Annotated in this window: 46 protein-coding genes and 2 tRNA genes (2 of these 48 running past the window's edge); 23 read left to right on the top strand and 25 right to left on the bottom strand. The window is 70.1% G+C overall.

Annotated features, from left to right (window positions below; all coding sequences use genetic code 11):
• A protein-coding gene (locus KDB89_RS04855) for a LacI family DNA-binding transcriptional regulator (RefSeq protein WP_219083730.1) crosses the window boundary here: on the bottom strand, positions 1–606 show its 5' portion. 423 nt of this gene lie to the left of the window's left edge; only the first 606 of its 1,029 coding nucleotides appear in the window; it begins with the start codon at positions 604–606; the stop codon falls past the left edge of the window.
• Positions 607–803: 197 nt separating this feature from the next.
• Between KDB89_RS04855 and KDB89_RS04850 the strand changes: the two genes are divergently transcribed.
• Positions 804–874 (top strand) — tRNA-Gly (locus KDB89_RS04850).
• A gap of 62 nt (positions 875–936) precedes the next feature.
• Here the strand turns inward: KDB89_RS04850 and KDB89_RS04845 are convergent.
• Positions 937–1,539: a TetR/AcrR family transcriptional regulator gene (locus KDB89_RS04845; RefSeq protein WP_219083729.1), complete on the bottom strand. Its 603-nt coding sequence runs from the start codon at positions 1,537–1,539 to the stop codon at positions 937–939.
• Between the two features lie 68 nt (positions 1,540–1,607).
• On the opposite strand from KDB89_RS04845, the gene KDB89_RS04840 reads away from it, so the two are divergent.
• The 4 genes from KDB89_RS04840 (at position 1,608) to KDB89_RS04825 (ending at position 3,578) form a co-directional block, all read left to right on the top strand.
• Positions 1,608–2,297 carry an MFS transporter gene (locus KDB89_RS04840; protein ID WP_219083728.1) on the top strand — a complete coding sequence of 230 codons (690 nt, stop codon included), beginning with the start codon at positions 1,608–1,610 and terminating at the stop codon, positions 2,295–2,297.
• A complete protein-coding gene (locus tag KDB89_RS04835) occupies positions 2,183–2,875 on the top strand; it encodes an MFS transporter (RefSeq protein WP_369408094.1) in 693 nt (230 codons plus the stop codon). Before KDB89_RS04840 ends, KDB89_RS04835 begins: the two co-directional genes overlap by 115 nt.
• A 58-nt stretch (positions 2,876–2,933) precedes the next feature.
• Positions 2,934–3,009 (top strand) — tRNA-Pro (locus KDB89_RS04830).
• Between the two features lie 89 nt (positions 3,010–3,098).
• Positions 3,099–3,578: a GNAT family N-acetyltransferase gene (locus KDB89_RS04825; RefSeq protein WP_219083726.1), complete on the top strand. Its 480-nt coding sequence runs from the start codon at positions 3,099–3,101 to the stop codon at positions 3,576–3,578.
• Between the two features lie 83 nt (positions 3,579–3,661).
• Here KDB89_RS04825 and KDB89_RS04820 read toward each other — a convergent pair whose 3' ends face one another.
• Positions 3,662–4,558 (bottom strand): helix-turn-helix transcriptional regulator, encoded by an 897-nt coding sequence (locus KDB89_RS04820; RefSeq protein ID WP_255556216.1) that lies wholly within the window; start codon positions 4,556–4,558, stop codon positions 3,662–3,664.
• Positions 4,559–4,660: 102 nt separating this feature from the next.
• On the opposite strand from KDB89_RS04820, the gene KDB89_RS04815 reads away from it, so the two are divergent.
• Positions 4,661–5,137: a cyclophilin-like fold protein gene (locus KDB89_RS04815; RefSeq protein WP_219083724.1), complete on the top strand. Its 477-nt coding sequence runs from the start codon at positions 4,661–4,663 to the stop codon at positions 5,135–5,137.
• Between the two features lie 48 nt (positions 5,138–5,185).
• Positions 5,186–6,208 (top strand): zinc-dependent alcohol dehydrogenase family protein, encoded by a 1,023-nt coding sequence (locus KDB89_RS04810; RefSeq protein ID WP_219083723.1) that lies wholly within the window; start codon positions 5,186–5,188, stop codon positions 6,206–6,208.
• Positions 6,209–6,213: 5 nt separating this feature from the next.
• Here the strand turns inward: KDB89_RS04810 and KDB89_RS04805 are convergent, their stop codons facing one another.
• The 3 genes from KDB89_RS04805 to KDB89_RS04795 form a co-directional block, all read right to left on the bottom strand.
• A complete protein-coding gene (locus KDB89_RS04805; RefSeq protein WP_255556406.1) occupies positions 6,214–7,053 on the bottom strand; it encodes a low temperature requirement protein A in 840 nt (279 codons plus the stop codon).
• Between the two features lie 63 nt (positions 7,054–7,116).
• Positions 7,117–8,076 (bottom strand): DUF4349 domain-containing protein, encoded by a 960-nt coding sequence (locus tag KDB89_RS04800; RefSeq protein WP_219083721.1) that lies wholly within the window; start codon positions 8,074–8,076, stop codon positions 7,117–7,119.
• Positions 8,077–8,169: 93 nt separating this feature from the next.
• Positions 8,170–9,399, bottom strand: a complete 1,230-nt coding sequence (locus KDB89_RS04795; RefSeq protein WP_219083720.1) for a low temperature requirement protein A — start codon at positions 9,397–9,399, stop codon at positions 8,170–8,172.
• A gap of 84 nt (positions 9,400–9,483) precedes the next feature.
• On the opposite strand from KDB89_RS04795, the gene KDB89_RS04790 reads away from it, so the two are divergent.
• The gene (locus KDB89_RS04790; protein WP_219083719.1) at positions 9,484–10,923 is read left to right on the top strand and encodes a DUF222 domain-containing protein; all 1,440 of its coding nucleotides are present in this window, start codon (positions 9,484–9,486) and stop codon (positions 10,921–10,923) included.
• A 37-nt stretch (positions 10,924–10,960) separates the two neighbouring features.
• On the opposite strand, the gene KDB89_RS04785 is transcribed toward KDB89_RS04790, so the two are convergent.
• The 6 genes from KDB89_RS04785 to KDB89_RS04760 all read right to left on the bottom strand — a co-directional run bounded on the left by KDB89_RS04785 (position 10,961) and on the right by KDB89_RS04760 (position 17,867).
• Positions 10,961–12,259: a hypothetical protein gene (locus tag KDB89_RS04785; RefSeq protein WP_219083718.1), complete on the bottom strand. Its 1,299-nt coding sequence runs from the start codon at positions 12,257–12,259 to the stop codon at positions 10,961–10,963.
• Positions 12,259–14,763: a glycoside hydrolase family 65 protein gene (locus KDB89_RS04780; protein ID WP_439654880.1), complete on the bottom strand. Its 2,505-nt coding sequence runs from the start codon at positions 14,761–14,763 to the stop codon at positions 12,259–12,261. Before KDB89_RS04780 ends, KDB89_RS04785 begins: the two co-directional genes overlap by 1 nt.
• Positions 14,763–15,476, bottom strand: coding sequence for an HAD family hydrolase (locus KDB89_RS04775; RefSeq protein WP_219083716.1), 714 nt, complete (start codon positions 15,474–15,476; stop codon positions 14,763–14,765). The genes KDB89_RS04780 and KDB89_RS04775 overlap by 1 nt, the downstream gene beginning before the upstream one ends.
• A gap of 5 nt (positions 15,477–15,481) precedes the next feature.
• Positions 15,482–16,306, bottom strand: coding sequence for an Fpg/Nei family DNA glycosylase (locus tag KDB89_RS04770; RefSeq protein WP_219083715.1), 825 nt, complete (start codon positions 16,304–16,306; stop codon positions 15,482–15,484).
• A 27-nt stretch (positions 16,307–16,333) separates the two neighbouring features.
• A complete protein-coding gene (locus tag KDB89_RS04765) occupies positions 16,334–17,275 on the bottom strand; it encodes an Ltp family lipoprotein (protein ID WP_219083714.1) in 942 nt (313 codons plus the stop codon).
• Between the two features lie 133 nt (positions 17,276–17,408).
• Entirely contained in the window at positions 17,409–17,867 is a 459-nt protein-coding gene (locus KDB89_RS04760; RefSeq protein ID WP_219083713.1) for a ribose-5-phosphate isomerase, read from the bottom strand.
• 207 nt (positions 17,868–18,074) lie between these two features.
• Here KDB89_RS04760 and KDB89_RS04755 point away from each other — a divergent pair, with 207 nt between their 5' ends.
• Genes KDB89_RS04755 through KDB89_RS04730 form a run of 6 tightly spaced genes read left to right on the top strand, consistent with a single transcriptional unit; the run spans position 18,075 to position 23,291 of the window.
• Complete coding sequence (locus KDB89_RS04755; RefSeq protein ID WP_219083712.1) at positions 18,075–18,398, top strand: hypothetical protein; 324 nt, start codon at positions 18,075–18,077, stop codon at positions 18,396–18,398.
• Between the two features lie 8 nt (positions 18,399–18,406).
• Positions 18,407–20,152 (top strand): hypothetical protein, encoded by a 1,746-nt coding sequence (locus tag KDB89_RS04750; protein ID WP_219083711.1) that lies wholly within the window; start codon positions 18,407–18,409, stop codon positions 20,150–20,152.
• Entirely contained in the window at positions 20,149–20,406 is a 258-nt protein-coding gene (locus tag KDB89_RS04745) for a hypothetical protein (protein ID WP_219083710.1), read from the top strand. Before KDB89_RS04750 ends, KDB89_RS04745 begins: the two co-directional genes overlap by 4 nt.
• Before the next feature lie 29 nt (positions 20,407–20,435).
• Entirely contained in the window at positions 20,436–20,990 is a 555-nt protein-coding gene (locus KDB89_RS04740) for a hypothetical protein (RefSeq protein ID WP_219083709.1), read from the top strand.
• Between the two features lie 11 nt (positions 20,991–21,001).
• Positions 21,002–22,549, top strand: a complete 1,548-nt coding sequence (locus tag KDB89_RS04735; protein WP_219083708.1) for an AAA family ATPase — start codon at positions 21,002–21,004, stop codon at positions 22,547–22,549.
• A 10-nt stretch (positions 22,550–22,559) separates the two neighbouring features.
• A complete protein-coding gene (locus KDB89_RS04730) occupies positions 22,560–23,291 on the top strand; it encodes a hypothetical protein (RefSeq protein ID WP_219083707.1) in 732 nt (243 codons plus the stop codon).
• A gap of 30 nt (positions 23,292–23,321) precedes the next feature.
• Here the strand turns inward: KDB89_RS04730 and ligA are convergent, their stop codons facing one another.
• Entirely contained in the window at positions 23,322–25,421 is a 2,100-nt protein-coding gene (ligA, locus tag KDB89_RS04725; RefSeq protein WP_219083706.1) for an NAD-dependent DNA ligase LigA, read from the bottom strand.
• A 128-nt stretch (positions 25,422–25,549) separates the two neighbouring features.
• Between ligA and pepN the strand changes: the two genes are divergently transcribed.
• Entirely contained in the window at positions 25,550–28,141 is a 2,592-nt protein-coding gene (gene pepN, locus KDB89_RS04720; RefSeq protein WP_219083705.1) for an aminopeptidase N, read from the top strand.
• Here pepN and KDB89_RS04715 read toward each other — a convergent pair.
• Entirely contained in the window at positions 28,132–29,124 is a 993-nt protein-coding gene (locus KDB89_RS04715) for an SDR family oxidoreductase (protein WP_219083704.1), read from the bottom strand. The two genes, pepN and KDB89_RS04715, sit on opposite strands and share 10 nt — an antisense overlap.
• Positions 29,125–29,142: 18 nt before the next feature.
• Positions 29,143–29,346 (bottom strand): hypothetical protein, encoded by a 204-nt coding sequence (locus tag KDB89_RS04710; protein ID WP_219083703.1) that lies wholly within the window; start codon positions 29,344–29,346, stop codon positions 29,143–29,145.
• An 82-nt stretch (positions 29,347–29,428) separates the two neighbouring features.
• Between KDB89_RS04710 and pyrR the strand changes: the two genes are divergently transcribed.
• From pyrR to KDB89_RS04695, 3 genes are read left to right on the top strand one after another with little or no spacing between them, the layout of a single operon-like run.
• A complete protein-coding gene (pyrR, locus tag KDB89_RS04705; RefSeq protein WP_219083702.1) occupies positions 29,429–29,959 on the top strand; it encodes a bifunctional pyr operon transcriptional regulator/uracil phosphoribosyltransferase PyrR in 531 nt (176 codons plus the stop codon).
• Positions 29,956–30,891 carry an aspartate carbamoyltransferase catalytic subunit gene (locus KDB89_RS04700; protein WP_219083701.1) on the top strand — a complete coding sequence of 312 codons (936 nt, stop codon included), beginning with the start codon at positions 29,956–29,958 and terminating at the stop codon, positions 30,889–30,891. Before pyrR ends, KDB89_RS04700 begins: the two co-directional genes overlap by 4 nt.
• 11 nt (positions 30,892–30,902) lie before the next feature.
• Positions 30,903–32,165, top strand: a complete 1,263-nt coding sequence (locus KDB89_RS04695) for a dihydroorotase (RefSeq protein ID WP_219083700.1) — start codon at positions 30,903–30,905, stop codon at positions 32,163–32,165.
• 558 nt (positions 32,166–32,723) lie between these two features.
• Here KDB89_RS04695 and gnd read toward each other — a convergent pair.
• Complete coding sequence (gene gnd / locus KDB89_RS04690) at positions 32,724–34,163, bottom strand: NADP-dependent phosphogluconate dehydrogenase (RefSeq protein WP_219083699.1); 1,440 nt, start codon at positions 34,161–34,163, stop codon at positions 32,724–32,726.
• A gap of 70 nt (positions 34,164–34,233) precedes the next feature.
• Here gnd and KDB89_RS04685 point away from each other — a divergent pair, with 70 nt between their 5' ends.
• Positions 34,234–38,799, top strand: coding sequence for a DEAD/DEAH box helicase (locus tag KDB89_RS04685; protein WP_219083698.1), 4,566 nt, complete (start codon positions 34,234–34,236; stop codon positions 38,797–38,799).
• A complete protein-coding gene (locus KDB89_RS04680) occupies positions 38,792–39,598 on the top strand; it encodes a DNA-formamidopyrimidine glycosylase family protein (RefSeq protein ID WP_219083697.1) in 807 nt (268 codons plus the stop codon). The genes KDB89_RS04685 and KDB89_RS04680 overlap by 8 nt, the downstream gene beginning before the upstream one ends.
• A gap of 4 nt (positions 39,599–39,602) precedes the next feature.
• On the opposite strand, the gene KDB89_RS04675 is transcribed toward KDB89_RS04680, so the two are convergent.
• From KDB89_RS04675 to KDB89_RS04660, 4 genes are read right to left on the bottom strand one after another with little or no spacing between them, the layout of a single operon-like run.
• Positions 39,603–41,384, bottom strand: coding sequence for a PTS transporter subunit EIIB (locus KDB89_RS04675; RefSeq protein ID WP_219083696.1), 1,782 nt, complete (start codon positions 41,382–41,384; stop codon positions 39,603–39,605).
• A gap of 8 nt (positions 41,385–41,392) precedes the next feature.
• On the bottom strand, positions 41,393–43,984 hold the full coding sequence (gene ptsP / locus KDB89_RS04670) for a phosphoenolpyruvate--protein phosphotransferase (protein ID WP_219083695.1): 2,592 nt from the start codon (positions 43,982–43,984) through the stop codon (positions 41,393–41,395).
• 55 nt (positions 43,985–44,039) lie between these two features.
• Positions 44,040–44,936 (bottom strand): acyl-CoA thioesterase, encoded by an 897-nt coding sequence (locus KDB89_RS04665; RefSeq protein ID WP_219083694.1) that lies wholly within the window; start codon positions 44,934–44,936, stop codon positions 44,040–44,042.
• Between the two features lie 36 nt (positions 44,937–44,972).
• Complete coding sequence (locus KDB89_RS04660; protein ID WP_255556208.1) at positions 44,973–46,802, bottom strand: AMP-dependent synthetase/ligase; 1,830 nt, start codon at positions 46,800–46,802, stop codon at positions 44,973–44,975.
• A 132-nt stretch (positions 46,803–46,934) separates the two neighbouring features.
• Between KDB89_RS04660 and KDB89_RS04655 the strand changes: the two genes are divergently transcribed.
• Positions 46,935–47,420 carry a MarR family winged helix-turn-helix transcriptional regulator gene (locus tag KDB89_RS04655; protein ID WP_219083693.1) on the top strand — a complete coding sequence of 162 codons (486 nt, stop codon included), beginning with the start codon at positions 46,935–46,937 and terminating at the stop codon, positions 47,418–47,420.
• The gene (locus KDB89_RS04650) at positions 47,417–50,200 is read left to right on the top strand and encodes an FAD-binding and (Fe-S)-binding domain-containing protein (protein WP_219083692.1); all 2,784 of its coding nucleotides are present in this window, start codon (positions 47,417–47,419) and stop codon (positions 50,198–50,200) included. Before KDB89_RS04655 ends, KDB89_RS04650 begins: the two co-directional genes overlap by 4 nt.
• Here KDB89_RS04650 and KDB89_RS04645 read toward each other — a convergent pair.
• Complete coding sequence (locus KDB89_RS04645) at positions 50,171–50,686, bottom strand: hypothetical protein (RefSeq protein WP_219083691.1); 516 nt, start codon at positions 50,684–50,686, stop codon at positions 50,171–50,173. The genes KDB89_RS04650 and KDB89_RS04645 overlap by 30 nt on opposite strands.
• A 76-nt stretch (positions 50,687–50,762) precedes the next feature.
• Between KDB89_RS04645 and KDB89_RS04640 the strand changes: the two genes are divergently transcribed.
• Positions 50,763–52,295 (top strand): glycosyltransferase family protein, encoded by a 1,533-nt coding sequence (locus KDB89_RS04640; protein ID WP_219083690.1) that lies wholly within the window; start codon positions 50,763–50,765, stop codon positions 52,293–52,295.
• Positions 52,296–52,308: 13 nt separating this feature from the next.
• Here KDB89_RS04640 and ettA read toward each other — a convergent pair whose 3' ends face one another.
• The 4 genes from ettA to KDB89_RS04620 form a co-directional block, all read right to left on the bottom strand.
• Positions 52,309–53,988 (bottom strand): energy-dependent translational throttle protein EttA, encoded by a 1,680-nt coding sequence (gene ettA, locus KDB89_RS04635; protein WP_219083689.1) that lies wholly within the window; start codon positions 53,986–53,988, stop codon positions 52,309–52,311.
• A gap of 67 nt (positions 53,989–54,055) precedes the next feature.
• Positions 54,056–55,657, bottom strand: a complete 1,602-nt coding sequence (locus tag KDB89_RS04630; RefSeq protein WP_219083688.1) for a GTPase — start codon at positions 55,655–55,657, stop codon at positions 54,056–54,058.
• A complete protein-coding gene (locus tag KDB89_RS04625) occupies positions 55,657–57,381 on the bottom strand; it encodes a P-loop NTPase family protein (protein WP_219083687.1) in 1,725 nt (574 codons plus the stop codon). The genes KDB89_RS04630 and KDB89_RS04625 overlap by 1 nt, the downstream gene beginning before the upstream one ends.
• Positions 57,378–57,671 carry the 3' end of a PrsW family intramembrane metalloprotease gene (locus KDB89_RS04620; RefSeq protein WP_219083686.1) on the bottom strand. It continues 1,098 nt past the right edge of the window, so 294 of the gene's 1,392 nt are visible here — the last part of the coding sequence; the start codon falls outside the window, past its right edge; the stop codon is at positions 57,378–57,380. The genes KDB89_RS04625 and KDB89_RS04620 overlap by 4 nt, the downstream gene beginning before the upstream one ends.

Genomic DNA, 57,671 nt, shown 5'->3' with positions numbered 1-57,671 from the left:
GGCGTGCGGAGCCTGTGGCAGGTAGCCCTGATCCTCCCGGGGAATGGTCAGGTGCGCGATGTTGCGGTGACCGAGCGCGACGAGGTGCTCGACGACGAGCCGCGCACCGAGCGCGTCGTCGTTGACAACCGTGTCGTAGTTGAGCGCGGCGTCGTGCCGGCCGATCATGACCAGCGGCGTGCGAGAGGCGAAGTCCTCCAGCCAGTCCTGAGAGACCAGGGGCGAGAAGGCGACCAGCCCCGCGACGTGTCGGTCGGCGAGCCGCTGGATGGCCTCGTGGTGGGCCGCGCCGCGCTTCCCGACCGGGGCGAGGATCAGCTCGTAGGGCGTCCCTGTCAGCGCCGTCGTCATGTGGGACGTGACATCGAAGAAGAACAGGTTCGTGATGTTGGGCAGCTCGATGCCGAGCGTGTAGCTCGTCCCCCGCATCGCCCGGGCGGCGACGCTGGGTCGGTAGTCGAGCTCGGTGATGGCCGCCTGGACCTTGACGCGCATCGCGTCGCTGACGCCGTACGCGTTCCGGATCACCTTGGACACCGCCGCACGGGAGACGCCGGCGGCGCGGGCGACATCGTCGATCGTGACGGTGCTGCGTGATGAGCTCATGCCTGGCCTCCCTCAACGTTGAGTGTGTAGAACCATCTACGAAGGAGCGTAGATGGTTCTACGAAGCAGTGGCAAGAGCCCGCTTATAACGATTCAATAACGCCGAAGCGGGGCGTCGCCGCGGCGCCGGCAAGAAGGCTCCGGAGGGACGAAAGTGCGCGGCCAGGAGCATCGCTGCTAGACTGACCGACGGTTCTGCGGATGTAGCTCAATGGTAGAGCCCCAGTCTTCCAAACTGACCACGCGGGTTCGATTCCCGTCATCCGCTCGAAGGTGCATCTGCCCTGGTCAACAGCTGATTGACCAGGGCAGATTGCGTTCAACCAGCCCTCACGACTCCCCGTACCCCAGGGCCTCCCAGCCCGCATCGAGGATCCGGAACCCAGCCTCGATCATCGCCTCGGCGCCCGCACGCTCGGTGGCCAGCAGCTGCACCTGGAGGACGAAGCGCGAGAAGGCCCGGACGCCCTCATCAGGTTCCGGCAGGCCGACCTCGTCGGCTATCACCTCCGCCAGCGCATCCTCGTGACGCAACCACATCCGCGACGCGTAGTCCCGCAGCGCGGGCGTGGAGTCGACGAGTTCCATGAACCGGCGGCGGTTCTCCCCGTCGACGTCGTGCTCCAACTCCAGAAGCTCCCGCAGGTAGTACCTCCGGATCGCGCCGGGGATGCTGATGTCGGCCGCTCTCCCCCGCACCGCGTCGACCAGGCGGGCCCGCTGCTCGTCGTCCTCATCGAAGATCAGGGCCTCCTTCTGCGGGAAGTGCGCGAAGACCGTCGTCGGCGACACGTCCGCCCGTTCCGCGATCTCGCGGATGCTCACATCATCGAAGCCGCGCTCGACGAACATCAACGTCGCCGCGTCGGAGATCGCCTTGCGGGTCGCAGCCTTCTTCCGCTCGCGTCGGCCGGGGGTCGGAGTCACCTTCATGCCCCCACCTTAGCCAACCCGGTTCGAAAGTGGTTTGACTTTGAAACTGGTATCGCTACAGTTTCGGTATGACTTCACTCAATCAGCAGGGTCGGGACGGAAGGCGCGCCGACCGTCGTGCGTGGATCATGCTCATCGTCATCACGATGCTCACCACCGCGGGCATGACCGTCGTGCTGCCGATCCTCCCCTTCGTCGTCCTCCGCTACGTCCCCGACCAGTCGCACCTGGCCGTCTGGGTCGGGGTTCTGGAGACGGTCAACGCTCTGTGCGCGTTCCTCGTCGCACCCCTGCTCGGGCGGGTCTCCGACAGGTTCGGACGACGCCCTGTCATCGTCGTCGCCGGCTTCGGCGCGGCGATGGGCTACCTGCTGTTCGGCATCGGCGGCTCCATCTGGGTCCTCCTGCTCGGCCGGATCATCCAGGGCCTCACCGCCGGAGACCTGCCAGCCCTGTTCGCCTATCTCGCCGACATCACGCCCCCGGAACAGCGCGCCCGCCGCTTCGGGATTCTCGGCGCGCTGTCGGGTGTCGGGACGATGATCGGCCCGGCCGTCGGCGGACTCCTCGCGACGATCAGCATCGCACTTCCCGTCTTCGTCACCGCCGCCATCGCCGCGACCATCGCCCTGCTGAGCGTGTCCTGCTCCCCGAGAGCCTCGCCCGCGAGAACCGCACGGCGACCCTCCGGCTCACCGCCCTCCACCCGTTCCACGTCTTCCGCGAGGCCTTCGGCCGCGTCGAACTGCGCCGCCTGATGACCGCCCTGATCCTGGTGGGCATCCCGTTCGGGTTCTTCGTCAACAACTTCAGCGTGCTCGCCCTCGACGCCATCAGCTGGAACGCCACCCTCATCGGGCTGGTGACCACTGCCGTCGGCGTCGTCGACATCGTCATCCAGGGGGCACTCCTCGGCTTCCTCCTGCCGCGCCTCGGCGAGCGCGGCGTCATCATCAGCGGGGTGGTCACTCAGGCAGTGGGGCTCCTCGCGCTCGCGCTAGTCGCCTCGATCCTGGCCCAGCCGTGGCTGTTCGTGGTCGGCACGCTCGCTCTGGCCGCGGGGCAGGGGGCGGCCACCGCCACGATGGACGGCGTGCTCGCAAACTCGGTCGGCGACGACGAACAGGGCTGGCTGGCCGGCACGACGCAGTCGCTCAGCTCCGGCATCGGGATCGTCGCACCGCTGCTCGCCGGACTGCTGTACAGCCAACTCGGCCACGCCGCTCCGTATGCGCTCGGCTGCGCGCTGATGGTGGCCGCCGTCGCCGTCCTCAGCCGCGCGCCGTTCCCCGGAGGAGCCGCACTCAATGAGCGGGCTCAGGTCCAGTCCGTGTAAGCTACGAGGCGTCCGAGCGATTGCCGGACTGGCACAACGGGACGTAACCCGTAGTCAACGGGGCGTAGCGTAGTGGCTAGCGCGCCTGCTTTGGGAGCAGGAGACCGCAGGTTCGAGTCCTGTCGCCCCGACCATCGGTACCACCGGGCAACACGGCTAGTGTGTGGAGGTGCTGAGTCTCCATGTTCCGTCGCGGCACGAGTTCGCGATCCGGAGGTGCTGGATGCTCGATCCGGAGATGATGTCCTACAACGCTGGCTGGAGCGTTCGCTACGCAGGCTATGACCCGGCCTCCGGCTGTCTCGACTGGCCGGAGGAGGACTGGCCTGCGTTCGAGCAGAAGCTCGCCAGACCCGCAGCCGAGCAGGGCTACTTCTACGTCCTGGACGACGAGACCGACGAGTTCGTCGGCCACGTCCACTACGAGGTCGACGGCGATGGCGAAGCGCACATCGGCGTCAACGTGATTCCCCGCCGTCGCGGCGCCGGCCTCGGGTCACACTTCATGAGCCTTCTGCTCGACCGAGTCCGGAGGGACACAGACGCCACAGTCATTGTCAACGACTTCGAGGATGACCGCATGGCCGCTGCGCGACTCCATCGCAGGAGCGGCTTCGTTCCAGACGACAAGACCAGCAACGCGTTCGGACGACCCACGCGCGCCTGGCGGATCTCGGCGCCAGATCCCTTCCGGCGAGCTTGACGTTACACGTCCAAGCGTCACGCGCTGCGTCTCCGCAGCGGGAGGCGACGCAGGGTGGCATCCCCGTTCACAGTGCCCCGGGGCTAGTGGGGCGCCTGCACCCCCGGGTCTACGGTCACATGTGTGGATGCGGCCCAACTGGCGAGCAACTGAAGTGCGTGGTGGCTGGGGCTGCCGGGCTCCGTCGTGTAGACCGTCATGGCGATGCCGGGTTCACCAGCAAGGTCAAGGGTCTGGTAGACCAGTTGCAGGTCGCCGACGACCGGGTGACGGTAGTGCTTGGTTCCTGCGGTGTGGATGCGCACATTGTGGGCGCTCCAGCGGTCGCGGAACTCCTCACTGCGGGTGGAGAGCTCCCCGACGAGCTCATGGAGTTCTGGGTCGCGAGGATTGCGTCCCGCCTCGATGTGGAGCATGGCGACGGAGATGTCCGCGAAGTAGTCCCAGTCTGGATAGAACCGGCGGGCTGCGGGGTTGAGGAAGGTGAACCGGGAGAAGTTCGGCCGCCCGGTCGGATCGGCGTAGAGGTCGGAGTAGAGGGCGCGGCCTAGGTGGTTGGTCGCGAGCAGGTCGCCGCGCTGGTTACCGACGGCCGCAGGAGCATCGCGGATCGCATCCAGGGTCCACTGCAGAGCCTGGGAGGGCTGCCACGTGCGTGTCGTGCGACGCCGGGGACGGCTGTTGAGCAGGCTGGACCCGACGGCGGCCCGGGCGAGATCGAAAAGGTGTTCGCGTTCGGCGTCCTCGAGTTGGAGCGCTGAGGCGAGGGCCTCGAGCACTGCTGCCGAGACTCCTGCGAGGTCACCGCGTTCTAGTTTGGCGTAATACTCCACGCTGACCCCGGCGAGGTCTGCGACCTCACCACGCCGCAGACCCGGCACCCGACGGCTGCCGTGGGGGTGCAGGCCAGCCTGCTCGGGGGTGATCCGCGCGCGACGGGTGGTGAGGAAGTCCCGCACCTCTGCTCTGTTGTCGTCCACCCTCACCAATCTACGGTGACCGGGGTGCCGGTGGGATGCTCTGCCGGTACACCCCATGCCAGAGACTTCCTTGTTCCCGTCCCGCACGGTGACATGGTGCGCATGAACAGGACCGCCGCGTGGATCACTCTCGCCACCAACTGTCTGCTTGCACTGCCGGCGTGCAGTGCTCCGATGCCCGCGCAGTCCGTCGACCGGCCGACGGCAGTGAGCATGACAGGCACAGCGGCGGAACTGGAGCGGGGCAGCAGCGGCGCGGCCGCGGTCATCGATGACACACCCGCAGGACGTGCGTTTGCCGCCAGCCTGCCGCTGACTATCGATGTGGGTGACAGCTTCGGCCTCGCCCTTGTCGGCCCGCTGCCGTCGGCCCCATCGGTCAACGGCCTGGTCCGGTCAACCCAGTTCACGCTCGGGGAGATCGCGTATGCCCCTGACTCGGGCTCCCTCGCAGTGTTCTACGACGATCACGGCGCCAGCGTCGCCCCGCCGGGCGTGGTGCGGCTCGGTGTGGTGACCGACGGCCTGCATGCCGTCGCCACCGCGAGTGGCCCGGTCACCATCCGACTGGCTGGGTGAGGAACTTCCGGTCGGGACGGGCCGGGGAGAAGAGAAGGAGAATTCAACATGCAAGGTGTGGTCATGTACGGCCCCGGGGACGTGCGCGTAGAGAAGCGGGCGGATCCCCGCATCGAATCACCGACTGACGCCGTGGTCAGGCTCGCGGCGACGAGCGTGTGCGGGTCGGACCTGTGGCCCTACAGGGGCGTCGAATCAGCCGCCTGGCCGGTTCCCATGGGCCACGAGTACTGCGGGGTGGTGGAGGCCGTCGGCGCTGCCGTCACCTCGATCAGACCTGGCGACTTCGTGGTCGGGTCGTTCTTCGCCTCCGACGGTACGTGCGAAATCTGCCAAGAGGGCTACCATTCGGGCTGCGTTCATCGTGAGCCGGCGTGTCCCGGCGGCGCCCAGGCCGAGCTGCTGCGGGTTCCCCTCGCCGACGGCACCCTGGTCGCCACGCCCGGCGCCCCTGACGAGGACCTGATCCCATCGCTTCTTGCGGCTTCAGACGTACTCGGCACCGGGTGGTTCGCCGCTGTCGCCGGCGCCGCTGGCCCTGGTAAGACCGTAGCCGTGGTCGGGGACGGAGCAGTGGGGCTGCTCGGAGTCCTCGCGGCGAAGCATCTCGGGGCCGAACGCATCATTGCGATGAGTCGCCACACGGATCGACAGCAGCTTGCCATCGAGTTCGGCGCGACCGACATCGTGGCAGATCGGGGTGAGGACGGCGCCGCAAGGATCCTGGAGCTCACCGGCGGGTACGGCGCACATTCAGTGCTGGAATGCGTCGGAACCGCAGAGGCAATGCGGCAGGCCGTGCGGTCAACCCGACGGGGTGGTCACCTCGGCTTCGTCGGCGTCCCACACAGCGTCACCTTCGACGGCCTCGAGATGTTCTTCAGCCACATCCACCTCCACGGCGGCCCGGCACCAGTCCGGGCATATCTCCCGGATCTCATTCAGCGGATCTACACCCGCCAGATCAACCCAGGCTTGGTGTTCGACCTCCGCCTCCCGCTCAGCCATGCCGCCGAGGCCTATCGGGCGATGGACGAGCGGAAGGCCGTCAAGGCGCTACTCATGCCGTGACCAGGTCAGGCGTCCAGGCGTACCAGGTCGGCCGCGGCCTTGCGGTGACCGCCGGCCTCGTAGCCGACGACCACCACGAGCGGGGCGAGCGACGTGATCAGCAGAGTGACGCCGAGCCCGGCCCCCGACAGCGACACGACGACGGCGACCCCCACCACAACCACGGCACCGAGGAACATCAGCAGATGCAGGCCGTCGACGCGGCGCACGAGCGCGTCGTAGAGCACCGCCAGCATCACGACGAAGACGACGGTCGGGAGGGCGACCGTGAGCAGCGCGAAGGTGTCGTCGACGTGCGCCTCGCCCGAGATCCTCAGCGCCGCGACGTGCAGCCCCGCGCCGACGGCGGCGATGGCGCCGAACAGCGGGATGTGGAGGTACCCGAACGCGAAGGCCCGGTCGCGGTGCCGGTGCAGGATCCGGGCCCAAGGCACGATGAAGTAGGCCCACCACATCCCGAAGGCCAGCAGGGTACCCGCGGCTGCGACCGCGACCGCCTGCAGGCTCCAGCCGTGTTCCTCGACCGCGGCGGAGACGGCCGTGACCGTCCCGACGATCACCTCACCGAGCGTGATGATCACCAGCAGTGAGTACCGTTCTGCGATGTGGTGCGCGTGCCACGGGGTCCTCGCCCTCCCCTCCGCGATCCACGGCACCAGCAGCTCGCACACGACCAGACCCACCATGAGGAGCAGCGCCACCCAGATGGGCGGGTTCACGAAGATGACGACGACCCACCCGACCTGCACGATGCCGACCCCGGCCGCGTAGGTGAGGCAGGTGGTCCGGTGGTCGGGATCGTGCGCGGCGGCCCGGAGCCACAGCGCGACGGTGACCAGGCGCATCAGCACGTAAGGTTCGAGTCCTGTCGCCCCGACCACGCTCGGCTTTCGGGCGGAGGGAGTCCACTATGAGGAGTGGGGCGGCTCATCCTCCGGCGATTCTTCCTCCGGCACCTCTGGCGCGGGCGGGGCCGCGCGTCGTCGCCGGCGAACGGCTCGGACGACGAGGAGCACCGCGAGTCCGGCCAGCCAGACCGGTGCGCTGGCGATGATCACCGTGAGTGCCCCGGTCAGCACCGCTGCCGCGCCGCGGATGCCAGAGGTGATCGCATCGGCGAACCCCCACGACTCCCCCGCCGGGGTGACGATGTCGTCGGGCTCCACCAGCTCGACGGAGACGGTCGCCATGGCCGCCTGGCGCTCGAGATAGGTGATCTGGGCGTCGAGAGACTCGATCTCGCCGCGGACCCTGCCGAGCTCCTCCTCGATCGCGAGCATGTCATCGACGTCCTTGGCGGCGTCGAAGAACTCGCGTAGCCGCGTCTCCTGGGCCTTGAGGTTCGCCAGCCGCGCTGACATGTCGACGTGGTCCTGGGTGACGTCGTCGGTGGACTCGCTCTGGTATCTGATGGTGCCCAGCTCACCGACCTCGGCCACGAAGTCCTCGTAGGAGTCCGTCGGCACCCGCACCGTCACCCAGCCTCGCACCGCTGTGCCGTCGCCGACGATGGCGCCTGTCTCGTCGTAGTGATAGATCCACTCGTCGCCGGATGCCACCTGCATGCTGGAGACGGTGCCCTCATGGCTGCGCGTGATCTCACGGACCCGGTCGACGGCGTCGGCGGTGCTCGAGACCTCCAGCCTCATCGTCTTGGTCCGGATGATCATCGCACCGGACTCCTCGCCCCCCGAGTCGTCCGTGTCGTCAGCCGGCATGTTGAGCGCACCGTCGCGGGCCGGCTCGACCGCTGCCGAGTCTGACCCCGACCCGGCGCCGGAGCCGGAGCCGGAGCAGGCCACGAGGGCAAGGTAACCGAGGACGGCCAGCACGGCCGCCAACGCTCTCCGTATCGGTAGTGAACGCATCATCGCGACTCCTCGGGTCGGCACCAGGCTGCCTGGCTGGGTTCCTCACAGCCTACCCACAATGTTGCCCCTGGGGTTTCGTATCGCGGCTTGTCAGGCGTCCAGGCGTACCAGGTCGGCCGCGGCCTTGCGGTGCCCGCCGGCCTCGTACCCGACGACCACCACGAGCGGGGCGAGCGACGTGATCAGCAGCGTCACGCCCAGCCCGGCCCCGGCCAGCGACACGACGACTGCTACCCCCACCACAACCACAGCGCCGACGAACATCCGCAGATGCAGGCCGTCGACGCGGCGCACGAGCGCGTCGTAGAGCACCGCCAGCATCACGACGAACACGACGGTCGGGAGGGCGACCGTGAGCAGCGCGAAGGTGTCGTCTACGTGCGCCTCCCCGGAGATCCTCAGCGCCGCGACGTGCAGCCCCGCGCCGACGGCGGCGATGGCGCCGAACAGCGGGATGTGGAGGTACCCGAACGCGAAGGCCCGGTCGCGGTGCCGGTGCAGGATCCGGGCCCAAGGCACGATGAAGTAGGCCCACCACATCCCGAAGGCCAGCAGCGTTCCCGCGGCTGCGACCGCGACCGCCTGCAGGCTCCAGCCGTGTTCCTCGACCGCGGCGGAGACGGCCGTGACCGTCCCGACGATCACTTCGCCGAGCGTGATGATCACCAGGAGGGAGTAGCGCTCTGCGATGTGATGCGCGTGCCACGGGGTCCTCGCCCTCCCCTCCGCGATCCACGGCACCAGCAGCTCGCACACGACCAGACCCACCATGAGGAGCAGCGCCACCCAGATGGGCGGGTTCACGAAGATGACGACGACCCACCCGACCTGCACGATGCCGACCCCGGCCGCGTAGGTGAGGCAGGTGGTCCGGTGGTCGGGATCGTGCGCGGCGGCCCGGAGCCACAGCGCGACGGTGACCAGGCGCATCAGCACGTAGCCCGCGACCATCACGGAGTTGTCGACGTGTTCCCCCTCCTCCAGCGAGTGGAAGAACGGCGGCAGGCTGAGCGCGACGATGATGACGCCGATCATCTGGACGAACGTCGCTACCCGGAACGGGACGTCGTCCGTGTCGTAGGCCGACGAGAGCCACGAGAAGTTGATCCAGGCCCACGTGACGGCGAACACGGCGATGGAGAAGCCGATCAGCGCCGTCCAGACGTGGCCGAGCTCAAAGTAGTGCGCCGCCTGGGAGGCGGCCTGCGAGAAGGCGACGACGAAGGTCAGGTCGAACAGCAGCTCCAGCGGCGTGGCCGCGCGGTGCGCCTCGTGCGGGTCGCGACCGGACATTCGCTTCACGCGATGTGTCAGCTCCATGGCCCAGAACCTAGTGCACGCAGGGTTATCCACAGGATTCGTGCACCAGTTCTTTTTGTCGGTGGGGACGCCTAGCCTTGGAACATGGGGAAGCAGGAGATCGCGAGGGAGGCGGCCGAGGGGCTGCGCGCGTCCCTGCACGCCCGTCGGCAGGCGGACGCCAACCGGATCGGCTTCCTCTGCACGCTGGCCGAGGCCTATGAGGTCGAGTTCGACGAGGTGGTCGAGGCCCTCGCCTCGCAGCTGACGAGGTTCGGCGGTGCGGGGACGCCGCTGGTGTCCGAGTTCGTCGGGCTCGAGATCGGTCCGTTGCTCGGCTGTTCCGAGCACGCAGCCAACGGTCAGCTGGCGGATGCCCTCGATCTGAAGCACCGCCACCGCCCCCTGTACGACGCCGTGCAGGCCCTGGAGGTCGACGCGCACCGCGCCCTGGCGGTCGCGCACCGCTGCCACGCCCTCTCCGAGGAGTCGGCCGCGGAGGTGTCGCGCCGTTGGCTGCGACTCCAGCACCGCCTGACCTACTCAGGGTCGCTCAAGCTGGCGGAGCAGCTGATCATCGAGGTCGACGCCGAAGCCGCGGCCCGGGCAGAGGCCAAGGCCAGGGAGGGCCGCGGCGTGTGGCTGTGGCCGGCGCAGGACGGCGTCTCCGCTCTGTCCGGGAAGCTGGACTCCCTCGACGGCCTGTACTTCAGCGCGCAGCTCGACCGGATGGCGGAGCTGCTCGGGGAAGCCCACCCGGACCTGGATCGGGATCAGCTGCGGGCCAAGGCCGTCGGCGCACTCGCCCACCCGGCCTACGCGCTGAGACTCCTCCAGGGGGCGGCACAGCCCGCCCTGATCGACGAGGCGTCTTCCCACGAGACCCGTCTCCTGCCGACCGACGGCGCCAGCGTGCCCGCCGATAACCGGCTGCCTGCCGGCGCCGAGCCCACCCCCGAGGCGGACAAGGAGCAGGACGTGCCCGTGTGCCACGGAGAGCTGTGCGGCACCATCACGGTCGACCCGGCCGAGCTGCGGCCCCAGGTGGAGGTCGTCGTGCACATCAACGCCGACACGGTGGGCGGGCTCACCGGGGCCGCCCGCATCGAGCGGGCCGGGCACATCACCACTGCGCTGCTGGCCGAACTGCTCGGGGAGGGCATCGGCGGCGACGGTGTCGGGATCGCCGTACGCCCGGTCATCGACCTGCCCGAGCTGCCGCCCCAGGACGGCTACCGGCCCAGCCCGCGCATGCGCGAGGCCGTCCGGCTGGCCTTCCCCACCGAGATGTTCCCGTTCTCCGACCGCGACAGCCGTTCCCTCGACATCGACCACACCGTCACTTTCGAACACGGTGCCCACTGGACGAAGGGTCAGACGCGGATCGGAAACCTGTTCCCGGTGCGTCGCCGCGCCCACCGCGCCAAGACCGCCGGCTCGTGGAAGCTCTACCAGCCGTCGCCGGGTGTGGCGTACTGGATCAGCCCCCTCGGCTACCGCTACCGGGTCACCCTGTGGGGGACCGAGTCCGAGAACGGGCCCTGACCGGGCAGGTCGTTCGACTTCGCGGTCGGCGGCGTACCTACGCACCCACCGACAGCCAGGCCAGGTCAAGGGGATCCGGTCTGGTGGTCAGCATGCACATCAGCCGTCCCTCCGCGCCCTGGGCGCAGGCAGCCGCGTGCAGGCCGCGCTCCGTCTCCCCCAGGCCCGCCGCATACAACCGCGCGACGGCGACGTCGCGGCCACGCTCGCGGCGTCCGTCCGTGTGGATCCGCCCGTAGCTCAACCGGGCGAGGGCCTCGAGACCGCGCTGGCCGAAGTCCCCGATGGGCCACCCGCCCGTGAGCAGTTCCGCGGGCGCGAGACCATGCAGGGCGAGCAGGAGTGCGTCGTCCACTCCCCCACGCGACAGCACCTCCGCCGCTCCGCGCTGCGCCTGCTCCGTCAAGGGCAGGCCGACGTGGCTGGCGAGCAGGGCGGCGCACACCGACCAGGCCGTCGGCTCCTCCTCATAGCCGCCGAGGGCCCAGTCGATCCGATCGAGCACGCTGTCGCTGAAGGGTCCCTCGGCGATCGATCGGGCGGCGACGTACGCCCACACATCGTCGGAGCCCTGCTCGTCGACGAGCCGTCGGCGCAGCACGGCGAGGTCCTCGTAGGCGCCGACCTCCACGAGCGTGCGGCCGCCGGGGCCCCACACCTCCATGGCGGTCAGCCCCTCCGGCGGGTAGACCTCGAACTCGCCGTCGACGTCCTCTACGGTGCCGTCGCCGACCAGCTGCACGAGGCCGTCCGGGGCGCTGATCTCGACGGCGCGGCCAATGGGCACGTGCCGCACGAGCGGCAGCCACCCCGGCTCGGCCGGCACGTCCAGCAGACCGCCGGGGAACGCCTCATAGGTCCAGGCCGCGCTCATGGCCTGGCGCGGCCGGAGGCTCAGCTCCTCGTCCAGCGGGTAGGACATGCCCGGCTCGCCGCCGGGCGTCGAGATGCCGCGACGCTGAGTGAGCAGCCCCGGGCCGTGCTCCGATGGCAGGACGATCTCGGCAGTCGCCCCCGCGTGCCAGCTGATCGGCTCGTGCTGACCGCTGACCCACATCACGGGGCCGTGGACGGTGATGACGTCCTCGACGATGGACTCGACAGTCAGCTCGATGCGCACGCGACGCCCGGGACGGATCCGGACGCTGGCCCTTGCCCCGATCTCGTGCTCGACGTCGATGCCGACGCCGTCGGCCGACTCGCGGGGCGTCAGCCACCCCTGCCCGAACTCGATCCCGAGGCGCCGCAGCCTGCCCGAGCCGACGAGCTCGACGACGTCGGTGGTGATGCGCGAGTCGAAGACCTCGGGGGCGGCGCCGGACAGTTCGACAGTCATCAGCCCTCGTCCACCACGGTCTCCTGCGGGTGCGACTCCGGCACGACCGCCTGGATCACCGACCCGTCCGGGCGGCGGCCGCCGATGAGCGGGTGACTGCCCTGCAGCGACTGCAGCCGTCCACCCTGGCCGTGCAGTTCGACCGACACAGGCAGGTCGGCCCCCACGACGACGGCCTCACCGCGCACCGACACCTCGACAGGATCACCCTTCTCGAGCGTGAAGGTGATCCGCTCGGCCTCCAGCCGGACGCGGATGCGCGAGCCGCGGATGGCCAGCGGGAACGTCATGGACGGCCAGTCGTCGGGGAGCCGCGGATCGAAGGTGACCTCCCCGTTGTGGTCACGCATGCCGGCGAAGCCGTAGATCAGCGCATTCCACACACCACCCGTCGAGGCGATGTGGACTCCGTCGCGGGCGTTGGAGTGCAGGTCGGCGAGGTCCACGTAGAGCCCGGACAGGAAGTACTGCACGGCCATGTCGTGATACCCGACCTCGGCCGCCATCACCGACTGGACGACGCCGGACAGCGTCGAGTCGCCCGTCGTGATCGGGTCGTAGTACTCGAAGTCGGCCTTCTTCTCCTCGCGGGTGAACTGGTCTCCCTGCAGGAACAGGGCCAGCACGACGTCGGCCTGCTTCAGCACCTGGAACCGGTAGATCACCAGCGGGTGGTAGTTGAGCAGCAGCGGACGCTTGTCGTCGGGCGTGTTCTCGAGGTCCCACAGCTCGGAGGTGAGGAACTTCTCGTCCTGGGGGTGGATGCCGAACGTCTCGTCGAACAGCACCACCATGCTCTCGGCGCACTGCTCCCACTCCTCGATCTCGTCCTCGGTGAGCAGCAGCGAGTGGCAGACCCGTTCGTAGGCTGAGGGGTCGGCGACCTGCATCTCCCGCATCAGCATCGCGGCGCTGCGGAGGTTTGCGCGCGCCATCACGTTGGTGAACATGTTGTTGTTGACCACGGCGGTGTACTCGTCGGGGCCGGTGACGCCGTGGATGTGGAACGACCTTGAGCCGTCCTTGTCCGAGCGCCAGAATCCCAGATCCGCCCACAGCCTGGCGGTCTCCACCATCACCGGAGCGCCGTCGCGGTACATGAACCCCTCGTCGCCGGTGAGGTCGCGGTACTTCGCGAAGGCGAACGCGACGTCGGCATCGATGTGGTACTGCGCGGTGCCGGCCGCGTAGTACGCGGACGCCTCCTCGCCGTTGATGGTGCGCCACGGGAACAGCGCGCCCCGCTGTGACATCACCTGAGCGCGTTCCCGGGCCTGCGGCAGCAGGCCGACGCGGAACCGCAACACGTTGCGTGCCACGCGAGGGGACGTGTAGATCAGGAAGGGCACCAGGTAGATCTCGGTGTCCCAGAAGTAGTGGCCCTCGTAGCCGGAGCCGCTCAGCCCCTTGGCGGGGATGCCGAGCTGGTCGCTGCGGGCGGTCGCCTGCGCGAGCTGGAACAGGCACCACCGGACGGCCTGCTGGATGGCGGGCTGGCCCTCGATCTCCACGTCGCTCTCGCGCCAGAACTCGTCGAGCCACTGCTGCTGCTGGATGTAGAAGTGCTCGAAGCCGTGCTCCTGCACGCGGTCGAGCGTGCGGCGGCAGCGGTCGTTGAGCTCGTTGCAGGGGACGCCGCGCGACGTGTGGTAGGCCACGGCCTTGCTCACTGTGATGGGGACACCCTCGCGCGCGTTAACGCGGAAGACCACCTTGCCGAGGTCGTCCTCGACGGAGCTGACGGTCTCGAACTCGTTGTCGGTGTCGATGTAGTGGTCGGCACCGACGGCCAGCGTCATGCCGGAGCGCGCGACCTGGTACCCCATGACGGTGCGCTTCCCGTGCTGCCACTTCATCTGCGGGATCAGCACCCGCTCGGCCAGCTTGCCGGCGGCGCGCCGCGGGTCCCAGCCCTCGACGGAGCTGTCGGGGCGCCGGTAGTCGGTGTACCCGTCCTGCCGGTTGACGATCTGCGACGCGATGACGACGGGCGCGTCGCCCTCGAGGAGCGTGACCTCGATCTGCATCAGCGCGAGGTGACGGTCGGTAAAGGAGACCATGCGCGACGTGCGGATCTGGACGCGCTTGCCGGCCGGGGTGCGCCAGACGATGTCGCGGGTGAGCCTGCCCTCGCGGAAGTCGAGGGCCCGCTCGTAGGAGTCGAGGTCGGCGACGTTGATGATGAGCGGCTCGTCGTCGACGTAGACCTTCATCAGCTTGGTGTCGGGGACATGCACGATGGTCTGCCCGGTGTGGGCGAAGCCGAAGGCCTCCTCGGCGTGCTTGATGGGCCACGTCTCGTGGAAGCCGTTGATGAACGTGCCGTGCGCGTAGCTGGTGCGGCCCTCCTCCGGGTTGCCGCGCATGCCGAGATAGCCGTTACCGACCGAGAACAGCGTCTCCGTGGTGCCGACGTCGCCCTCGATCGGCTCGATCTCGACGAGGCGCCACTCGTCGGCCGGGAACCGGAGGCGGTCCATCGGGTCGGACGAGACCTCGCGGATCATCGCACCAGCTCCCCGAGATCGGCGACCACGATGTCGGCACCCGCATCGAGCAGCTCCTGCCTGCCGACGCCGCGGTCGACGCCGACGACGTGGGCGAAGCCGCCGGCGGCGCCGGCGGCGACGCCGGAGACGGCGTCCTCGACGACGATGGCGTCATCGGGGTCGACGCCGAACAGCTGGGCCGCGCGGAGATAGGTGTCCGGGGCGGGCTTGCCGGCGATGTTCTCCGCGTGCGCGACGTTCCCGTCGACGATCACGGGGAAGAAGTCAGTCAGGTCCGCCGCCTCGAGCACAGCGGGGGCGTTCTTCGACGACGAGACGACGGCCATCGGCACCGCGTCCGCGGCGAGCTGCTCGACCAGCGCCAGCGAGCCGGGGTACGGCGCGATGCCGTCGCGCTCGAGCACCGCGTTGAAGGCGTCGTTCTTGCGGTTACCCAGCCCGCAGACCGTCTCGAGCTCCGGTGCGTCCTCCGGCGTGCCGAGCGGGAGTTCGATCCCGCGGGAGGCGAGGAAGTCGCGGACCCCGTCGTAGCGGGGCTTGCCGTCGACGTACCGGAAGTAGTCCTCGTCCGTGTAGTCGGCCTCGACCCCCCTGGAGGCGAGGAAGGCGTTGAACATGTCGCTCCACGCCTGCATGTGCACCTCGGCCGTGGGTGTCAGCACGCCGTCGAGATCGAACAGCACGGCACCGTATTCACGCATTTCCATGAACCTCAGCCTATAGGCGTGGGGCCAGCGGTCCGGCGACGCTGGCACCGCGGACACCAGTAGAGGTGCCTCCCCTCGAGCATTGCGGTACGGATCTCGGTGCCGCAGACGAGACAGGGCTGCCCTGCCCGGCGGTAGACGTAGACCTCGCCACCGTGCCGGTCGACGCGGGGATCGCGGGCCATCGCCTCGGGCGTGTGGTCCGCCGCGACGGTGTCGATCCGGCCGATCAGGACCGCGCGGTGCATCAGGTCCACCAGGTCGGCCCACAGCAGGTCCCACGAGCGCCGCGGCAACTCCTTCCCGGGGACCGTGGGGTCGAGCCGGTGGCGGAACAGCACCTCGGCGCGGAAGATGTTGCCGACGCCCGCGGCCACCTTCTGGTCCATCAGCAGCGCGGCCACCGACTTGCCGGACCGGTGCAGGCGCGTGAACCCCCGCACCGGGTCCGCGTCGTCGCGCAGGGGGTCGGGGCCGCTGGCCGCGACGACGGCGTCGCGCTCGTCGGGGGTGATACGCCGACACCACTGGGGACCGCGGAGGTCGGCGGCGGTCTGCAGGTCGGAGACCCTCAGCCGCACCTCGCCCTTCGGCGGCGCGAGTGGCGCGAACGCCAGCTTGCCGATCAGGCCGAGGTGGATGTGGACGACGCGGTCAGCCTCGAAATCGAGGAACAGGTGTTTTCCGACCGCCTCGCCGCGCTCGAACAGCGCACCGTCCAGGTCTCCCGCGTCGAAGCGGCCCTGGGGCGACGTGACGCGGACCAGCTCACCCCCGAACGTGTCGCTGAACTGGTTGGCGAGGCGGTGGATGACGTGTCCCTCAGGCATCCCCCCACCCTAGTTAAGGAGGTCGGGTCAGAGGCCGACGGCGTTGACCCCGTAGGTGGCCTGCGACGCGGTGAACCCCTCCCAGCGGAGCTGGTCATATAGCTCGTCCCACGTGAAGTAGTCGTACCCGAAGGTGTCGACGTAGGACTGGGCCGACCCCGCTGCCTGCTTGTTCCAACTCGGGTTCACGTAGTCGACGGCGACCTTGGACGTGGAGGTGCTGAATCCCTCGTACTCGAGCTGGTCGATGAGCCCCGTGCGGGAGAAGTAGAGCACCTCGAGGTAGGACTTCGCCTCGGAGACCGCCTGCTTCTGCGTCCACGAGAGCGACGTGACCTTCGCCGTCTTCGCGGAGCTCTTGGCGCGGGTGGTGTAGCCGGACTTCTTCCCCGTCACCTTCACCTGAATGGTCCGACCCTTGTCGGCCGAGGTCGGCTTGTAGGTGGACTTGGTGGCGCCCGGGATGGCCTTGCCGTTGCGGAGCCACTTGTAGGTGAACGTCGTGCCGGAGGTCCAGCTGCCCGTCGAGGCCCTGAGCGTCGCCCCGACCTTGGCCACGCCCGAGACCTTCGGGGTCGAGATGGACAGAGTCTTGAGCACCTTCGCCTTGATGGCTCCGGTCTTTGCGGAGGTGACGCAGCGCGTGTTGGTGTCGAAGGCCAGGTAGCAGACCTTGACGGAGATCTTCCTGCCCCTGTCCGCGGACTTCAGCGTGTAGGTCCTCTTGGTGGCGCCGGGGATCTTCGACCCCGACCGCAGCCACTGGTAGGTCAGCTTGGCCGCCGTCGGCTTCGTCGCGGTGTCGGCCTTGGCCGTGAGCTTGCTGGCGACCGCCCGCGTCCCCAAGATCGTGGGCTTCGAGACCCCCGTGAAGTTGCCTGCCGCTGCCGCCGGCGTCGCGGTCAGCACTCCGGCCGACATGGTCGCCAGGGCGACCAGCCCGACGAGGCCCGCCCGTACCCGCTTCATATTCATCTTCATCTCCCCTTGTGAATCAGCGATTCATCGAATGGCTGAGATGCTAGCGGAGCCCACCGACAGTCACAGAGAAGCCAAAGATCCCGGCTCGGGACTCATACCTTCGACCGGTCGATCTGGTGTCTCAGCGGCGACGCACAGACCCCTCGTAGGCCGAGATCTGGTCGATCCGGCGCTGGTGCCTCTCCTCCCCGGAGAAGGGGGTGCCGAGGAACGCTGCGACAATCGCGTAGCCCTCCTCGAGTGACTGCATGCGGCCGCCGAGTGCGACGACGTTGGCGTCGTTGTGTTGGCGGGCAAGGGTGGCGAGCTCGACGTTGTACGCGAGCGCGGCCCGGATGCCGGGGACCTTGTTGGCGGCGATCTGCTCGCCGTTGCCGGAGCCGCCGAGCACGACGCCCAGGCTGCCCGCGTCGGCGACGACCGCCTCCGCGGCCGGGATGATCAGCGGCGGGTAGTCGTCCAGCGACTCGTAGGTCGAGGCGCCGTGGTCGACGACGTCGTGTCCGTCGGCGGCGAGCCGCTCGACGAGGTACTGCTTCAGCTCGAAGGCCGCATGATCGGTGGCGATGTGGACGCGCATAGAACCCACACTATGGCCCTGTCCGTCAGGAACAAGCGACAGAAAGTGAGGGTCCGCCCTCACATCCCGCAGGAGAGGCCAATGTCACTCAGACGACGCGTTGCAACGGAGCGTTCCTTGGACCTATCGACGAGCGCCCGGACCTCGACGCCCTCGACAGTCCCCCTCGACACCACCCGAGCTGGACGGACCCGCCCCACCTCGCTGATGACAGCGGTCACACAACTGGATACGACGACCGGTCCAGATGCGCTGAGGGCCGTCACTAGCTACGTGAACTCGATCTATCAGGAGAGCGACCTGGGGAACCCCGTAGCGCTCTTTGCCAGATGTCAGCTCGGAGAGCCATACCTCGACCATCTCATGTCGCTGGACGGCACGATTCTGACGCACTTCAAGAGGAGCGAGGCTCTCGCCCCACACCTTGCCGCAGCCCGAGCCCTGGCGCGCTCCGACGCCTACGCCTTCATCGAGGTGTATGACGACGGATCCCTCGTCCCAGTCCGTGCCAACGGACAGCCGATCACGTAGGAGCCCCCATGACGCAGAGCATCAGCATCGACTTCAGCCCCGTCATCAGGGCCGTCGACAACGTTGGATTGGAACTCTCCCAGAACATCAACCAGGTCGACGCGAGAGTCGGGATGGTCGCCCAGGACCTCCGGCTCACCACCGACCAACTCATCGCGCTGCGAAGCGAGTTCGATGCGTTCGTGCAGCAGGCCGGCCGCACCGCAGCCGTACAGCAGTCCGAGACCCGCGTGGTGAACCTGAAGGCGGACCTCGACCGCAGCTACGGCCACCATGCGGTCGTCCGACGCACGTCAGTTGGCCTACTCCAGGCATTCGATGTCGGGAATGTATCCCGCGCTGTCACCGCCCAGATATCCGAGGAGTTGATGCTGCAGACACCTCGCTATTGGCTGGCACCTGCCCTCGTCGCCCTGGCTGCCTGGGCGAACCACGACCAGGAGATGGCCGAGAGATCAGTGCGTGAGGCCTATGCCCGCGACAGGTCGAAGACGTCCCTGCTCTTCACCATCATCCTCAGACGGCAGGGCCGCCTAGAGGCCTCAACTCGGTGGCTCAAGCACTACCTCGAGGCCCAGGATCCGGGAAGGCTCGGACGCGAGTTCACCGTCATCTTCGAAGCGGCGAGCTTCAACGCCTTCGGGCCCGCCGCCCAACAGCTCATGACGAGGCGGCTGGCCGACTGGGTCACGCAGCTCAGCGCCAGCGACGACATCGTTCAACAGCAGATCGCGCGTTGGCTGGGTGAGCTCCAGAGCCAGACTGAGCAGCTGGATCCGGCGGGCTACCCCAACCTCGCCGACCTGTCGCCGACCGACTGGCCGGTACTCGTCAACCAACTCGAGGTCGCCTCCAGCCTTCCGGTCATGATCGACAAGTACGGGTCGATCGCTCGCCATGAGACCAGTCTCCCGACGGCTCTGGAAGACCTGATGGACGATCTGGTAGACCGCCTCGTCACTGAGTACGACGCGGAGGAGCTCCCCCTGCGCCGCGAGGTCCTGTACCACGAGTCGGTGATCGAGGAGGGCGGCGACATCGCGCTGGCGAGGCGACGCGCCGACGAGCTGCAGAAGGCCCTGGACGAGACCACGGACGCCATTTCACTGCAGACCCAGACTGCGATCGCGCCCGAACTGCTGGGCGCTAGCGTACAGACCCAGCGCATCGCCATCGGCGCGTCCCAGGCCCATCTTCTGACGGCCATCGGGCGGTACTGTGCGGCCTACCGCCAGTCCGCCCTCGAACACCTGCGCCTCGACTTCACCGACCAGCACTCGAACTACGCCCGCGAATACGCATTCGGAGGCGCCTCATTCTCTACGGAGCTGCCGGAGGATGCTGGAGTGGCGAGACTCCGGGAGGCGTGGGTGCGTACCATGTCCAGCCACCTGGAGAAGGCACGCTTCGACAACTCCTGGTACGGCGGGAAAGCCATCCTCGTGCTCGGCATCGCCATTGTCGTCGGCCTCTTCAACGTGGCCTTCGGCATTGCTGCGGCACTCATCGGTGCCGGAGTCGTGTGGTTCTTCGCGGAGGAAGCGAAGAAGGCTTCGAAGGCCGCAATCGTCGCGCTGGAGGACGCGCGGGACAAGGCGGCGGAGGTCTCCATCGCGAAGTACCGCAACGCCCTGGCGGAGCGAGTCGATGCGCTTGACCTCTATCGGTCCCTCGATCGCCAGGAGGCTGATCTGATCAGCCTCATAGAGACCTGGCCCACCGCACAGCGCACGGATCAGGAGGTGTCGGCATGACCGACGCGGTCACGTCCCCCCAGCCTGAGCCAGCCGAACTCCGGCGGCCAAGCGGCCGCAGCGGGAAGTTCCGCCCGCGCCCGGCGCCCGATCCGGTCAGCTCCGACGTGGTCCTCGAGCGCAACGTCCTGCACTCGACCACTCGCCAGACCGACCAGCAGACGCAACGTCAGAGGGAGATGGTGGGTGACCTCCCAGCGTGGCACCCCATGCCGCCGGACGAGCTCCTGACCCGAGCGCCGAAGAAGTCATGAGGGGATCGAGCGCGTACGAGTCCTGGGTCATGACGCTGCGTGTCTGGCGGAAAGACCCGGCCACTCCACTCGACGACCTTCCCGAACTGAGGGATGACAGCCTTCCCCCTGAGGCCTTCGCACGGCTGTTCACCCACCTCCGGGAGGCGCTTGAGGAATCGACCAGGCGGTGGAACGGAGAGCTGGCTGGCGCGATGCATGGTCTGCGGAGTGATCATGACTTCGCCGAGCGCCTCATCAAGCTGCGCGTGGGTCTGGCGCGACGGCTCCAACTCGTATCGCATCCGTCGCTGCCCGAGCCTGTCCGAAGTGCTCTGACTGAGGACTTCCACCGGATGGTCCAGCGGCTTCAGCAGGATTTCGAGAGGAACGTTGCGGCTGACCTCGACCGGGACAGGGTGCCCCGATCGCAGAAGGAACGGATGATGCGGATCATCCGCGACAACTCGTTCGAGGGTGCTCGCCGGCTCACCGTCACGCAGGACGGGCAACGCGCCGAGCGTGCTCCCCTACCTGAGCCCCTCGAGGATCAGGATTCCCGCCCCATGTCAGTCACTCCGCGCCGCACCGTACACCTGGATTGAGGAGAAGGACCTTGCCGGATTTTCAGGAAACCACGAACCTCGTGTCCAGCTATCTGAGGGCTCGTGTTCCGCTGGTGATCATCGAGTCCATCGAACCCAGCCGCGTCATGGACCTGCTGCGGCAGGTGGCCGACGAGATCCGGTCGATGAACTTCTTCGAGCATTCACGCACAGAGGGAATCAAGGATCTCCTCACCCAGCAGTCAATGGGTGACGACACCTCCCTGGCCGCCGCCTTGGATCAGGCGCGCGTCACCTTCAAGGCCCGGCGCAATGTCAACTTCGTGCTGACCGATGTCGAGGACCTCGCAGACGAGACGTCCACCTCACGTCATCTCGCAGAGATGGTTCGGCTGGCGGAAGCCTGCTCCGGCTCCATCATCCTGATCGAGTCCAACCCTGTCTGGACGGGGCTGGGGCGGCTGGGAATGAGCGTTGCCCTTGATGTTCCGACGACCGATGAGCTTGCCGAGACACTGCAGTCGATCATCAACGACCAGGAGGGCCTCGTCTCGGTGGCCTGGGGCCCTGCCGAGGTCCGCCGCGCGGCGGAGATCCTCACCGGGGTGACCGAGACCGAAGCAGTCAACGTCCTCATGACGATGCTCACCAGGAAGCAGTTGGGGCCTGACGACCTCAGCCAACTCTCGGAGTACAAGGACCGCATCCTCGGGGCGCTGGCCGGCATCGAACGCATCCCGCTCCGCGAGGACTACAGCGTCGGTGGGCTACGGCAGCTGCAGAGTTGGCTGGTCGATCGCGAGTTCCTCATGAAGGCCGATCTCTCGGCCACCCGTCTGAACCCGCCCAAGGGTGTGCTCCTGGTCGGGGTTCCGGGCTGCGGGAAGTCGCTCTCGGCCAAGGCGATCGCCCACAGCTGGGGGCTGCCCCTCTACCGACTCGACATGGCGGGGATCCTGGGCATGTACGTGGGCCAGTCCGAGTCCCGACTCCGGGAGGCTCTCGCGGCCGCCGATCGGGTGGCCCCCTGTGTCCTGTGGGTGGACGAGATCGAGAAGGCACTTGCCACGTCGAACGGTGAGGGCGGCACGACCCAGCGCTTGATCGGGCAGTTCCTCTACTGGCTCCAGGAGTCCACCTCCAAGACGTTCCTCGTCGCGACGGCCAACGACGTGTCCGCGCTCCCCCCTGAGTTGCTGCGGAAAGGTCGCTTCGACGAGATGTTCTTCGTGGACCTGCCCGATGCTGACGACCGCGCCGAGATCATCGAACTCTACTTCGACCGCTACCTTGAGGCGCGCCTTTCCCCCGCGCTCCTGACGGAGCTCGTGAGGATCACGGACGGCTTCTCCGGTTCCGATATCGACTCGGTGGTTCACTCCATCGCGTCGAGGATGTTCACCCAGGGGACGACCCTGCTACCACCGGAGGACGAGCTTCGTCCCTGGTTCGTCGACGTCGTGCCCTACAGCCGCACGAATCACGAGGATGTGGCGCATCTGCGCGCCTGGGCGAATGGACGCTGCCTGCCTGCTGGGACACCGCCCGCGATCGATGCCCCGGCCGGCGCCCCGATCCGCCGGCTTCTCGTCGGTTGATGGAGATCAGATGATCACAGATCCGGGACCCGCCCCCCGCCGCCTACCTGTTCCCGCAATCCTCATCGGCCTGGGCATCCTCGTCATCGTCGGGTATGTCGTGTGGCAGGTCATCGGCGGCCGAGCCGCCGATTCGGCTGCACCGGGCGCCACATCGGCGTCTCCCATGCCTGCAGTTACCCCGGTGTCTGCTACCCCGGTGCCCTCTTCCAGCGGTGCAGGCGGGACGCCAATGGCGTCACCGACGCCCTCAGCGACCCTTTCCGCCGAGTCATCCTCCTCAAGCGACCCGCCCCCTTCTGAGGGCGAGGACTCCAGCCAGCCAGATCCTGAGAAGGCCGCGCTGCGCCAGCTCAAGTCATACGCGAAGCAGTACGACGCCATCGTCGCGAAAGACGATCAGTGGGTCGCTCAGTTGTCCTCGAAGTATGTGGGCGTCAGCGACCCACTCCTCACGGCGGCGAACGGCACCCACACGTTCTTCGCTCTCGACATCCTGAGCGAGTTCGAAGATATCGCCCAGAGCGTGACCAGTGTCCAGGTGGTACTCCTCGACAGTCGGGACTTCGGCAAACAACAGCTGGTCGACGGCAAGAACCTCTGGATCACCTTCGGGCTCAGCGACTCATTCACCAGCGAGGACGATGTACTCGACTGGTGCGCCGATGAGTTCCCGCAGTTTGAGGGGCGCGAGAGGCTCAATGTCTGCATGCCGCGACAGCTCAAGGAACCGAACAGCTGAGGGGGCAGTGGCGGCTCACACCTGCCGCCACTAGTCCAGTCCAGTCGGCCCCTCGGACAGCAGCCGGACGAAGCCGGCCTCATCTAGGATCGGCAGGCCGAGCTGCTCGGCCCTCGCGGCCTTGGACCCGGCGTTGGCGCCGATGACGACGTAGTCGGTGTTCCTACTGACCGAACCGGCGGCCTTGCCGCCGTGGGAGATGATCGCCTCCTTCGCGCCGTCGCGGGTGAAGCCGTCGAGCGACCCGGTCACGACGACGGTCAGGCCCTCGAGCGTCCGGGGCGTCGACTCGTCGACCTCGTCGGCCATCCGCACCCCCGCCTCTGCCCAGGCCGCGACGATCGCGTCGTGCCAGTCGACGTCGAACCAACCCTTGACCGACTCGGCGATGACCCCGCCGACGCCCTCGGCGGAGGCGAGCTGCTCGAGCGAGGCCTCCCGGATCGCGCCGACCGACCCGAAGCGGGCGGCCAGCGAGCGGGCCGCGGTCGGCCCGACGTGCCGGATGGACAGCGCGACGAGCACACGCCAGAGCGGCTGTGTCTTCGCCGCCTCCAGGTTGGTGAGCAGCTTCTCCCCCGCCGCGGCGAGCACCCGGCCGTCGCGCTTCGGCGTGGCCTCATCGGCGAGCTCGGCCGGCTTGGCCGCCCGCGTGTAGAAGTCGGTGGTCAACAGGTCGGCGGCGGTCAGGGTGAACAGGCCACCCTCGTCGGCCAGCAGTCTCCCGTCCAGCAGCGCCGCCGCGCCCTCCCAGCCCAGCGCCTCGATGTCGAGGGCGCCGCGGGACGCGAGCCCGAAGATCCGCTCGCGCAGCTGGCTGGGGCAGGACCGCGCGTTCGGGCAGCGGATGTCCTTGTCGCCCTCCTTCTCGGGGCGGAGCTCCGTCCCGCAGGACGGGCAGTGCGTCGGCATCACGAAGGGCCGCTCGGTGCCGTCGCGCAGCGCGACGACCGGGGCGACGATCTCCGGGATCACGTCGCCGGCCTTCCGTAGGACGACGGTGTCGCCGATCAGCACGCCCTTGCGCTCGACCTCGAAGCCGTTGTGCAGCGTGGCCATCTCGACGGTCGAGCCGCTGACGAACACGGGCTCCATCACGCCGAACGGCGTCACCCGGCCGGTCCGGCCGACGTTGACCTGGATGTCGAGGAGCTTCGTGTTCACCTCCTCCGGCGGGTACTTGTACGCGATGGCCCAGCGCGGGGCCCGCGACGTGGAGCCGAGCCGCTCCTGCTCCGCGAGGTCGTCGACCTTGACGACGATGCCGTCGATCTCGTGGCTGAGGTCGTGGCGGTGCTCGCCGTGCCAGGCCACGAACTCCTGCACCTCGGCACCCGTCCCGACGACCCGGTAGGTCTCGGTTGTCGGGAAGCCCCAACCCTTCAGCGACTCGTAGGCGCCCGACTGCGTGTCGAACTCGATACCCTCGACGGCGCCGATCCCGTGGACCAGCATCCGCAGCGGCCGCGACGCGGTGACCTCGGGATTCTTCTGCCTCAGCGACCCGGCCGCGGCGTTTCGGGGGTTGGCGAATGGCGCCCGCCCCACCTCGACCAGGTCCTCGTTCAGCTTCTCGAAGCCTGCGACGGGGAAGAACACCTCGCCGCGCACCTCCAGCACCGACGGGGCCCCCGCGGGGAGGCGGTGCGGGATGCCGGCGATCGTTGCCACGTTGGGCGTCACGTCCTCCCCGACGCGCCCGTCGCCGCGGGTGGCGGCCACCGCGAGCCTGCCGCCGAGGTACAACAGATTGATCGCGAGCCCGTCGATCTTCAGCTCCACCAGATACGACGAGGCGGGCGTGCGGGCCAGCCAGCCGTCGAGCTCCTCGGCGCTGAACACGTTGTCGAGGCTCAGCATCCGCCTGCGGTGCTCCACGGGAGTGAACTCCGTGACCCTGGCCTGCCCGACGCGCTGCGTGACGGAGTCGGGAGTCACCAGCGACGGGTGCGCGGCCTCCAGATCCTCCAGCTCCCGCATGGCGGCGTCGTACTCGGCGTCCGAGAGCGTCGGCTGGTCCGCCCCGTAGTAGGCCTCCTGCGCCTCGGTGAGCCGGGTGTTCAGCTCGGTCCAGGCGCGCCTCAGCTCGGGGGACGTGACGCCGGACTCTGCCTCGGTGTGGTCGGTCATTGTGCCATCGTTCCACACCGCCCTCACGCCTCGAACGAGCGCGATGCACACGAAACGTAGAAGAATGGGTCCACAGCGCTCCCCGGCACCCGCCGCGGGAGGCGGTCCATAAGGAGAAGATCTTCGCCATGGCGACGGCCAACATCACCCGGGACGAGGCGCAGCAGCGTTCCGAAGTCATTGCTACCGAGTCCTACCGGGTCACCGTCGACCTGACGGGACGCAATGTGGCGGAGCCGGACCGGCAGTTCCTCTCCTCCACCTCGGTGAACCTCAATTCCACCGGCGGCGACACGCACCTCGACATCATCGCCGACGAAATCCGCAGCGCGACGCTCGACGGCGACGAGTTCGACGTCTCCGATTACGACGGCTACCGGCTTCCCCTGCCCCGGCTCGAGCGCGGCGAGCACACCATCGACGTCGTCGCGGTGTGCCGCTACTCGCACACCGGCGAGGGCCTGCACCGGTTCGTCGACCCCGCCGACCAGCGCGTCTACCTCTACACGCAGTTCGAGACCGCCGACTCGCGTCGCATGTATGCCGTAGCGGAGCAGCCCGACCAGAAGGCGACGTTCCAGCTGAACGTGCTCGCCCCGATCGACTGGGTGGTCTTCAGCAACGCAACCGGCGTGCAGCCCACCGACATCGGGGACGGCTTCGGGAAATGGAAGCACGCCGTCACGCCGCGCATCTCCAGCTACATCACGGCCCTTGTCGCCGGCGAGTTCCACGTCGTGCGCGGCACGATCCACTCGGTCAAGGGCGAGGTGCCGGCCTCGGTCGCGTGCCGCCGGTCGCTGACGCAGTTCCTGGACGACGACCGCATCCTGACCACCACTCAACGCGGCTTCGAGGTGTTCGAGCACGCGTTCGGCGTGGCTTACCCGTTCAAGACGTACGACCAGATCTTCGTGCCGGAGTTCAACGCCGGCGCCATGGAGAACGCAGGCTGCGTGACCTTCCGCGACGAGTACCTCTTCCGCTCCCGCGTCACCGCCCGCGAACTGGACGCCCGCGACAACACGATCCTCCATGAGCTGGCGCACATGTGGTTCGGCGACCTCGTGACGATGCGCTGGTGGGACGACCTGTGGCTCAACGAGTCCTTCGCCGAATGGGCCTCGCACTTCGCGGGCGACGAGATCGCGAAGAAATACGACACCGGCGCGAACCCGTGGGCGTCGTTCAGCAACGAGCGCAAGGCCTGGGCCTACCTGCAGGACCAGCTCTCCACGACGCACCCGATCGCCGCGGACATGAGCGACCTGGAGAAGGTGGAGCAGAACTTCGACGGCATCACCTACGCCAAGGGCGCCTCCGTCCTGAAGCTGCTGGTCTCGTTCGTGGGCCTCGAGGACTTCCTCAAGGGCGTCGGAGCGTACTTCCGCAAGCACGAGTGGCACAACACCGAGCTCGAGGACCTGCTCGTGGAGCTCGCGTCGGCCTCCGGCCGCGACCTGTCCTGGTTCTCCAGCCAGTGGCTCGAGAGGGCCGGCGTCAACACGCTGAGCGCCCACTTCTCCGTTGACGACGAGGACAGGTTCTCCCGCTTCGAGGTCGTGCAGACGGCCCACGAGGACTGGCCGACGCTGCGCACACACCGCCTCGGCATCGGGATCTACGACCTGCGCGCCGACGGAACCCTGACCCGTCGCGAGTACCTCGAGGTCGACGTCAACGCCACAGAGCGGACGCCGATCGACGCCCTGGTGGGCAAGGACAAGGGCGACGTCGTGCTGCTGAACGACGGCGACCTCACGTACGCCCGGGTCCACCTGGACCGCCACAGCCGGGCGACGCTGGCCGCGCATTTCGGCGGTCTGACGGACCCGCTCGCGCGCGCCGTCGCCTGGACGTCGTTCTGGGAGGCGACCCGCGACGCGGACCTGCCCTCGCAGGAGTTCGTGACGCTGGTGCTGGCCGGGCTGCCGAGCGAGGACGACATGGCCGCCGTCTCGACGCTGCTCGGCCAGGCCGCCACCGCGGCCACCGCGTTCACCGCGCCCGAACTGCGCTCCGCCGTCAACGGGACCCTCGTCAAGGGCCTCGCCGGGCTCCTCAAGCACGCCGAACCGGGCTCCGACAAGCAGGTGCTCGTCGCCAAGGCGCTGATCGGAGCCGCCCGGGGCGAGAGCGGCACCGCGCTGCTGCAGGGCTGGCTCGTCGGCGAGGAGGTCCCCGAGGGCCTGGTGATCGACACCGCGATGCGCTGGGCCATCACGTCGGCGCTCGCCAAGCTGGGCGCGATCGGCCACGACGAGATCGCGGCCGAGCTGGAGCTCGACAACACCTCGGCCGGCGCCGAGGAGGCCGCCGGCGCGGGCGCCGCGTTGAAGGACGACGCATCCAAGGCACAGGCCTGGGGCCTGGTGACGGGCGACGACGAGCTGCCCAACGAGACCTACCGGGCCATCTGCATGGGCTTCTGGCGCTACGGGCAGGACGAGATCCTCGAGCCCTACCCCGCCGCCTACCTGGACCTGCTCGGCCGCATCTCGCGCCGCGAGGGGGCCTGGGCGGACCGCGGCTATGCGGCGATCGGCACGGCCCTGCGGTGGCTGTTCCCGCAGCCGCTCGTCACGGACTCGCTGGTGACGACGATCGCCGAGTGGCTCGACTCCAACTCCCCGTCGGAGCAGGTGCACCGCGCGGTGACGGAGCGCCTCGACGAGGCGCGGCGCGCGCTGCAGGCCCAGGAACGGAGCCGTCAGGCGTAGCGGGCGTGGGCAACGAGGGCGTCGAAGGCCGCGTCCAGCGCGACGTCGACGACCTGCTTCTCGGGATGGGCGTCGTACCAGGCAATGGTCTGGGCGGCGCCCTCCCAGTAGGGCACGGTGGTGCTGAACTCCGGCACCAGCGCCTTGACCTTGGAGTTGTCGAAGACGACGCTGTGGGCCTTGTCCCCCACGAGCCCGTCGAGGTGCTCCGGCAGGACCCGCCCGATGGTCTCGCTGGCGACGTGCACCAGCTCGGCCTCGACCCCCGCGGCCCGGCCGATCCACTCGTAGATCTGGTTCCATGTCGGGTGATGGTCGCCGGTGATCGTGTAGGCCTCGCCGAGCGCCAGCGGGTTGGCGAGCAACCCCACAAAGGCCACCGCGAAGTCCCGGGAGTGCGTCAGCGTCCACAGGCTGGTGCCGTCGCCGTGCACCACGACCGGCCTGCCCGCCCTCATCCTCGCCACATCGGTCCAGCCACCGAGCGTCGGAAGCGCCGCCTCGTCGTAGGTGTGCGAGGGACGCACGATCGTGACGGGCAGACCGCGGTCGCGGTGCGCGGCCACCAGCAGGTCCTCGCAGGCGATCTTGTCGCGTGAGTACCGCCAGAAGGGGTTGACCAGGGGCGTCGACTCGGTGATCGGCAGGCTGGCCGGGGGCTTCTGGTACGCCGAGGCCGAGCTGATGAAGACGTACTGGCCGGCGCGGCCCTCGAACAGGTCGAGGTCGCCCGCCACGTGCTCGGGCGTGAACGCCGCGAACTCCGCGACCGCGTCGAACTCCTCCGAGCCGATCGCGTCGCGCACCGAGCGCGGATCGCGGATGTCGGCGACCAGCGACCGCACTCCTTCGGGCAGGGGCCGGATGCGGGAGATCCCGCGGTTCAGGACCGTGACGTCATGCCCGCGCTCGTGCGCCAGGCGCACCGATTTCGACGAGATGATTCCGGTGCCGCCGATGAACAGGAGCTTGTTGGTTGCCATGGGGCAACGCTAGCCCGGTCAGGCGTCGTCGCGGGTGGTGGCGACCTCGGTGCTGGTGGACGTGCCGCTCGCCTCCCGGCGCAGCTTGGGGGCGAACGCCAGCAGAGCCAGCACCGCGCCGAAGGCCAGCGGCCCGACGATCGTCAGCAGCACCATGAAGAGGCTGGACGTGGGCTCGGGCGTGGGCCAGCCGGGGAAGACCTCGAGGGGCAGCATGCTCATGCGCGGCACCCTACCCGACCTGGGGCGCCGCCGGGCCCCGTCACTGCGGTAGATTGCCCTGCGGACCCAAGAGAGGGACGCGATGGATCGTACGATTCTGACCGCTGATGACATGGCCTGGGCGCTGACCCGCATGACACACGAGATCCTCGAGAGGAACCGCGGGGCGACCGACGTCGTGCTGCTGGGGATTCTCACCCGCGGGGCGCCGCTGGCGACCCGCCTCTCCGCCGTTGCCGAGGCGCAGGGCCACACCCTCCCCGTCGGGCAGCTCGACATCACGATGTACCGCGACGACCTGCGCGCCAACCCGACGCGCACCGTGGGCCGGACGATCCTGCCCGGCCCCATCGACGACAAGGTCGTCGTGCTCGTCGACGACGTCCTGTTCTCCGGCCGGACCATCCAGGCGGCCCTGCACGCGCTGGCCGACCTCGGCCGACCCCGATCGATCCAGCTCGTCACCCTGATCGACCGCGGCCACCGCGAGCTGCCCATCCAGGCCGACATCGTCGGCAAGGTGCTGCCCACCTCCCGCGACGAGCGCGTCCGCGTCCGGCTCGCCGAGAGCGACGGCGAGGACCTCGTCACCATCGAACGGAGCGCCTCGTGAAGCACCTCCTCAGCATCGCCGACCTCAGCCGCGCGGAGATCGACTCGATCCTGACCACCGCCGAGGAGATGCACGACGTGCAGAACCGGCAGGTGAAGAAGCTGCCCGCGCTGCGCGGCCGCACCGTCGTGAATCTGTTCTTCGAGGACTCCACCCGCACCCGCTCCTCGTTCGAGCTCGCCGCCAAGTGGCTCTCCGCCGACGCCGTCAACGTGTCGGCCAAGGGCTCGAGCGTCAGCAAGGGCGAGTCCATGCGCGACACCCTCATGACGCTGGACGCGATGGGCGTCGACGCCATCGTGATGCGCCACGCCGGCTCCGGCTCGGTCGCCCAGGCGGCCGGCTGGGTCCGCGCCTCCATGATCAACGCCGGCGACGGCATGCACGAGCACCCCACCCAGGCGCTGCTCGACGCGCACGCCATGCGCCGCCACCTCGCCCGCAACGACCTCGGCGACCTCGAGGGCAAGCGGGTCGCGATCGTCGGCGACCTCCTGCACTCCCGCGTGGTGCGCTCCAACGTCCTGCTGCTGAACAAGCTCGGCGCCTCCGTTGTGCTGGTCGCTCCCCCGACCCTGATGCCGCCCGGCGCCGAGGCGTGGGATGCGGACTCGACCGCGGTGTTCGACGACGTGCTCGACGACATCGACGTCGCGATGATGCTGCGCGTGCAGCGCGAGCGGATGTCCGGTGGTTTCTTCCCGTCGGAGCGCGAGTACGTCGACGCGTACGGGCTCACCCCCCGCCGGCTCGCCCGCCTGAGGGACGGCGCGTGCGTCATGCACCCCGGCCCGATGAACCGCGGCCTGGAGATCTCCTCGCTGGCCGCCGACTCCCCCCGCTCGATCGTCCTCGACCAGGTCAGCTCCGGCGTCGCCGTGCGCATGAGCGTGCTGTACCACGTCCTCGCCGGCGACAGCTCCACCCACTGAAAGGCCACACCATGAGCACCCTCCTCCACGGCGTCACGCTCCCCGACGGCACCCGCACCGACCTCGCGATCTCCGACGGCATCTTCGTCGACGACGCGGGCTCCGGGGCCGAGGTCGTCGACTGCGACGGGCTGGTCGCGCTGCCCGGCCTCGTCGACGTCCACACGCACCTGCGCGAGCCCGGCCGCGAGGACACCGAGACGGTCCTGACCGGCTCCCGCGCCGCCGCCCGCGGCGGCTTCACCGCCGTCTGCGCCATGGCGAACACCAACCCGGTAACCGACACCGCGGAGAAGGCCGAGCACATCCTCGATCTCGGCTGGCAGGCCGCGCTGGCCGAGGTCGTCGTCATCGGAGCCATCTCGAAGGGCCTGAACGGCGCGGAGCTGGCCGAACTCGGCCTGATGAACCGGTCACGCGCCCGCGTCACGATGTTCTCCGACGACGGCCACTGCCTGATGAACGCCCAACTGATGCGCCGCGCCCTGGAATGGGTGAAGCCGTTCGACGGCGTCATCGCGCAGCACTCGCAGGAATCCAACCTCGCCGGCCCCGGCGCCTGCTGCCACGAGGGCGAGATCTCGGGCCGGCTCGGGCTCGGCGGCTGGCCTCCCGTCGCCGAGTCGGCCATCATCGCCCGCGACGTCCAGCTGGCGGAGGCCACCGGCTCCAGGCTCCACGTCTGCCACGTCAGCACCGCGGAGGGCGTCGACGTCATCCGCTGGGCCAAGGCCCGCGGCATCCGCGTCACGGCCGAGGTCACCCCGCACCACCTGCTGCTCGGCACGGGCGAGCTCGTCGGCTACGACACCACCTTCAAGGTCAACCCGCCGCTGCGCACGGACGAGCACATCGAGGCCGTCCGCGCCGCGCTGGCCGACGGGACCATCGACGCCGTCGCCACCGACCACGCCCCGCACGCGGCCCAGGACAAGGACCACGCCTTCGTCGACGCCCGCCCCGGCATGATCGGCCTGGAGCAGGCGCTGTCCGTGGTGATCGAGACGATGGTCCGCCCCGGCCGCCTCGACTGGGCCGGCGTCGCCGAGCGCATGAGCCACACCCCGGCCCGCATCGCCAGCCTGACGACGCAGGGTCGCCCGCTGGCCGTCGGCGAGCCCGCCAACATCGTGCTCATCGACCCGGCCCGTACCGCGGTGGTGGACAAGACGCAGTCCGTGTCGCTGAGCCGCAACAACCCGTACGACGGCCGCACCCTCCCCGACCCCGTCGAGGCCACCTTCTGGAACGGCCGCCGCACGTACTCGCGCTGATCTTCCCCGATCCTCCGCCTCGCTCCGCTCGGCGCCCTTCGACAAGCTCAGGGAACCGAAGGAGACAACCTCAGGGACCCGGGTCGTTGAGCCCTTCGACAAGCTCAGGGACCCGGTTCGTTGAGCTTGTCGAAACGCCCTGAGCGAAGCGAAGGGACACACCCGACCACGAGGTCACTCGCCGGACCAGGGGTCACCGCCTCGCTCCGCTCGGCGCCCTTCGACAAGCTCAGGGACCCGGGTCGTTGAGCCCGTCGAAACGCCCTGAGCGAAGCGAAGGGACACACCCGACCCCGAGGTCACTCACCCGCCCAGGGGTCACCGCCTCGCTCCGCTCGGCGCCCTTCGACAAGCTCAGGGAACCGACGGAGACAAGCTCAGGGACCCGGGTCGTTGAGCCTGTCGAGACGCCCTGAGCGAAGCGAAGGGACACACCCGACCCCGAGGTCACTCACCCGCCCAGGGTTCACCGCCTCGCTCCGCTCGGCGCCCTTCGACAGGCTCAGGGAACCGAGGGAGACAAGCTCAGGGAACCGAAGGCCGGCTCAGGGACCCGGCTCAGTCCTCCTGCACCTCGGCGCCGTCGGTGGACCAGTTCGTGTGGAACGTGCCCTCCTTGTCGACGCGACGGTAGGTGTGAGCGCCGAAGTAGTCGCGCAGGCCCTGGGTCAGGGCGGCGTTGAGGCGCGGGGCGCGGGCCTGGTCGTAGTGCGCCAGCGCCGAGCTGAAGCCCGGCACCGGGACGCCGGCGGTGACGGCCGCCGCGACGACCGCGCGCCACGCGTCCTGCGAGTTGGCGAGCTCCTTCGCGACCGACGGGGCCTCGAGCAGCGTCGTCAGCGACCCGGCAGCGTACTCGGAGCGGATGCGCTCCAGCAGCTTGGCCCGGATGATGCAGCCGCCGCGCCAGATCTTCGCGACCTCGCCGACGTTGATGTCCCAGCCGTACTCGGCCGCGCCCATCCGGATCTCGTCGAGGCCCTGCGCGTAGGCGACCACCTTGCTGGCCCACAGCGCCTGGCGGATCTGGTCGATGAAGGCGGCGCGGTCGTCGACGGCGATGGCCCCCGACGGGCCGGCCAGCGCGGCCTGTGAGGCGGCCCGCAGGTCGGGCGAGCTGGAGATCGCGCGGGCGAAGACGGCCTCCGCGATCGCGCTGACGGGCGTGCCCAGGTTGAGGGCCGACTGCACGGTCCAGGTACCGGTGCCCTTCATGCCCGCCGCGTCGACGATGACCTCGACCAGCGGCCTCCCGGTGGCTGCGTCGACCTTGCGGAGCACCTCGGAGGTGATCTCGATCAGGTAGGAGTCGAGGTCGCCGGTGTTCCAGGTGGCGAACACGTCGGCCATCTCTGTGTGACTCAGCCCGAGCCCCTTCAGGAGCTCGTAGGCCTCGCCGATGAACTGCATGTCGGCGTACTCGATGCCGTTGTGCACCATCTTGACGAAGTGGCCCGCGCCGTCGGTGCCGATGTAGGTGCAGCAGGGCTCCCCGTCGACCTGGGCGGAGATCGACTCCAGGATCGGGCCGAGGGCCTCGTAGGACTCCGCGGAGCCGCCGGGCATGATCGAGGGGCCCTCGAGCGCCCCGACCTCGCCGCCGGAGATGCCGGCGCCGACGAAGTGCAGCCCGGCCCCGCGGAGCTTCTGCTCGCGGCGGCGGGTGTCCTCGAAGAACGCGTTGCCGCCGTCGACGACGATGTCGCCGGGCTCCAGCAGGGGGATGAGCGCGTCGATGGTGGCGTCGGTGGGGCCGCCGGCCTTGACCATGATGATGATGCGACGCGGCCGCTCGAGCGACGCGACAAACTGGGCCAGCTCGGCGGCGGGGCGGAAGTCGCCCTCGGATCCGTGGGCGGCGATCATCTCGTCGGTGCGTGCGGTCGTGCGGTTGAACACGGCGACGCGGTGACCGTGATGCGCGAGGTTCCGGGCCAGGTTCGAGCCCATCACCGCCATCCCGATCACACCGATGTTCGCGAGCTGGTCAGTCGACATTCGTGCTTCCTCCATGGGACGTCAGGTGTGCATCGCCACCCTATCCCTGTGCGCTGGCAGACTGGGCGCCATGACCGACCCGCTGGCGCGCTTCACCGCCCCGACGCGCGAGTGGTTCGCGGGTGTCTTCCACGGGCCGACGGCCGTGCAGGTCGACGCCTGGGACGCCATCTCCGCGGGCCGGCACGCGCTGGTGGTGGCACCGACGGGGTCGGGCAAGACGCTGGCGGCCTTCCTGTGGGCGCTGGACCGACTCGCCACCGGTCGCGACGACGGCCGACGCGGTGTGCGCGTGCTGTACGTCTCGCCGCTCAAGGCGCTCGGCGTCGACGTGGAGCGCAACCTCCGCGCGCCGCTGACGGGCATCCGCCTCGCGGCGGCCCGCCTGGGGCTGCCCGAGCCCGACATCACGGTCGGCGTCCGGTCCGGGGACACGACGCCCCGGGAGCGTGCTGCGCTGAGCAGGCGGCCCCCGGACGTGCTGATCACGACGCCCGAGTCGCTGTACCTGATGCTGACCAGCTCGGCGCGGGAGACCCTCACGGACGTGGAGACGGTCATCGTCGACGAGATCCACGCCGTGGCCGGCACCAAGCGCGGCACGCACCTCGCGCTCAGCCTCGAGCGCCTCGACGCCCTGGTCGGGCGCGACGTGCAGCGCGTGGCACTGTCCGCGACCGTGCGCCCGATCGAGCGGGTCGCGGCCTTCCTCGGCGGCGACCGGGCCGTCGAGATCGTCGCCCCGGCGACGCGGAAGCTGTGGGACGTCTCGGTCCGGCTGCCCGTCGCCGACCTGGCGAACCCCGGCCCGGCCCCCGGAGCCCCGACGGACCCGCTGCTCGCCGGACCGGGCACCGACACGGTCACCGTCGGCGCGCCCGCCGGGAACTCGGTGTGGCCGCACGTCGAGGAGGCCGTCTACGAGTCGATCCTGCGGGGCCGCTCCACGCTGGTGTTCACCAACGGCCGGCGGACCGCCGAGCGGCTGACGGGCAGGCTCAACGAGATCTGGGCCGAGCGCCACGACCCGGAAACGCTGCCGGACTGGCCCGCCCGGCCGCCGGCGCAGGTGATGGCCTCGGCCGACCACGTGCGCGGAGCGCCGCTGGTCATCGCGCGGGCGCACCACGGGTCGGTGAGCAAGGAGCAGCGCGCCGAGATCGAGGGGGCGCTCAAGTCGGGAGAGCTCCGCTGCGTGGTGGCGACCAGCTCGCTGGAGCTGGGCATCGACATGGGCGCGGTGGACCGCGTCATCCAGATCGGGGCCGCGCCGTCGGTGGCCAGCGCGCTGCAGCGCGTCGGCCGCGCCGGGCACGTGGTCGGCGCGGTGTCCGTGGGCGACGTCTACCCGCTGTTCCGGGGCGACCTGGCCGCCGCCGTCGTCACGACCGAGCGCATGCTGGACGGCCGGATCGAGGAGTTGAAGGTCCCCCGCGCGCCGTTGGACGTGCTGGCCCAGCAGACCGTGGCCGCCGCCGCGGCGGCCGGCGACGCCGGGCTCGACGTCGTCGAGTGGCTCGCCTCCGTCCGCCGCTCGCTCCCCTACGCCGCCCTCGACGCGTCGCTGCTCGACGCGGTCGTCGAACTGCTCACCGGCGCCTACCCGTCGGCCGACTTCGCGAGCCTGCGGGCCCGGCTGACCCTGCTGGACGGCCGCCTGTACCCACGCCCCGGGGCGCTGCGGCTGGCCGCCACCTCCGGGGGCACCATCCCGGACCGGGGCCTGTTCGGCGTCTTCCTGGCCGGCGAGGAGCAGGGCCCCCGGCGCGTCGGCGAGCTGGACGAGGAGATGGTGCACGAGTCTCGGGTGGGCGACGTGTTCGCGCTGGGCGCGTCCTCCTGGCGGATCGAGGAGATCACCCGCGACCGCGTGCTGGTGACGCCGGCGCCGGGCAACACGGGCCGTCTCCCGTTCTGGCGGGGCGAGGACGACGGTAGGCCGGCCGAGCTCGGCCGCCACATCGGCGAGCTGCAGCGCGAGGCCACCCGCGATGCCGGCCGGCTGGACCGCGACTTCGTCGACGCCAACACGTCGGCGAACCTGGCCTCCTACCTCGCGGAGCAGCGGGACGCCACCGGCACGGTCCCCGACGACCGCACGGTCGTGATCGAGAGGTTCCGCGATGAGCTCGGCGACTGGCGCGTCGTCGTACACTCGCCGCTCGGCAGGCGGCTGCTCGGCGCCTGGTCGCTGATCATGGCGGATGCGCTCTCCCGCGAGACCGGCGTCGACGTCACCCCGCTGGCCGCGGACGACGGCGTCGTCCTGAGGCTGCCGGACTCCGATGTCGTCGAGCGGCTCGGCTCTCTCCTGGTCCCAGACCCCGCCGAGGTCGAGCGCATCGTCACGGAGCAGGTCGGCGGCACCGCGCTGTTCGCCGGCCGGTTCCGGGAGTGCGCGGCCCGCGCCCTCCTGCTGCCGCGGCCCAACCCCGGCCGGCGGGCGCCGCTGTGGCAGCAGCGGCAGCGCGCCGCGCAGCTGCTCGAGGTCGCGCGACACCACCCCCGGTTCCCGATCGTGCTGGAGACGGTCCGCGAGGTGACGCAGGACGTCTACGACGTGCCGGGGCTGGTCGAGCTCGCGCGCCAGCTCCGCGCCGGGTCGGTCCGGCTGATCGAGGTGGTCACCGAGGCGCCCAGCCCCTTCGCCGCCAGCATCCTGTTCCGGTACCCCGGCGCCTTCATCTACGACGGCGACGTGCCGCTGGCGGAGAAGCGCGCAGCCCTGCTGTCGATGGACCCGCAGCTCCTGGCCGCGGCCCTCGGCACGCTCGACCTTCGCGAGGTGCTCGACGCGGATGTGGTCGCCGAGGTGGTGGCCGAGCTGCAGCACACGGCACCCGGCCGTCTCGCCCGGAACCCCGAGGAGCTGGCCGACCTCACGCGCCTGCTCGGCCCGATCCGCCTCGCGGACCTGCCCCGCCATGTGGCCGGTGACCTGGATATTTCGACAGCCATCGAATCTCTGGCGAGGCGGGTCGCCGTCCTGCCCGTGGCCGGCGCCGACCGGCTCGTCGCGGCCCCCGACCTCGGGCTGCTGCGCGACGCGCTGGGCATCCCCGTCCCGGCCGGGTTCGCGGCGCAGCCCGATCCCGGTGGCCGCGACCCGCTGACGCAGCTGGTGGCCCGCTTCGCCCGCGTGCACGGGCCGTTCACCGCGGCCCTGGTCGCCGCCGAGTTCGGGCTGGGACCGGCCACCGCGCAGCTGGTGCTGGACCGCGAGGCCGCCGGCCGCCGGCTGGTCGCGGGCCGCTTCACCCCCGGCGCGCCCGAGGCGGAGTACGTCGACCCGGAGGTGCTCCGCCGCATCCGCAGCCGCTCGTTGGCCCGCGCCCGCGCCGAGCTGCAGCCCGTCTCGGGCTCCGGCTACGCCCGTTTCCTGCTGGCCTCGCACCAGCTGGCGGACCCGCCGCCGTCGGGCCCCGACGAGGTGCTGCTCGCGCTGCAACGGCTGGCCGGTGCCGCCCTGCCAGCCTCCGCCTGGGAGACGCACGTCCTGCCCGGGCGCCTGGCCGGCTACCGGCCCGAACACCTCGACGCACTGCTGGCCGAGGGCGAGGTCGCGATCCGCGTGCGCGGCTCGGCCGGACCGAACGACCCGCTGATCGCCCTGGTCCCCGTGGACGACCTCGACCTGCTGCCCCCGCTGGACGAGGCGGATGAGGAGTCCGCCGCCGTCGCATCCGCCGTCGCCGCCGGCGAGGGGACGTGGCAGGCCTTCGCCGCCGGGCTGCCCGGCGAGGCCTCCGCGGCCCGGCTCGACGCGCTGTGGCGCGCCGCCGAGCAGGGCGCGGTCGCGCCGTCGTCGATGGCCCCCGTCCGGGCCCGCGTCGGGGGCGCCTCCCGCGGCGCGCACAAGGCCGCCCGGCCCTCCCCGCGGCGACGGGCCCGCATCCCGCGGCTCGGGCGACCCGTCGGCGCACCCACCGCCGACACCCCGCCCGCCGCGACCGGCCGCTGGCACCGCGTGGCCGACCCCGAGGTGTCCGCTGCCGACCGGGCCCTCGCGCTGGCCTCCTCCTGGCTCGAACGCTTCGGCGTCATCACCCGCGGAGGCGTCACCGCCGACGGCACCCCCGGCGGCTTCGCGGCCGCCTACCGGCTGCTCGCCCAGCTCGAGGCGGCCGGCAAGGTGCTGCGCGGCTACCTCATCGAGGGCCTCGGGGGCGCGCAGTTCTCCACCCCCGACATCATCGAGGAGCTCCGTCGGCACACGGACGCGCCGGACGTCGATGCCTGGCCGTCGGGCGCGACGCACCCGGTCCCCGTGGTGCTCGCCGCGCTCGATCCGGCCAACCCGTACGGTTCCGTGCTCCACTGGCCCGAGCATCCCGTGGCGCACCCCGCGCGGGCCGCGGGAGCGCTCGTGGTCATCGCCGACGGGCTCTGCCTGGCGCATCTGACGCGCGGCGGCCGCGTCCTGACGATCTTCGCGCAGGGGCCGGAGCGCGAGGATCACGCCCGGCTCGTCGTGGCCGCCCTGCGCTCCGCGGTGGGCGCCGGCCGCATGCTCCGGGTCCGGATCGAGGAGGTCGACGGCGTCCGCATCGGGGCCAGCGGCCTCGAGCAGTCGATGCTGGAGGCCGGTGCGCGGATCACGCCGAAGGGCATCGCGATCGAGGCGGACCGTGCCTGAGGGCGACTCCGTCTGGCGTCTCGCCCACCGGCTCCAACCGCTCGAGGGCCGCGAGATCACCTACAGCCAATTCCGCGTCCCCCAGCTGGCCACCTCGTCGCTCACCGGCCGCACCATCGACAGGGTCTTCCCGCGCGGCAAGCACCTGCTGTGGGACTGCTCAGGGCTGATGCTGCACACGCACCTGAGGATGGAGGGCACCTGGCGGATCCACCCCGTCGGCCGGCGCTGGTCGCTGCCCGCCCACACCGCACGCGTCGTCGTGCGGGTGACGGGCGACGTGGAGCTGGTCGGGCACGACCTGGGGATCGTCGAACTGTGGCCGTCGGCCCAGCTCGACCGGCGGCTCGGCTGGCTCGGCCCGGACCTGCTCGCCGACGACTGGCCCGCGGGGCGCGACGAGGCCGTCCGCCGCGTGCTCGCCGACCCCGACCGGAGCATCGGCGAGGCCCTGCTCGACCAGCGCAACCTCGCGGGCATCGGCAACGAGTACCGCGCCGAGGTGTGCTTCCTGAGCGGGGTCCACCCCGCGCGCCCGGTCCGCGACGCGCCCGCCGAGGCGATGATCGACCTGTCAGCGAAGCTGATGCGCGGCAACCTCGAGTCCCCCGTCAGGACGTTCACCGGCGACCACCGGCGCGGCCACACAACCTTCGTGTTCGGCCGCAACCACCGCCCCTGCCTGCGCTGCGGCACCACGATCGTGTCCGCGACGCTCGGGGGCGGGTCGAGCATCGCGGACAGCGCCGCAGGTCAGGAACGCATCGTCTGGTGGTGCCCCACCTGCCAGCCGTCCTGAGCACTCAGGCGGGTTGGACGGAGGCGACCCGGCGCCGCATCCCCTCGGCGTACTGGGCCGCCTCCAGGCCGGCGATGAGGTGCCAGACGCCCGGCGACGCCTCGACAACGCCCTGGACCCCGGCCCGGCGCAGAGCCTCGACGTCGACGGCGCTCGAGTCGTTGACCTCGACCCGCACGCGCGTCTCCGCGACGGGCTCCAGCGCGACGATGTTCGCCTCCCCACCGAGCGCAGCCACCCACTGCTTCGACTGGTTGGACTCCACATCTCCGACGACGATGACCCGCGGCTCGGCGGTCGCGGCCTCGTCGTCGGCCGAGGAACGCTGTGCGGCGGCCTTCTGCTCGGGCGTGCGGTAGTCGAAGATGATCACCAGGACCATGGATGTGACGAAGGCCGCGACCACCGAGATCGCGTAGAGCCCGATGTTCGAGAAGGCCGGGATGGTCAGCAGCGAGGTGAACACGAAGGCGTTGGTGGTCACCTGCGAGGTCAGGGTCCCGCCGATGCCGATGATCAGGCCGCCGACCAGACAGCCGATCAGCATGCGCGGATAGATGCGCTTGAACCGCAGGTGGATGCCGTAGAGGGACGGCTCGGAGATGCCGCCGAGGAGTCCGGCTGCCAGTGCTCCGGTGGCGGTCTGCCGCATCTGCACATCCTTGCCACGCCACGAGATGTAGAGCACTCCCGCGGTCGCACCGAAGCAGGCGAAGTTCCACACGCCCATGGGCCCCTGAATGAAGTCGTAGCCGAGCTGCTGGATGTTCAGCAGCATCACCGCGTTCAACGGCCAGTGCAGGCCGAGCGGCACCATGAACGGGTAGGCGAGCGGGATGATGATGGCGAAGATCAGCGGACTGAACGCGTTGATCGCGCCGAGTCCGCCCGCGACCCAGGCGCCGAGGAAGACGCCGATCGGGCCGATGAGGAAGGCGGTGAGCGGGAGCATGATCAGCATCGCCAGGAACGGGACGAAGATCAGCTGCAGGTTCTCGGGGATGATCTTCTTCAGCAGCTTGTACAGCGGACCGAGGATGCCCGCCATCAGGAGCGGCGGGAACACCTGCGAGTTGTAGGAGAAGATCGTCAGCGGGACCCCGAAGATGTCGACGAGGGTCACGTCCGATCCAGCGATCGTCGCGGTGTACGCGGCATCGGACGTGCCGAGCGCCGAGAATCCCGGCAACATGACGAGCGCCATGACCGCGAAGCCCACCCATGGGTCCGCGCCCACCTTCTTGCTGGCGTTGTAGGCGACCATCAGCGGCAGGAAGATGAACACCGACTGCCACAGCAGGTTGACGAACTGCCAGCCCACGGGCAGCTCCACGCGCGGGTCGGCCCAGTTCCCGATCACCCCGAGCGTCGACATCAGGGACATGAACGTGATGAACAGTGAGGCGCCGAGCAGAGCGCCGAGGATGGGGCGGAAGGAGTCGGAGAGGAACTCGAAGAACGAGTCCACCCAGGCGAACCTCCCGCGGACCCCGCCCGCGCGGGCGGCGGCCTTGAGCTCGGCGTCGGTGGGTTCGCGCCGTGTCTGCATCTCCGGCAGCGCGTTGATGTCGTTGTAGGCGTTCTGGACGGCGCCGCCCATGATGATCTGGTACCGCTCCCCCGCCTGGGGGACGGCGCCCATCACGCCCTTGATCGACTCGACCTCGGTCTGATTGATGGCGGAGGCGTCGACAAGTTGGAAGCGCAGCCGCGTCGCGCAGTGCGTGAGGCTCACGATGTTGTCGGGCCCACCTACGGCCTTCAGGATGTCTTGTGCGGTGCTCATGACTGACCTCAGTCCTCCGTGGCCGGGACAAGTGCCCGGACATCTTCAGGGGTGGCGCAGGTGACCGCGCGCGCGGCGATCTCCCTGCAGTGGGCGATGGAGACGGCCCTGACGGCTGCCTTGACGGCGGGGATGGCGGGGATCGAGCAGCTCAGCTCATCCACCCCCAGCCCCAGGAGGATCGGCACGGCCTGCACGTCGGAGGCCACGCCCCCGCAGATGCCGAGCCACTTGCCATGGCGGTGCAGCGCCTCGGCCGCGTCGCCGATCAGCTTGAGGACGGCCGGGTTGCAGGGGTCGACCTGCGAGGCCAGCTTGGGGTGGCCGCGGTCCATGGCGAGCGTGTAGCTGGTCAGGTCGTTGGTGCCGACCGAGAAGAAGTCACAGCCCTCCTCGGCGGCGAACTGCTCCGCCATCACCGCCACGGACGGGACCTCCATCATGATGCCGACGCTGACGTGGGCCGAGGTCGGGTGGTCCTCGGCGACCTCGTCGTAGATGGCCTTGGCGGCGCGCCAGTCGGCGATGGTCGCGATCATCGGGAACATGATGTGCAGCTCCGCCCCCGCCCCGGCGGCGGCCAGGATGGCGCGCAACTGCGTGCGCAGCAGCTCCGGCTGCTCCAGGCCCACGCGCACCCCGCGGATGCCGAGGAACGGGTTCTCCTCCACCGGGATCGGCACGTAGGCCAGCGGCTTGTCTCCGCCGACGTCGAGCGTGCGGATGACCAGCGGGTCGCCGGGCCGCAGCGCCTTCGCGCAGGCGGCGTAGACATCCGCCTGCTCCGCCTCGGTCGGTGCCGTCGTCCGGCCGAGGAACACGAACTCGGAGCGCAGCAGCCCGACGCCCTCGCCGCCCATCGTGACGGACTGGGCCGCGTCGTCGGCGCCGCCGATGTTGGCGACCACCTGCACGGCGTGGCCGTCGGTCGTGACGGCCGGCTGATCCTTGGCGGCCAGCTCGCGCTCCCTGCGCTCGGCCATCCGACGCTGGCGGGCCAGGATCTCGTCGATCTCGGTGTCGCTGAGGTTCTGCCGCAGGGTGCCGGCCGTGCCGTCGAGCACCACCCGGCTCCCGTCGACGATGTCGAGCGCCCCCGGCTCGATGCCGGCCACGGCGGGGATCCCGAAGGAGCGGGCGATGATCGCCACGTGCGACGACGCCCCGCCGCCGGTCGTCGCGAAGCCGACGACCCGGCTGCGGTCCAGCTGCGCGGTGTCCGACGGGGTCAGTTCCTCCGCTACCAGGATCGCGGCCTCGGGCAGCTCCGCCTTCTCGGACCGCTGTCCGGTCAGCTCCTCGAGCACCCGCTGGCCGACGTCACGCACGTCGGCGGCGCGCCCGGCGAGCACCTCGTTGTCGAGGCCTGCGAGCTGGTCGGCGAAGGAGTTGTACGCGGCCCGCCAGGCGAAGGGCGCGCTCTTGCCCTTGTCGATGGCGCTCACCGCGATGTCGAGGAGCTCGGGGTCCTGCAGGATCTCGCCGTGGGCGGCGAAGATCGCCGCCTTGTCGGCAGACCCGTCCCGTTCGAGCTTCAACTCCAGGGCCGACAGGTCGAGGGCCGCGCGGTCGATGGCGCTGTTGAGCTTGCGGCGCTCCTTGTGGTGGTCCTCCCCGGTCTCGGAGACCGCGATGTCGTCGTGGCGCACCTGCACGACTGTGCCCACCCCCAGTCCGGGCGACGCGGCCACGCCGAGCAGCAGGTCCGGGTCGCCGGACCGCGGTTCGGGCGCCGCCCGGAGCGGCGCGGGAGCGGGGGCGGACTCCGCCGGGACGGCAGGCATCGCCACCGTGTCGTCCGTGCCCGAGGCAGGGACGGCCTCACCCAGCCCTTCCCTGATCGCGGCCACGATGGCGTCGACGGCCTCCGCCGCGTCGGACCCGTGCGCCGTGACGGTGACCTTGTCGCCGCGCGCGACGGCCATGCCCATGATCGCGACGATCGACTTCGCGTTGGCCGTGTCGTCGCCGCGCCGGATCCGCACGTCGGACGAGTACTGCTTGGCCAGGTTCACCAACGTCGCGGTGGGCCGCGCATGCAGTCCGGTCGGATTCGGGATGATGAGCGCCTGCGACGTGACCGTCGCGCCCTGCTTCGGCTGACCGTCGGCCTCGTCCTGTGCCTTCAGCTGGACGTAGGCGGCCACCGAGCTGCCCGCGTCCACCATCCCTGCGCTGGGTGCGATGGACTCGACGATCTCCATGTTCGTGATCACGACCTGCGTTAGCAGGCTCTTGGCAGCGCGGCCGACGCCGTCCAGGTCGAATTCGATCAGCGGGTCGCCTGGGGCGACCGAGGCCCCCTCGGTGACTCTGGGCGTGAACCCCTCACCACCGAGCGCGACCGTGTCCAGCCCGATGTGCATCAGGATCTCGAGGCCCTCGGCCGTGCGGATCGTGATGGCGTGGTGCGAGGGTTGCAGATCGACGACCTCGCCGGCGACCGGCGCCACGAGGAGGCCGTGGAGGGGGTCTATCGAGAAACCGTCACCCACCATCTTCTTCGCGAACACCGGGTCGGGCACCTGGTCGAGCGGAACGAGGACCCCTGTCAGGGGCGCCATGAGCTCGACTGTCGCCGTGGTCAGCGGCTGCGACATGATCGTCTTCTCCTTTGCCCCCGGGGGCACCAGCGCCCGCCGGGTGGCAAGGATGTTACGACCTCAGGGGAGCATCCCCGCCGTTGCCGGAGGCCCTTTCGTGCCCCAATGTGTGGCGTTCGAGACCCGACGTCAGTTCCGGCCCGAGCGGCGTCGGACGACCATGGGCGTCAGCGGAGACCAGCACCGTGACTCCGCGCGCGAAGACGGTGCCGTCGGCCGGGTCCGTCACCTCCGCCTCGACCGTCAGGGAGGTGGTGCCGACAGCGACAGGGGAGACGCGGACCTCGAACGGCTCCATGCGGTGGGGCAGCTGGACGAGGTAGTTCACGTCCTGGCGGGCCACGAGCCACATCCGCTCGGACCCGGGCGCCCCGGCACGCGCCATGGCCGGCACCCACGCGGTCGTCGCCGTGACGCGGGCCTGCTGCAGGAAGTCGAACACCTTCGCGTTGTTGACGTGCCCGTAGGAGTCGAGGTCGGTCCAGCGGACCGCGAGCGGCACCGGGGTGCCCGCCCCTCCCAGCGACGGGAACGCCAGCGGCCGCAGCGCCTCCGCCTCGATGCGATGCGCGTCGAAGAACGCGCGATGCTCGGGACTGAGCCGCTGGGGTCGCTGCTCGTCGAAGTTGAACGGGGTCAGGACGGTGCGGGCGTTGACGCACGGCCTCCCGTCCTGCAGCACCCGGTAGGCGAGTTCGATGCGCGCCCCTCCGAGCGCGCTCACGCCGAGCTCGACCCGCACGGGCACGTCGGCGTAGGCGATGGGGCTGCGGTACTCGACCCGGTGGCCGACGACGACCACGCCGCTGTCGAGCAGCGGCGACGCGACCCCGCTCCGGAGGAAGGCGACGCGCGCCTCCTGGAGGTAGTCGACGACCAGGGCGTTGTTGACATGGCCCTGCGCGTCCAGGTCGGACCAGCGCAGCGGGATCTCAGCGGTGAACGTCACGAGCCGACCCTAGCCCCGTCGCGCCGGGGCCGCAGGTCAGTCCTCCTGCGGGTACATTGCGTCGACGAGGTCCTGGTACTTGCCCGTCACGATGGAGCGGCGGATCTTCATGTTGGCCGTCACACCCTCATTCTCGACCGTCAGCTCGTGGTCGAGGATCGTGAACTTCTTCACGGTCTCCCAGCGCTCGAGCTTCGCGTTGGCCTTCTCCATCTGCTTCTCCACCGAAGCATGGATCTCGGAGCGCTGCGTCAGGTCGGCGTAGCTCAGCCCCTCCAGGCCACGCTTCTGGGCCCACTTCGCGAGCAGCTGCGGGTCAAGTACGACGAGCGCGGAACAGTACTTCCGTCCGTCGCCCACCGCGATCGCCTGCGAGATGTACGGGATGTTGGCGGTGATGGCCGCCTCGACCTTCTGCGGCGCGACGTACTTGCCTCCGGACGTCTTGAAGAGGTCCTTCTTGCGCTCGGTGATGACGAGCTTGCCCTCGTCGGTGAGGTGACCGATGTCGCCGGTGGCGTACCAGCCGTCGTGCAGCACCTCGGCCGTCCGCTCCGGGAGGTTGTGGTAGCCGGGCGTGATGATGGGCCCGTTGATCAGCACCTCGCCGTCGTCGGCGATCTTGAACTCGATGCCGGGCAGCGGCGGGCCGACCGTGCCGAGCGTGGGGTTGGGCAGATCGAAGCACGCGATGGCGGAGGTCTCGGTGGAGCCGTATCCCTCGACGATCACGATGCCGGCGCCGAAGAACCATGCCTGGATCTGCGGGGACAGCTTCGCGGAGCCGGAGATCATGAACTTGATCCGGCCGCCGAGCTTCTCCTTGAGCTTCGAGTAGACCAGCCTGTCGGCGAGCCGGTGCTGGAGCGCGAGCCGGCCGGGCAGTTCCTGGCCCTTGGAGAGGTAGGGGACGGCGTCGCGGCCGACGGCAAACGCCCAGCGCGCGATGCGGGCCTTGACGCCCTTGGAGCCGGTCATCACGGCGCCGCGGACCTTCTCGAAGATCCGCGGGGCGCCGCACATGAAGGTCGGGCGGACCTCGCCGAGGCCGTCGACGATGCGGTCGATGCGGCCGTCGACGGCCGAGGTGAAGCCGTACTCGAGCTGACAGGCGATCAGGGCCTTGCCGAAGACGTGGCTCAGCGGGAGCCAGAGGTACTGCAGGTCGGTGTGCTCGATGACGTCGAGGTGCTTGGTGGCGATGCCCTCGTAGACCCAGGAGATGTGGTTGAGCCGCACCCCCTTGGGCGTGCCGGTGGTGCCGGACGTGTAGATGAGGGTGGACAGCGTGTCGCGGGAGGTGGAGGCGATCGCGTCGTCGACGGCCGTGGGGTGCTCGGCGAGATGGGCCTCGCCGGCGTCGAGCAGCTGGCGATAGGAGATGACGCGGTCGTTCAGCTCGACACCGTCGGCGTCGATGAGCACGATGGTGTGCAGCTGGCTGTCCAGCACATCGTGTCCGAGCGCCTTCTCCAGCTGCCCCTTGTCCTCCGCGAAGAGCACGACGGAGCCGGAGTCGGTGAGGATGTAGTCGAACTCCTCGCGGGCGGTGTTGGGGTAGATCGTGGTGGTCGCCCCCGCCGCGCAGGCGATGGCCAGATCCACGAAGATCCACTCCAGCCGCGTCGAGGACGCGATGGCGACGCGCTGCTCGTACCTCAGGCCGCGGGAGAGCAGGCCGGCGGCGAGGCGGTCGACGATGACCTGCGACTGGCGCCACGTGTACGGCTGCCAGGTGTTCGGCCCCTCCGGCGCGCGGTCGGGATCGAGGAAGGCGTCGTGGTCAGGGGTGGTCTCCACGCGGCGGCGGAACATGTGTCCGACGTTGTCGGCGGCCTTGGCCAGCAGTTCTTCTCGAATCGACACCTTCGACTCTTCTCCTTGGGCGGTGGTTTGCGGGACAGGCTATCGCGTCAGGTCGCCATGCATCGGGACAAAACACAGGAGATACCCTTCCCGGTCTACTTGAAATCTCAACCATGTGGTAGACTGCCCCGCATGTCCGAACCAGCAGCAGGGTGGCTGACCGAGGATCAGCAGCGCGTCTGGCGCAACTACCTCCTCGCCCAGACCCACATCGCCGAATACCTCGAGGACGCGCTCGACACGTTCGGCCTCAGCCTGGCCGAGTACGAGCTCCTCGTCCGTCTCAGCGAGTCGCCCAACCACACCGTGCGGATGGGCGAGCTCGCCGCCTCCGTCGGCCACTCGAGATCGCGCCTCACCCACACCGTCAAGCGGATGGAACAGGCCGGCTGGATCGCCCGCACCACCTGCGAGGTCGACGGCCGCGGCGTGCAGGCCCACCTCACGGACGAGGGCTTCGCCCTCCTCAAGCGTGCGGCCCCTGCACACGTCGACTCCGTCCGACGCGTCTTCGTCGACGCCATCGACCCGGACGACTACGCCGCCCTCGGCCGAGCCGTCCAAGCCACCCTCGCGGTGACCGACCAGCAGGGCCACGGTGGCAGACTAGGGCCGTGACTCTCTCGGCAACGGCACCCCACGAACTGCTGCTCGACCGGCTCGGCGACCTTGCGGAGATCATCGACACCTCCACGCTGACCCGGGCGCTCTACTCGAGCGACGCGTCCCTCTACCGCGTCGCACCGCAGGCCGTGGCACGCCCGCGGACCACCGAAGAGCTGGTCGCGGTCGTCCGCGCGGCCCTCGAGGTCGGGATGCCCATCACGGCGCGCGGCGCCGGGACCTCCTGCGCCGGCAACGCCGTCGGCCCCGGCCTGGTGATCGACGTGGCCCGGCACCTGACCACGATCCACTCGATCGACGAGACCAGCCGCACCGCCGTCATCGACCCAGGCGTCGTGCAGGAACAGCTGCAGGTCGCGGCGCGGAGTTTCGGACTCAGGCTCGGCCCCGACCCGTCGACGTCGACGCGCTGCACCGTCGGCGGCATGATCGGCAACAACGCGTGCGGCCCCCGCGCCCTTGGCTACGGCCGGATGGCCGACAACGTGGTGAGCCTGGACATCATCACCGGCACCGGGGAACTGGTCACGCTGGGCACCGACGACCTGCCCGAGCTGCGGAACCTCGTGGCCGCCAACCTCGGCATCATCCGCACCGAGTTCGGCACGTTCAGCCGCCAGGTCTCCGGCTACTCCCTGGAGCACCTGCTGCCCGAGAACCGTTTCGACACGCCGCGGTTCTTCGCGGGCACCGAGGGGACGCTGGGGGTGATCGTCCGGGCCACCGTGCAGCTGGTCGCCGACGCTCCCGAGCGCGTCATGGTGGCTCTCGGCTACCCGACGATGCCCGACGCGGGCGACGACATCTCCCGCCTCCTGCAGTTCTCCCCCACCGCCTGTGAGGGCCTCGACCGGCGCATCGTCGACGTCGTGATCGCCAAGAACGGCCCAGACAGCGTCGGCGTGCTGCCCGCCGGAGACGGATGGATGTTCCTCGAGCTCGTCGGCGAGGATGCGGCCGAGGTCCGCGACCGGGCCGAGCGCCTGCTGGCCTACGCGCACGCCACGGAGGGCTGGGTCGTCGACGACCCCGCCCGCGCCGCGGAGCTGTGGAAGATCCGCGCCGACGGAGCCGGCCTGGCCGGCGTCTCGCTGGAGCGCCCGGCCTACGGCGGGTGGGAGGACGCGGCCGTGCCGCCGCAGCATCTGGGCACCTACCTGCGCGAGTTCGATGCGCTCCTGGCGCGCCACGGCCTGCAGGGTCTCCCCTACGGGCACTTCGGCGACGGGTGCGTCCACTGCCGCATCGACTTCCCCCTGACCGCGGACGGCGGGGCGCAGGGCTACAAGGATTTCGTCGAGGAGGCCGCCGCGTTGGTGGCCCGGTTCGGCGGTTCCATGTCGGGCGAACACGGCGACGGCCGCGCCCGCTCGGCCCTGCTGCCCCATATGTACACGCCCGAGGCCATCGAGCTGTTCGGCCGGGTCAAGCGGATCTTCGACCCCGAGGGCCTGCTCAACCCCGGCGTGCTCGTCGACCCTGCCCCCGTCGAGGCGGACCTGCGCATGGTGGCGGTCAGCCGCTCCCCGCTGTCGTCGACCGACGCCGAGTTCGTGGAGGCCGTCCACCAGTGCTCGGGCGTCGGCAAGTGCCTGGCCAACTCCACCGCCGGCGGCGGCGTGATGTGCCCCAGCTTCCAGGCCACCCGCGACGAGAAGGACTCGACCCGCGGCCGGGCGCGCGCGCTGCAGGAGATGGTCAACGGGTCGCTGATCTCGCAGGGCTGGCGCTCGCCCGAGGTCGCCGCCGCGCTGGACCTGTGCCTCAGCTGCAAGGGCTGCGCCCGCGACTGCCCCACCGGCATCGACATGGCCGCCTACAAGGCCCGCGTCACGCACGAGCGGCTGAAGGGCCGGCTGCGCCCACGCAACCACTACGCGCTCGGCTGGCTGCCCCGCTGGGGCCGCCTCATCACGGCGATCCCCGGCATCGGGCCCCTCATCAACGCCGTCGGCAAGGCCCCCGTGCTCGGCGCGGCCCTCAAGTTCGGCGCCGGCGTCGACGGGCGGCGCCAGATCCCACGCTTCGCGTCGCGGACCGCCAGATCGCAGCTGGGCGAGATCCCCGTCGGCTCGAAGGGCCGGGTGCTGATCTGGGTCGACTCCTTCTCGGACTGCTTCGAGTCGACGTCGTTCGCCGCCATGGTGAAGGTGCTGGTCGGCCTCGGCTACGAGCCCGAGGTGCTGAACGAGACGGCCTGCTGCGGCCTGACCTGGATCTCGACCGGCCAGCTCGACGGTGCCCGCCGCCAGCTCGCCAACGCAGCCCGGGTGCTGGCCCCCTACGTCGCGCAGGACGTGCCGATCGTCGGCGTCGAGCCGAGCTGCACCGCCGTGTGGCGCAGCGACGCTCCCGAGCTGCTGCCCGACGATGCCAACGTGGCCGCGCTGAACGGCAAGGTACTCACGCTCGCGGAGTTCCTGGCGACCAACGAGGACTTCGTCGCCCCTGACCTGAGCGGGCACACGATCGTCGCCCAGCCGCACTGCCACCACGCCTCCGTGATCGGGTGGAACGTCGACCGTCAGCTCCTGCAGGCAACCGGGGCGAAGCTCATCGTGGTGGGTGGCTGCTGCGGCCTGGCCGGGAACTTCGGCGTCGAGCGGGGCCACCATGAGGTCAGCGTGAAGGTGTTCGAGCACGACCTCGGCCCGGCCATCGAGGCCAACCCCGACGCCATCGTGCTGGCCGACGGGTTCTCCTGCCAGACGCAGCTGACCTCCCTGGCAGGCCGTGCCTCCATGTCACTGTCCGAGCTGCTCGCGACCCACTGACACGTCCCCGGCCTCGCCCCAGCGGGCGATGGCACGCTCCCCCTCGACCCGGATCGCGACGAGCAGGGTCAGGTAGGCAAGGCCGATGGCGATCAGGAGGACCGGCACCGCGGCCTCGGCAGCCGGCACCCCGAAGACCCGGGAGAAGACGGACTGGATCGGGTCGCCGGGGTCCCCGTCGGGGATCGTGAGGACCAGCAGGATCCAGAGCCCGTAATAGGCGAACGAGGTCCAGGCGCCGACGGGGCCGAGCCAGTGCCGCCACTGGCGGCGGCGATACGTGGAGGCCAGCATGGCGGCCATGGCCTGCATCGCGATCGTCGCGGGGATCCCCACCAGCGCGTACAACGCGAACACGACGTCGCCGGGGATGGTCAGCGCCCTCAGACCTCCCGCCACCAGCGGGAGTAGCACGATGCCTGCCCAGAGCAACTGGTAGGCGACCTCGCCGAGGGGATATCGGGGCACGGGAACCGGGGAAGACATGATCCGGCAGCCTAGCGGGGTCCGACGATCACGCCGTCCCGGGCGCGCCCCGGTCATCAAGGCTAGTGTGGCAGGTGTGAGTGACGACACGCGCGGTCGACGACTCGCCGGCCTGCTCACCGGCGCCCTGTGCTTCGGTGCAGCGCTGCGCGTCTTCCTCTGGCGCATCGGCCAACCCTTCGCGTGGACCGACGAGGGCGTCACGTACGAGACGCTGCGGACCCGATCCTGGGACCAACTGCTGCTCCTGTGGGACGGGACTGACGCGCCGCTCCTGCCCTACTACCTGGTCGCGAAGCTGTGGGTTGACCTCCTGCCCGGGGAGGTCACGATCGGTGCGATCCGGTCGCTGTCGGCCGTGCTCGCCGCCGTCGCGGTCCTGTTCGTCCACCTCCTCGTGTCGCGCCACCACGGCCGGGTCGCCGGCGTGGTGGCCGCCGGGATCCTGGTGGCGCTGCCGGGCCTGTCCCGCTACGCGCAGGAGGCCCGCCCGGCTGCGCTCCTGCTCGCCGTCACGGCCATCGCCTGGTGGTCGTTCGACAGGTGGAACTCCCCCGCCGACGAGCGGAGGCCCTCCCCCGTCCACGCCGTCGTGCTGTGCATGTCCCTGCTCGCCATCCCCGCCGCCTCCCTCTTCGGGCTGCTGCAGTGGGGCGCCATGGGCATCGCCGCCCTGTGGTGTGTCGCCCTGCCGTCGCGGCACGGCTGGTTCGTGGCGCGCGTGCGGCTGCTGGCCCCGCTGGCCGCGGCGGCCGCCGTCGCCGTGCTGCCGGTGATCCACATCGCGTCGCACGGCACCGGGCCCGTGCAGGCCCAGAGCCCCACCGCCGAACTGATCGTCGACGCCGCGCAGCGCGTCGCCTCCGGAGCGAGAGAGGCCGACGCGACCACCTGGCTGCTGCTTGCCCTGATCGCCGCCTCGCTCATCTCGCTGTTCACGCCGGCGATGCGCCGGTTCCTCGGCACAGCATGGATCTGGCTACTCGTGCCGCTGGTCGGCGGCGTCGTGGCCGGCATCGTGCACGCCCAGTTCATCCGGGTGCGCTACTGGATGCCCCTGATCCTCCCGGCGGCCGCCCTCGCCGCGGTGGGCGCGACGCAGCTCGGGCTGCTGGTGGCCAGGGTGCTGCCCCGTGCCCTCCGCCCAGCGGTGCAGACGCTCGTCGCGGCGACGCTCGTCGTCGCGGTCGCGTACCTCGGTGCGCCGACGCACATCGCGATCCGCGATGTCGAGGGGCACGACAACCCCATCGTCGATCTGCTGGCCTTCGTCGACGACCTCCGTGCGGAGCACCCCGAGGCGGTCGTGCTGATCGACGGCACGGGCGCGAGCTACTACTTCGCGCAGGCCGACCCCGAACTCTTCGCGTCCAACATCCTGACGACCCCGGCCCCGGACAGCCCGAACGTCTGGCGCGACGTAAGACCCCAGAAGGAGCGCAGGGCCGAACTGGCCGACGCCACCTCCGCCATCTGGATCCACTTCGCACGGTCGAAGCCGCGCGCGACGTATGCACATCTCCGCGACCAGCTGATGGCTGCGGGGCTCACCCGCACGGACGCCGGCTCCTTCCACGGCCGGTGGCGCGTCACGCTCTGGGAGCGGTGACGCGCCCGTCCGGTCAGCGGGTCAGGCGGCGGTGGGCCGACGACTTCGGACGCGAGGCCTCCGGGCCGAGCCGCTCGATCTTGTTCTGCTCGTAGTCGGCGAAGTTGCCCTCGAACCAGAACCAGTTCGCCGGGTTCTCGTCGGTGCCCTCCCACGCGAGGATGTGGGTGGCGACGCGGTCGAGGAACCAGCGGTCGTGAGAGATGACGACGGCGCAGCCGGGGAACTCCAGCAGCGCGTCCTCCAGAGACTGGAGCGTCTCGACGTCGAGGTCGTTGGTGGGCTCGTCGAGCAGCAGCACGTTGCCGCCCTGCTTGAGGGTGAGCGCCAGGTTCAGGCGGTTGCGCTCACCGCCGGACAGGACGCCGGCCAGCTTCTGCTGGTCGGGGCCCTTGAACCCGAAGGACGCGACGTAGGCACGCGAGGGCATCTCGAAGTTCGCGACCTTGATGAAGTCGAGGCCGTCGGAGACCACCTCCCAGACGTTCTTCTTGGCGTCGAGGCCGGTGCGGCCCTGGTCGACGTAGCTGAAGGAGACGGTCTCGCCGACCCTGACCTCGCCGGAGTCGGCGGCCTCCAGGCCGGTGATGGTCTTGAACAGCGTGGTCTTGCCGACGCCGTTGGGGCCGATGATGCCGACGATGCCGGCGCGCGGCAGCGTGAAGGACAGGTCGTCGATGAGGACGCGGTCACCGAAGCCCTTCCTGAGGTTCTTGACCTCGAGCACGACGGAGCCGAGTCGCGGGCCCGGCGGGATGTTGATCTCCGCCAGGTCGACGGCCTTGCGGCGCTCCGCCTCGGCGGCGAGCTCCTCGTAGCGGGCGAGGCGGGCCTTGTTCTTGGCCTGGCGGGCCTTCGGGTTGGCGCGGACCCACTCGAGTTCCTTCTCGAGGATCTTGGCGCGCTTGGCGTCCTTCTTGCCCTCGACGGTCAGGCGGGCGCGCTTGGTCTCCAGGTACTTGGAGTAGTTGCCCTCGTAGGGGTAGAGGCGGCCGCGGTCGATCTCGCAGATCCACTCGGCGACGTTGTCCAGGAAGTAGCGGTCGTGCGTGACGGCCAGCACGGCGCCGGGGTAGGTCTTGAGGTGCTTCTCGAGCCAGTCGACGCTCTCGGCGTCGAGGTGGTTGGTGGGCTCGTCGAGCAGCAGCAGGTCGGGGGCCTCGAGCAGCAGCTTGCAGAGCGCGACGCGGCGGCGCTCGCCACCCGAGAGGACCTTGACGTCGGCGTCGCCGGGCGGGCACTGGAGCGCGTCCATCGCCTGCTCCAGCATGGAGTCGATCTCCCAGGCGTTGCGGTGCTCGAGCTCGGTCTGCAGGCGGCCCATCTCGTCCATCAGGGCGTCGAAGTCCGCATCCGGCTCGGCCATGGCCATGCCGATCTCGTCGAATCGCTTCAGCATCGCCTTGGTCTCGGCGACGGCCTCCTCGACGTTCTCGAGGACCGTCTTGCCCTCGTTCAGCGGCGGCTCCTGCAGCAGGATGCCGACGGTGGCGCCCTTGGCGAGGTTCGCCTCGCCGTTGTTGGGCCGGTCCATGCCGGCCATCAGCTTCAGCATGGTGGACTTGCCGGCGCCGTTCGGGCCGACGACACCGATCTTGGCGCCCGGGAGGAACGACAGCGTGACGTTGTCGAGAATGACCTTGTCACCGACCGTCTTCCGGACGTTGTGCATGGTGTAGATGAACTCGGCCACCAGGGCTCCCTTCGCGTTGACCGCAGGCAAGTATGCCAGCTTGCCCCGACCGGGTCGCATCCGCTCCTCAGAGGAGCCTGTCGATGGCGGCGCGCGCGGCCGCGTAATCCTGCACCTGGGCCATCGCCGGGCCGACGAGGCTCCGCTCGGCGACGGCCTCGACCGACGACCTCAGCGCCTTCTGCGCTCGGCGTGCCGAGGAGCCCGCCGCCGCGTTGATCGCCAGCTGGGACAGGCCCGAGGTCAGGATGCCGCCGACGACGCCGCCGAGCAGCAGCACCGTGGGAACCGGGACCTGCAGGCCGCCCGCGGGCCCGAGCGGATAGCTGGCGAACGGCGGGAGCCCGAGGTAGCCGAGCGCGGCGTTCAGGGTGAGCCAGCCCAGCCCGACGACCACCACAGCGATCAGCACCCACTGCAGCGCGCGGATGACCTGCCACCAGGCGGGGTTCCTGGCCACGCGCAGGTCGGTGGTCACCACGGCGCGGTCGAGCTCATCCGGGAGGCGGGGCTCCGCGGCACGCAGCGCGTCGACGACGCCCTGGCGCCAGGGTCCGGGCAGCGGGTCGCCGACGGCGCCGACGATGGTGCGCAGGGCTGCGGACTGGTGGGCGGTCGAGGCCGGGGACCGGGTCGGCAGGGAGCTGCGCTCGACCACCGGGGCCGACTCCAGCTCGGGCCGCGGCTGCGCCTCCCCGAGCCGCAGGCGGCGCAGCGGGTCGGGCTTCAGGCGGCCGATCCACTTGACCAGCGGCCAGCCGGTGGCGAGCCGCCCCCGGTGGCGCACGGAGTCACGCACGGCGTCGACGACGACCGGCACGCCCGCCGCGGCCGACAGCTCGACGGTGACGCGGTCGAGCACCTCGCGCCCGGGTGCGGGCACGTCGATCCGGCCCAGCGCGTGGTCGAGCTCGCGGGCCACCTCGTCGACGTCGGCGGCCAGCCGCTGCGCCGCCGCCTTCTTGGACTGGGCCAGCAGGCCGAGCCGGGCCCGGAGCTCCTCGAGCCCCATGCCCGTCAGGGCGCTGGTGGCGATGAGCGGCACGCCGGTCAGGCCGTCGGAGTCGAGCAGGCGGCGGACGTCGGCGAGGCACTGCGCCCGGGCCTCCGGGTTGAGGAGGTCGGCGTGGTTGAGGACGACGGTGATGACCTCGCGGTGCCCGGCGAGCGGCTGCAGGTAGCGCTTGTGGATGGCCGCGTCGGCGTATTTCTGCGGGTCGAGGACCCAGACGAACTGGTCGACCAGGCCGACCATCCGGTCGACCTCGTCGCGATGCACCCGGCTGGTCGAGTCGTGGTCGGGGAGGTCGAGCAGCACGACGTCGGCGAAGGCCGGCGTCGGGGGCTCCGCCTCGTGGCGGCGCTCGACGCCCAGCAGGTCCAGCAGCGGCGGGTTGGTCGCGGAGAAGCTGACGGCCAGCGTCTTCGAGGTCGTCGGACGGCGGGCGCCCTGCTCGGCGAGCCGGGTGCCGCTGATGGCGTTGAAGAGGCTGGACTTGCCCGAGCCGGTGGCTCCGCCGAGCGCGACGACGGTCTGCGGGCCGGCCGCCAGCCGCCTGCCGGCGTGCGCAAGCACGTGGCGGGCGTGGGCCTCGGTCTCGGCCGGGACGCGCCCGGAGACGTGCTCGACGGCCTGGTTGAGGTACGCGAGCTGGTCGGTCAGGGTCATCAGGTGAGCTCCGGGGCTGTCAGGTCGTCGAAGGCGGCGCGGGCTGCGTCGCGCAGGTCGGCCGCTGCGGCCTGGAGTTTCTCTGTCGCGTCGCCGGCCACCGACAGCGTCTCCAGGATCTGGATGTAGCGCGCGGCCTCGTCGGCGAGCGCGTCGTCGACGCGGTCGTGGAGTTGGCGTCGGGCGTGCTCGGCGAGGCGCCGGACGGCGTCCTCCCCGAAAACGGCCTCGAGCAGCCGCTGGGCAAGCAGAGAGGTGCCTCCCGCGATGCCGATCTCTGCGGTGGTCAGCCCGCCGGTGGACGCGAACACGACGATGATCAGGGCGGCGCCGACGACGTTGGTGCCGATGGCCAGGAACCGGGCCTTCATGCGCTTGCCGCGGCCCTGCTGCTCGACAAGGCTCAGCACGTCGGTCTGCCAGGCGCGGATCGCTGCGGCCGCGGCCTCGGGGAACTGCTCGGAGGCGCGCTGCAGGTGCGGGGCGGCCGACAGGATGTCGCGGCCCCAGCGGGTCAGGGACCACGAGGCGGCGGTCTCCTCAGCGGCCCGCTCCCCCGCCTCCAGCAGGACGGCGGTCAGGGAGTCTGCGATCGCGACCTCCATGGCCTCGACCTTCGGCTCGCCCTTGAACCAGCCGGAGATGCGGTCACGGATCGCGCTGATGCGCTCCTCGACCGAGCGCATGAACTCGCCGGTGCCGACGAGGTCCTGCCAGCGGCTGAGGATCTCGCCGCGCAGGAGCGAGCCGTCTCCCGCCGCCTCCGCGACAGCCGCGGCGGCGCGCTGGTAGGGAGCCACGGTCTCGCGGCGCAGCTCGGCCAGCGCGTCACGCTGGCGCTGCACTCCGGCGGTCAGCTCGGTGAGCTGCGCGTCGAGGGATCGGACGGAGCCCGCGAGGCTCTGGACCGCGACCTGGGCGCGGGCGCCCGACTCGGAGGTCAGCTGGCCCAGCCACTGGCGGATGCCGGAGACGTCGCCCGGGGGCACCATGCCGTCGGACGGCAGCGCCCGCTCGGCGACGGCGAACAGCTTCGCCTGCGGCAGGCCCCGCTCGGAGAGCAGCTGCGCGAGGTGGCCGCCGATGTCGGATAGCGCGCCGGGTGGGCAGCGGTTCACGATGACGGCGACGACGGTGTTGCGCTCGGCCGCGGTGGCGAGGTACTCCCACGGCACCGCGTCGGCGTAGCGCGCGGCGGAGGTGACGAACAGCCACAGGTCGGCGGCGAAGAGCAGCTGCCGCGCGAGGCTGCGGTTGGCGTCGTCGATCGAGTCGATGTCGGGGGCATCGAGCAGCGCCAGGCCGGGCGGGAGCGCCTCGGTGGCGACGATGTGCAGCGCGCGGGAGTCGTGCAGCTGCGTGTCGGTGCGGACGAGGTCGGGCAGGACGTGTTCGGTGCGGAACCACGCCTCGTCGCTCGGGTGGCACACCAGCACCGGCGACTTCGTGGTCGGGCGCAGCACGCCGGGCCTGGTCACCTGGGAGCGCAGGATCGAGTTGACGAGCGTCGACTTGCCGGCGCCGGTCGAGCCGCCGACGACGGCCAGCAGCGGGGCGTCAAGGCGCGCTGCGCGGGGCAGGAGGTAGTCGCGGACCTGGTGGGCCATCGAGCCCGCGAGCGAACGCAGCGCCTCGGCCCCCTCGATCGGCAGCGGGAACTGCGCGAGCGGCAGCGTCGCGTCGAGGCGGCGGAAGGCAGCGGTCAGCTGCTCGGCGCCGCTCATCGAGGTGCCGGCCAGTTGCCGCCGACGCCGGCCGGGCCGGGTGCGACGGGGGGCGGGTAGGCATCGGTCAGCTGTCCCTGCGGGAGGTGCCCGCCCGTCGGGGGCGGCACAGCGCGGCGGCGGCGTCGGGGCGGGAGGACCTTGAGTCCGCGGTAGTCGCTCAGCGCCTTCCCCCCGACGGCCAGCTGGTTGATCTCGGTGATCAGCTCATGCGCGCGGTCGTCGCCCGGGCCGGCGACCGTGCCGCGGGCCATGGAGTTGCGCAGGTAGGCCAGCTCGGTGGCCCTGCG

Source organism: Tessaracoccus palaemonis (assembly GCF_019316905.1).
In the GTDB taxonomy this organism is placed as follows: domain Bacteria; phylum Actinomycetota; class Actinomycetes; order Propionibacteriales; family Propionibacteriaceae; genus Arachnia; species Arachnia palaemonis.
Note: the sequence above shows the minus strand (reverse complement) of the source record. Positions and strands in the feature narration are given on the sequence as shown.

Bases quoted from the DNA above. Each gene is read 5' to 3' on its own strand.
- KDB89_RS04815 (WP_219083724.1), top strand. From the start codon at position 4,661: ATGAACAGGACCGCCGCGTGGATCACTCTCGCCACCAACTGTCTGCTT.
- ligA (WP_219083706.1), bottom strand. From the start codon at position 25,421: ATGACCGACCACACCGAGGCAGAGTCCGGCGTCACGTCCCCCGAGCTG.
- KDB89_RS04685 (WP_219083698.1), top strand. From the start codon at position 34,234: ATGACCGACCCGCTGGCGCGCTTCACCGCCCCGACGCGCGAGTGGTTC.
- KDB89_RS04770 (WP_219083715.1), bottom strand. From the start codon at position 16,306: ATGCCTGAGGGACACGTCATCCACCGCCTCGCCAACCAGTTCAGCGAC.
- KDB89_RS04655 (WP_219083693.1), top strand. From the start codon at position 46,935: ATGTCCGAACCAGCAGCAGGGTGGCTGACCGAGGATCAGCAGCGCGTC.
- KDB89_RS04675 (WP_219083696.1), bottom strand. From the start codon at position 41,384: ATGAGCACCGCACAAGACATCCTGAAGGCCGTAGGTGGGCCCGACAAC.
- KDB89_RS04625 (WP_219083687.1), bottom strand. From the start codon at position 57,381: ATGAGCGGCGCCGAGCAGCTGACCGCTGCCTTCCGCCGCCTCGACGCG.
- gnd (WP_219083699.1), bottom strand. From the start codon at position 34,163: ATGTCGACTGACCAGCTCGCGAACATCGGTGTGATCGGGATGGCGGTG.
- KDB89_RS04695 (WP_219083700.1), top strand. From the start codon at position 30,903: ATGAGCACCCTCCTCCACGGCGTCACGCTCCCCGACGGCACCCGCACC.
- KDB89_RS04840 (WP_219083728.1), top strand. From the start codon at position 1,608: ATGACTTCACTCAATCAGCAGGGTCGGGACGGAAGGCGCGCCGACCGT.
- KDB89_RS04795 (WP_219083720.1), bottom strand. From the start codon at position 9,399: ATGGAGCTGACACATCGCGTGAAGCGAATGTCCGGTCGCGACCCGCAC.
- KDB89_RS04805 (WP_255556406.1), bottom strand. From the start codon at position 7,053: ATGCGCCTGGTCACCGTCGCGCTGTGGCTCCGGGCCGCCGCGCACGAT.
- KDB89_RS04825 (WP_219083726.1), top strand. From the start codon at position 3,099: ATGCTCGATCCGGAGATGATGTCCTACAACGCTGGCTGGAGCGTTCGC.
- KDB89_RS04845 (WP_219083729.1), bottom strand. From the start codon at position 1,539: ATGAAGGTGACTCCGACCCCCGGCCGACGCGAGCGGAAGAAGGCTGCG.
- KDB89_RS04785 (WP_219083718.1), bottom strand. From the start codon at position 12,259: ATGACTGTCGAACTGTCCGGCGCCGCCCCCGAGGTCTTCGACTCGCGC.
- ptsP (WP_219083695.1), bottom strand. From the start codon at position 43,984: ATGTCGCAGCCGCTGACCACGGCGACAGTCGAGCTCATGGCGCCCCTG.
- KDB89_RS04630 (WP_219083688.1), bottom strand. From the start codon at position 55,657: ATGACCCTGACCGACCAGCTCGCGTACCTCAACCAGGCCGTCGAGCAC.
- KDB89_RS04800 (WP_219083721.1), bottom strand. From the start codon at position 8,076: ATGCGTTCACTACCGATACGGAGAGCGTTGGCGGCCGTGCTGGCCGTC.
- KDB89_RS04710 (WP_219083703.1), bottom strand. From the start codon at position 29,346: ATGAGCATGCTGCCCCTCGAGGTCTTCCCCGGCTGGCCCACGCCCGAG.
- KDB89_RS04755 (WP_219083712.1), top strand. From the start codon at position 18,075: ATGACAGCGGTCACACAACTGGATACGACGACCGGTCCAGATGCGCTG.
- pepN (WP_219083705.1), top strand. From the start codon at position 25,550: ATGGCGACGGCCAACATCACCCGGGACGAGGCGCAGCAGCGTTCCGAA.
- KDB89_RS04810 (WP_219083723.1), top strand. From the start codon at position 5,186: ATGCAAGGTGTGGTCATGTACGGCCCCGGGGACGTGCGCGTAGAGAAG.
- KDB89_RS04740 (WP_219083709.1), top strand. From the start codon at position 20,436: ATGACGCTGCGTGTCTGGCGGAAAGACCCGGCCACTCCACTCGACGAC.
- KDB89_RS04775 (WP_219083716.1), bottom strand. From the start codon at position 15,476: ATGGAAATGCGTGAATACGGTGCCGTGCTGTTCGATCTCGACGGCGTG.
- pyrR (WP_219083702.1), top strand. From the start codon at position 29,429: ATGGATCGTACGATTCTGACCGCTGATGACATGGCCTGGGCGCTGACC.
- KDB89_RS04760 (WP_219083713.1), bottom strand. From the start codon at position 17,867: ATGCGCGTCCACATCGCCACCGATCATGCGGCCTTCGAGCTGAAGCAG.
- KDB89_RS04790 (WP_219083719.1), top strand. From the start codon at position 9,484: ATGGGGAAGCAGGAGATCGCGAGGGAGGCGGCCGAGGGGCTGCGCGCG.
- KDB89_RS04730 (WP_219083707.1), top strand. From the start codon at position 22,560: ATGATCACAGATCCGGGACCCGCCCCCCGCCGCCTACCTGTTCCCGCA.
- KDB89_RS04745 (WP_219083710.1), top strand. From the start codon at position 20,149: ATGACCGACGCGGTCACGTCCCCCCAGCCTGAGCCAGCCGAACTCCGG.
- KDB89_RS04715 (WP_219083704.1), bottom strand. From the start codon at position 29,124: ATGGCAACCAACAAGCTCCTGTTCATCGGCGGCACCGGAATCATCTCG.
- KDB89_RS04645 (WP_219083691.1), bottom strand. From the start codon at position 50,686: ATGTCTTCCCCGGTTCCCGTGCCCCGATATCCCCTCGGCGAGGTCGCC.
- KDB89_RS04750 (WP_219083711.1), top strand. From the start codon at position 18,407: ATGACGCAGAGCATCAGCATCGACTTCAGCCCCGTCATCAGGGCCGTC.
- KDB89_RS04765 (WP_219083714.1), bottom strand. From the start codon at position 17,275: ATGAAGCGGGTACGGGCGGGCCTCGTCGGGCTGGTCGCCCTGGCGACC.